At 73.5% G+C, this 57,135-nt stretch carries 50 protein-coding genes (1 of these 50 only partly in view); 25 read left to right on the top strand and 25 right to left on the bottom strand.

Annotated elements, in window-relative coordinates; translation table 11 throughout:
* Positions 1-461: PIG-L family deacetylase (locus ACIQWR_RS28255; protein ID WP_404015077.1), on the bottom strand; the 461-nt coding region annotated here is incomplete at its 3' end.
* Between the two features lie 301 nt (positions 462-762).
* Positions 763-2,874 (bottom strand): PIG-L family deacetylase, encoded by a 2,112-nt coding sequence (locus ACIQWR_RS28260; protein ID WP_404015080.1) that lies wholly within the window; start codon positions 2,872-2,874, stop codon positions 763-765.
* Between the two features lie 503 nt (positions 2,875-3,377).
* On the opposite strand from ACIQWR_RS28260, the gene ACIQWR_RS28265 reads away from it, so the two are divergent.
* Positions 3,378-6,365: a bifunctional [glutamine synthetase] adenylyltransferase/[glutamine synthetase]-adenylyl-L-tyrosine phosphorylase gene (locus ACIQWR_RS28265; protein ID WP_404015082.1), complete on the top strand. Its 2,988-nt coding sequence runs from the start codon at positions 3,378-3,380 to the stop codon at positions 6,363-6,365.
* 449 nt (positions 6,366-6,814) lie between these two features.
* Positions 6,815-7,519, top strand: coding sequence for a class I SAM-dependent methyltransferase (locus ACIQWR_RS28270; RefSeq protein ID WP_404015084.1), 705 nt, complete (start codon positions 6,815-6,817; stop codon positions 7,517-7,519).
* A gap of 16 nt (positions 7,520-7,535) precedes the next feature.
* On the opposite strand, the gene ACIQWR_RS28275 is transcribed toward ACIQWR_RS28270, so the two are convergent.
* From ACIQWR_RS28275 to ACIQWR_RS28285, 3 genes are all read right to left on the bottom strand, one after another.
* Positions 7,536-8,447: a phosphatase PAP2 family protein gene (locus ACIQWR_RS28275; protein ID WP_404015087.1), complete on the bottom strand. Its 912-nt coding sequence runs from the start codon at positions 8,445-8,447 to the stop codon at positions 7,536-7,538.
* Between the two features lie 113 nt (positions 8,448-8,560).
* Complete coding sequence (locus ACIQWR_RS28280) at positions 8,561-9,583, bottom strand: LacI family DNA-binding transcriptional regulator (protein WP_399267337.1); 1,023 nt, start codon at positions 9,581-9,583, stop codon at positions 8,561-8,563.
* Between the two features lie 25 nt (positions 9,584-9,608).
* On the bottom strand, positions 9,609-11,330 hold the full coding sequence (locus tag ACIQWR_RS28285) for a glycoside hydrolase family 13 protein (RefSeq protein WP_404015090.1): 1,722 nt from the start codon (positions 11,328-11,330) through the stop codon (positions 9,609-9,611).
* A gap of 222 nt (positions 11,331-11,552) precedes the next feature.
* Between ACIQWR_RS28285 and ACIQWR_RS28290 the strand changes: the two genes are divergently transcribed.
* The 6 genes from ACIQWR_RS28290 (at position 11,553) to ACIQWR_RS28315 (ending at position 18,424) form a co-directional block, all read left to right on the top strand.
* Entirely contained in the window at positions 11,553-12,827 is a 1,275-nt protein-coding gene (locus ACIQWR_RS28290) for an extracellular solute-binding protein (protein ID WP_404015093.1), read from the top strand.
* Between the two features lie 7 nt (positions 12,828-12,834).
* Positions 12,835-13,857 carry a carbohydrate ABC transporter permease gene (locus ACIQWR_RS28295; RefSeq protein WP_404015096.1) on the top strand — a complete coding sequence of 341 codons (1,023 nt, stop codon included), beginning with the start codon at positions 12,835-12,837 and terminating at the stop codon, positions 13,855-13,857.
* A complete protein-coding gene (locus ACIQWR_RS28300) occupies positions 13,854-14,795 on the top strand; it encodes a sugar ABC transporter permease (RefSeq protein WP_404015099.1) in 942 nt (313 codons plus the stop codon). The genes ACIQWR_RS28295 and ACIQWR_RS28300 overlap by 4 nt, the downstream gene beginning before the upstream one ends.
* 46 nt (positions 14,796-14,841) lie before the next feature.
* Positions 14,842-16,443: a glycoside hydrolase family 13 protein gene (locus tag ACIQWR_RS28305; protein WP_404015101.1), complete on the top strand. Its 1,602-nt coding sequence runs from the start codon at positions 14,842-14,844 to the stop codon at positions 16,441-16,443.
* A complete protein-coding gene (locus ACIQWR_RS28310; RefSeq protein WP_404015104.1) occupies positions 16,431-17,447 on the top strand; it encodes a LacI family DNA-binding transcriptional regulator in 1,017 nt (338 codons plus the stop codon). The genes ACIQWR_RS28305 and ACIQWR_RS28310 overlap by 13 nt, the downstream gene beginning before the upstream one ends.
* Before the next feature lie 311 nt (positions 17,448-17,758).
* Complete coding sequence (locus tag ACIQWR_RS28315) at positions 17,759-18,424, top strand: hypothetical protein (RefSeq protein WP_404015105.1); 666 nt, start codon at positions 17,759-17,761, stop codon at positions 18,422-18,424.
* Here ACIQWR_RS28315 and cutA read toward each other — a convergent pair.
* Entirely contained in the window at positions 18,405-18,761 is a 357-nt protein-coding gene (gene cutA / locus ACIQWR_RS28320; protein ID WP_404015108.1) for a divalent-cation tolerance protein CutA, read from the bottom strand. The genes ACIQWR_RS28315 and cutA overlap by 20 nt on opposite strands.
* Before the next feature lie 193 nt (positions 18,762-18,954).
* Between cutA and ACIQWR_RS28325 the strand changes: the two genes are divergently transcribed.
* Complete coding sequence (locus ACIQWR_RS28325; RefSeq protein ID WP_404015111.1) at positions 18,955-20,649, top strand: carbohydrate-binding module family 20 domain-containing protein; 1,695 nt, start codon at positions 18,955-18,957, stop codon at positions 20,647-20,649.
* Positions 20,650-20,719: 70 nt separating this feature from the next.
* Complete coding sequence (gene pulA, locus ACIQWR_RS28330) at positions 20,720-26,125, top strand: pullulanase-type alpha-1,6-glucosidase (RefSeq protein WP_404015114.1); 5,406 nt, start codon at positions 20,720-20,722, stop codon at positions 26,123-26,125.
* A gap of 15 nt (positions 26,126-26,140) precedes the next feature.
* Here pulA and ACIQWR_RS28335 read toward each other — a convergent pair whose 3' ends face one another.
* A complete protein-coding gene (locus tag ACIQWR_RS28335; protein WP_404015117.1) occupies positions 26,141-26,677 on the bottom strand; it encodes a GNAT family N-acetyltransferase in 537 nt (178 codons plus the stop codon).
* Positions 26,678-26,687: 10 nt separating this feature from the next.
* Entirely contained in the window at positions 26,688-27,443 is a 756-nt protein-coding gene (locus ACIQWR_RS28340) for a TetR/AcrR family transcriptional regulator (protein WP_404015120.1), read from the bottom strand.
* Between the two features lie 110 nt (positions 27,444-27,553).
* Between ACIQWR_RS28340 and ACIQWR_RS28345 the strand changes: the two genes are divergently transcribed.
* The gene (locus tag ACIQWR_RS28345) at positions 27,554-28,066 is read left to right on the top strand and encodes a hypothetical protein (RefSeq protein WP_404015123.1); all 513 of its coding nucleotides are present in this window, start codon (positions 27,554-27,556) and stop codon (positions 28,064-28,066) included.
* Positions 28,059-28,466 carry a hypothetical protein gene (locus tag ACIQWR_RS28350; RefSeq protein WP_404015124.1) on the top strand — a complete coding sequence of 136 codons (408 nt, stop codon included), beginning with the start codon at positions 28,059-28,061 and terminating at the stop codon, positions 28,464-28,466. Before ACIQWR_RS28345 ends, ACIQWR_RS28350 begins: the two co-directional genes overlap by 8 nt.
* A gap of 23 nt (positions 28,467-28,489) precedes the next feature.
* Here ACIQWR_RS28350 and ACIQWR_RS28355 read toward each other — a convergent pair whose 3' ends face one another.
* The 5 genes from ACIQWR_RS28355 to ACIQWR_RS28375 all read right to left on the bottom strand — a co-directional run bounded on the left by ACIQWR_RS28355 (position 28,490) and on the right by ACIQWR_RS28375 (position 34,043).
* Positions 28,490-29,536: a PDR/VanB family oxidoreductase gene (locus ACIQWR_RS28355; protein ID WP_404015127.1), complete on the bottom strand. Its 1,047-nt coding sequence runs from the start codon at positions 29,534-29,536 to the stop codon at positions 28,490-28,492.
* Positions 29,536-30,435, bottom strand: a complete 900-nt coding sequence (locus ACIQWR_RS28360; RefSeq protein WP_404015129.1) for a metal-dependent hydrolase — start codon at positions 30,433-30,435, stop codon at positions 29,536-29,538. Before ACIQWR_RS28360 ends, ACIQWR_RS28355 begins: the two co-directional genes overlap by 1 nt.
* Positions 30,436-30,507: 72 nt before the next feature.
* Positions 30,508-32,445: a hypothetical protein gene (locus ACIQWR_RS28365; protein WP_404015132.1), complete on the bottom strand. Its 1,938-nt coding sequence runs from the start codon at positions 32,443-32,445 to the stop codon at positions 30,508-30,510.
* A gap of 146 nt (positions 32,446-32,591) precedes the next feature.
* Positions 32,592-33,386: a tyrosine-protein phosphatase gene (locus tag ACIQWR_RS28370; RefSeq protein WP_404015600.1), complete on the bottom strand. Its 795-nt coding sequence runs from the start codon at positions 33,384-33,386 to the stop codon at positions 32,592-32,594.
* Between the two features lie 66 nt (positions 33,387-33,452).
* A complete protein-coding gene (locus ACIQWR_RS28375; protein WP_404015134.1) occupies positions 33,453-34,043 on the bottom strand; it encodes a rhomboid-like protein in 591 nt (196 codons plus the stop codon).
* Between the two features lie 177 nt (positions 34,044-34,220).
* Here ACIQWR_RS28375 and ACIQWR_RS28380 point away from each other — a divergent pair, with 177 nt between their 5' ends.
* Complete coding sequence (locus tag ACIQWR_RS28380; protein WP_404015136.1) at positions 34,221-34,985, top strand: hypothetical protein; 765 nt, start codon at positions 34,221-34,223, stop codon at positions 34,983-34,985.
* Positions 34,986-35,046: 61 nt separating this feature from the next.
* On the top strand, positions 35,047-36,507 hold the full coding sequence (locus tag ACIQWR_RS28385; RefSeq protein WP_404015139.1) for a PepSY-associated TM helix domain-containing protein: 1,461 nt from the start codon (positions 35,047-35,049) through the stop codon (positions 36,505-36,507).
* 99 nt (positions 36,508-36,606) lie between these two features.
* On the opposite strand, the gene ACIQWR_RS28390 is transcribed toward ACIQWR_RS28385, so the two are convergent.
* From ACIQWR_RS28390 to glnII, 3 genes are all read right to left on the bottom strand, one after another.
* Positions 36,607-37,233, bottom strand: a complete 627-nt coding sequence (locus tag ACIQWR_RS28390) for a winged helix-turn-helix domain-containing protein (RefSeq protein ID WP_404015141.1) — start codon at positions 37,231-37,233, stop codon at positions 36,607-36,609.
* Between the two features lie 345 nt (positions 37,234-37,578).
* Positions 37,579-38,553 (bottom strand): DUF6891 domain-containing protein, encoded by a 975-nt coding sequence (locus ACIQWR_RS28395; RefSeq protein ID WP_404015143.1) that lies wholly within the window; start codon positions 38,551-38,553, stop codon positions 37,579-37,581.
* Positions 38,554-38,774: 221 nt separating this feature from the next.
* On the bottom strand, positions 38,775-39,794 hold the full coding sequence (glnII, locus tag ACIQWR_RS28400) for a glutamine synthetase (protein ID WP_399267361.1): 1,020 nt from the start codon (positions 39,792-39,794) through the stop codon (positions 38,775-38,777).
* Between the two features lie 195 nt (positions 39,795-39,989).
* Between glnII and ACIQWR_RS28405 the strand changes: the two genes are divergently transcribed.
* Positions 39,990-40,928, top strand: a complete 939-nt coding sequence (locus ACIQWR_RS28405) for a Gfo/Idh/MocA family protein (protein WP_404015603.1) — start codon at positions 39,990-39,992, stop codon at positions 40,926-40,928.
* 52 nt (positions 40,929-40,980) lie between these two features.
* Here the strand turns inward: ACIQWR_RS28405 and ACIQWR_RS28410 are convergent, their stop codons facing one another.
* The 4 genes from ACIQWR_RS28410 to ACIQWR_RS28425 form a co-directional block, all read right to left on the bottom strand.
* Entirely contained in the window at positions 40,981-41,517 is a 537-nt protein-coding gene (locus ACIQWR_RS28410; protein WP_404015146.1) for a hypothetical protein, read from the bottom strand.
* Between the two features lie 52 nt (positions 41,518-41,569).
* The gene (locus ACIQWR_RS28415; RefSeq protein WP_404015148.1) at positions 41,570-42,571 is read right to left on the bottom strand and encodes an SMP-30/gluconolactonase/LRE family protein; all 1,002 of its coding nucleotides are present in this window, start codon (positions 42,569-42,571) and stop codon (positions 41,570-41,572) included.
* A 106-nt stretch (positions 42,572-42,677) separates the two neighbouring features.
* Positions 42,678-44,102: a PLP-dependent aminotransferase family protein gene (locus tag ACIQWR_RS28420; RefSeq protein ID WP_404015151.1), complete on the bottom strand. Its 1,425-nt coding sequence runs from the start codon at positions 44,100-44,102 to the stop codon at positions 42,678-42,680.
* Positions 44,099-44,590 (bottom strand): MarR family winged helix-turn-helix transcriptional regulator, encoded by a 492-nt coding sequence (locus tag ACIQWR_RS28425; protein WP_404015154.1) that lies wholly within the window; start codon positions 44,588-44,590, stop codon positions 44,099-44,101. The genes ACIQWR_RS28420 and ACIQWR_RS28425 overlap by 4 nt, the downstream gene beginning before the upstream one ends.
* A 249-nt stretch (positions 44,591-44,839) precedes the next feature.
* Between ACIQWR_RS28425 and ACIQWR_RS28430 the strand changes: the two genes are divergently transcribed.
* The 3 genes from ACIQWR_RS28430 (at position 44,840) to ACIQWR_RS28440 (ending at position 46,797) form a co-directional block, all read left to right on the top strand.
* Positions 44,840-45,601, top strand: coding sequence for an alpha/beta fold hydrolase (locus tag ACIQWR_RS28430; RefSeq protein ID WP_404015157.1), 762 nt, complete (start codon positions 44,840-44,842; stop codon positions 45,599-45,601).
* Between the two features lie 489 nt (positions 45,602-46,090).
* Complete coding sequence (locus ACIQWR_RS28435) at positions 46,091-46,576, top strand: DUF2975 domain-containing protein (protein ID WP_404015159.1); 486 nt, start codon at positions 46,091-46,093, stop codon at positions 46,574-46,576.
* Entirely contained in the window at positions 46,576-46,797 is a 222-nt protein-coding gene (locus ACIQWR_RS28440; RefSeq protein ID WP_404015161.1) for a helix-turn-helix domain-containing protein, read from the top strand. Before ACIQWR_RS28435 ends, ACIQWR_RS28440 begins: the two co-directional genes overlap by 1 nt.
* Before the next feature lie 676 nt (positions 46,798-47,473).
* On the opposite strand, the gene ACIQWR_RS28445 is transcribed toward ACIQWR_RS28440, so the two are convergent.
* Entirely contained in the window at positions 47,474-47,974 is a 501-nt protein-coding gene (locus tag ACIQWR_RS28445; RefSeq protein WP_404015164.1) for a GNAT family N-acetyltransferase, read from the bottom strand.
* A 60-nt stretch (positions 47,975-48,034) separates the two neighbouring features.
* Positions 48,035-48,406, bottom strand: coding sequence for an ArsC/Spx/MgsR family protein (locus ACIQWR_RS28450; RefSeq protein ID WP_404015167.1), 372 nt, complete (start codon positions 48,404-48,406; stop codon positions 48,035-48,037).
* A gap of 105 nt (positions 48,407-48,511) precedes the next feature.
* On the opposite strand from ACIQWR_RS28450, the gene ACIQWR_RS28455 reads away from it, so the two are divergent.
* Positions 48,512-48,766, top strand: coding sequence for a hypothetical protein (locus ACIQWR_RS28455; RefSeq protein WP_354383481.1), 255 nt, complete (start codon positions 48,512-48,514; stop codon positions 48,764-48,766).
* A 138-nt stretch (positions 48,767-48,904) separates the two neighbouring features.
* Here the strand turns inward: ACIQWR_RS28455 and ACIQWR_RS28460 are convergent, their stop codons facing one another.
* Both ACIQWR_RS28460 and ACIQWR_RS28465 read right to left on the bottom strand, forming a co-directional pair.
* Positions 48,905-49,225: a hypothetical protein gene (locus tag ACIQWR_RS28460; RefSeq protein ID WP_404015170.1), complete on the bottom strand. Its 321-nt coding sequence runs from the start codon at positions 49,223-49,225 to the stop codon at positions 48,905-48,907.
* A 105-nt stretch (positions 49,226-49,330) separates the two neighbouring features.
* The gene (locus ACIQWR_RS28465; protein WP_404015173.1) at positions 49,331-50,434 is read right to left on the bottom strand and encodes a PP2C family protein-serine/threonine phosphatase; all 1,104 of its coding nucleotides are present in this window, start codon (positions 50,432-50,434) and stop codon (positions 49,331-49,333) included.
* 66 nt (positions 50,435-50,500) lie between these two features.
* On the opposite strand from ACIQWR_RS28465, the gene ACIQWR_RS28470 reads away from it, so the two are divergent.
* The 3 genes from ACIQWR_RS28470 to ACIQWR_RS28480 all read left to right on the top strand — a co-directional run bounded on the left by ACIQWR_RS28470 (position 50,501) and on the right by ACIQWR_RS28480 (position 53,936).
* Positions 50,501-51,202: a VIT family protein gene (locus ACIQWR_RS28470; RefSeq protein WP_404015175.1), complete on the top strand. Its 702-nt coding sequence runs from the start codon at positions 50,501-50,503 to the stop codon at positions 51,200-51,202.
* 370 nt (positions 51,203-51,572) lie between these two features.
* Complete coding sequence (locus tag ACIQWR_RS28475) at positions 51,573-52,469, top strand: TIGR01777 family oxidoreductase (protein ID WP_404015177.1); 897 nt, start codon at positions 51,573-51,575, stop codon at positions 52,467-52,469.
* 210 nt (positions 52,470-52,679) lie between these two features.
* Positions 52,680-53,936, top strand: a complete 1,257-nt coding sequence (locus ACIQWR_RS28480; protein ID WP_404015180.1) for an FAD-dependent oxidoreductase — start codon at positions 52,680-52,682, stop codon at positions 53,934-53,936.
* Positions 53,937-54,019: 83 nt separating this feature from the next.
* Here the strand turns inward: ACIQWR_RS28480 and ACIQWR_RS28485 are convergent, their stop codons facing one another.
* Positions 54,020-55,459 (bottom strand): regulator, encoded by a 1,440-nt coding sequence (locus ACIQWR_RS28485; RefSeq protein WP_404015183.1) that lies wholly within the window; start codon positions 55,457-55,459, stop codon positions 54,020-54,022.
* Positions 55,460-55,631: 172 nt separating this feature from the next.
* On the opposite strand from ACIQWR_RS28485, the gene ACIQWR_RS28490 reads away from it, so the two are divergent.
* From ACIQWR_RS28490 to lipA, 3 genes are all read left to right on the top strand, one after another.
* Positions 55,632-55,898 carry a hypothetical protein gene (locus ACIQWR_RS28490; RefSeq protein WP_399266827.1) on the top strand — a complete coding sequence of 89 codons (267 nt, stop codon included), beginning with the start codon at positions 55,632-55,634 and terminating at the stop codon, positions 55,896-55,898.
* A gap of 180 nt (positions 55,899-56,078) precedes the next feature.
* The gene (gene lipB / locus ACIQWR_RS28495; RefSeq protein WP_404015186.1) at positions 56,079-56,876 is read left to right on the top strand and encodes a lipoyl(octanoyl) transferase LipB; all 798 of its coding nucleotides are present in this window, start codon (positions 56,079-56,081) and stop codon (positions 56,874-56,876) included.
* A 142-nt stretch (positions 56,877-57,018) separates the two neighbouring features.
* Positions 57,019-57,135 carry the 5' end (the start) of a lipoyl synthase gene (gene lipA / locus ACIQWR_RS28500; RefSeq protein ID WP_404015189.1) on the top strand. 831 nt of this gene lie beyond the right edge of the window, so the window shows 117 of its 948 coding nt (coding positions 1-117); it begins with the start codon at positions 57,019-57,021; its stop codon lies beyond the right edge, outside the window.

Genomic DNA, 57,135 nt, shown 5'->3' on the forward strand with positions numbered 1-57,135 from the left:
GCGGTGGGGATCACGGTGCGCTTCCAGGCGCTGGTGCGGTCGCCGGTGGCCATCTGGGCGTAGGCGGAGCGGATGCCGTTCTGCCGGGCCTCGGCGTAGTGGGCCCGGTCGGCCGGCTGCGCCGGATCGTTGAAGGACGGCCCGACGGCCTCGTTCTTGCCGTCGGCCTCGCCGGAGGTGAGGTAGGTGGTGGTGACCTTGCGCCCGGAGAGCAGCGAGCGGCTCAGATCCGGGTTCATGAAGAAGAGGTCGTCATCGGGGTGGGCGACGATCTGCAGCACCGAGCCGGCCGTGGTGCTCGGCGGTACGGACACGGCTTGGCGGACCTGGCCCTGACCCTGCGCGCCCGGACCGGAACCCGCGATGAAGCCCTCGCCGTGAGCGACCGCGAACACGCCGGTGGCACCGGCGGTGAGCACGGTGAGCAGGGTCGCCAGGCGTACGCGGCGGGAAACGGGCATCGGTCACGCCTTGGGGTCGTTCGGGTGCGGAAGAACCGCCGTGCAGTCAGAAAGAGGTCAATGCGGCGAACTTGGTTCACCGATTCGACCGATGACTCCACTGCTTCCGGGCGTGACCGATTTTGATTGTGCACCGTGGGTGGGTACGGGACGGTAAATGACCGGATTATGGACGTACTGAACCTGCGCTGAACCCGACCTCTAGGTCCCTGCTCATGCCGAATTGGCCGAATTTAGTCGGTGGGCAACATCACGGCCCCGGCGCCGGTTGGCATCACGGCCCCGGGACCGGTCGTCGGCGTCACGGCCCCGTGGTCCGCGGGCCGACCGGCTGCCAGGGTGCCAGCCGCGCCGTGGGGGAGTCCGCCGCCGAGCTCAGGTAGAGCCGCGCGTCGAGCCCCAGGACGGCCACGCCGATCACGCTCCGGCCGGCCGGGGCGCTCGCGGGGGAGCCCACGAACATCAGCGCCGAGCGCTGCCACGCCAGGCCCGCTCCGACGTCGGACCCCAAAGCGCCGCCCACCGAACGGCCCGCCACCAGGTGCCCTGTCGCCGTCACCGCGCCGAAGCCCTGCATGCCGCCCAGGTCCGTGACGCCGGACACGTCGAACCCGGCGGGGGCCGGGGCCGCTCTGCCGGGCGCTGCCGGCGCCGCCGCCGGCTTCGCCGTCACCAGCGCCGTGCGGACGTCGCCCGAGCCCGGCTTGCGGAACCACAGCCGCACCCCGCCGTCCCGGGCCGCCGCCGTCAGGGGCAGCGTGGTCGCGGGCAGTCCGGTGGGCGCGGCCGGGCCCGGCACCGCGCCCGCCGTCGGCGCCACCCAGGCGAGCACCGTGGTCGGGGTGCTCGCGAACACCATCCGGCGGCCCGCCGCATCGGTGGCCGTGGCGGGGTTGCCGTGCAGGTCGCGGCCGCCGAGCCGGTCCCAGGGGCCCCAGGAGCCGTCCGTGTTCCGGGTGCGGCCGCGCAGGGTGTACGCGCCGTCGCGGACGTACGCCGCCAGGCGCCCGGAACCGTCCACCGAGACCGCGGGGGCGCTGATGTCGGAGGTCCAGTCCGCGTCGTCGGCCTCGGGGGTACCGAGCGAGTCCCACGCGCCGAACTCCACCGACCCCGCGGACTTCTGGACGGCGTACACGACGTCACGCCGGTAGTCCTGCGGGCGGTCACCGAAGGAGGTGCGGGTGCCGAAGACGGCGATCCGACCGTCCGGGAGGGTCGTGGTCGACACGCCCGGGTCCATGCCGGTGCCGGGCAGCAGCCGCGGCCCGTCCCAGGCGCCGAGCAGTCCGTCGCGGTGCCAGAGCGCCACCTGCCCGTCCAGGACGCGGAAGGCCCACAGCCCGGCGTGCGCGTCGGGGGCCAGCCAGGAGGTGCTGTTGCCGCGGGCGTAGTGGATGGACTCGGTCCAGTGGTTGCCCGAAGGATGATCGGCGACCTTGAGGTCACCGCAGCCCGCCGCGCTGCCGCAGCGGTTCGCGCGGTCGAGCCAGGCGTAGGTGTCCAGGCTGTCCAGCTTCTCCCGGGCCTCCCGCGGGTCCAGGGCGGCGGGCAGGGCGCCGTTGAAGTAGCCGAGGTAGTTCTGCACCGCGAAGTGCGGGCGGTCCTTCACCTCGGCCGCGTACCGGGCGAGGGCGCGCTGGACGAACCGGGCCCCGTAGAAGTGGTCCTGGTGGTCGGTGTACCGCTTGTCGTCGGGGTAGCGGCCGGGGGTCGGGTCCTGGGCGCGCACGGTGGTCGGCCTGTACGTCGCCAGTACGCCCGCGAGCGTCCGGACGACCTGGTCCCCGGTGTACGTGAACGCCCCGCGCACCGGGGTGCCGGAGGACAGCATCGACTCCAGGTGGGAGACCCGGCCGTCCCACAGGCCGTGCAGGCTGTCGGGCCGGTCGGCGTAGACGTTGCCCGCCTCGCGCAACTGGAGCCACAGCAGGTGCACGGAGGGCTCGGCGACCAGCACGTCCAGCTCGGCGCGGCCGCCCCCGGCCGTGGGTACGGACGTACGCCGCCAGGCGCTCGCGCGGTCGCCGGTGGCCATCTGGGCGTAGGCGGCGCGGATGCCGTTCTGGCGGGCCTCGGCGTAGGCGGCCTTGTCGGCGGGCGGGGCGCCGCCGCCCGCCGTGCCCGCCTTCTCCGCCTTTTCCGTGGTGCCGTTGATCCCGTCGGCCTCGCCGGAGGTGAGGTAGGCGGTGGTGACCGGGTGTCCGGTGGCGATGGAATTCCGCAGGTCCGGGTTCATGAAGTACAGGTCGTCGTCGGGGTGAGCGACGATCTGCAGCACGCTGCCGGGGTCCGGGGGATCGGGCAGGGCCTCCGGGGCCGCCCCGGAGGCGCCGGCGGGTCCGGAGAACCGCCCGAGCGCCTCGCCGCCGCGGGCGAGGACGAAGCCGCCGGCGACGAGCGCGGCGACCACGGCCAGCGCGGCGACGGCCCGGCCGTGGCGCGTACGGCGGCCCTGGCGGGCGGGGTTCCCCCGGGGGTCGTGCCCGCCGTGCCCGCCGTGCCCGCCGTGTCCGCCGTGGCCGGCAGGCCCGGTGCGTCCGGCAGACCCGCCGTGGCCGGCAGACCCGGCAGACCCGTCAGGCCCGCCAGCCCCGCCGTGCCCACCCGCCGCCGCCGACCCGGCGCGTGCGCCCGGCTTCCCGTGCCTGCCGCGGTGGCCCCGCGTTCTGCGTCCCTCGCCCGGTATCGGGGAAGAGGCGTCACGGGGGTCGGGCGCGTGCATCGGGGGGGCCTCCGCAGGGGGACGCGCGCGGGGGTGCCGCGGGCCGGCTCCCCATAACGGTCCATCGGTTCTTAAATCCGGCAATTCGCCTCATGATACTCATCGGTGAGCCGCCGCCCCGATCCGGCTAAGGTCGACCGAGGCAGAGCCAGGGCAGACTCTGCGTCGTGGCAGGAGCGGGAGGCGACGGGATGACGGTTCCCGGACGCAGGAGCAGCACCTTCATCCGGCTGGTCCGCAGCGGATTCACGGATCCCTCGACCGCCGCACGGCTGCTCGACGACGCCGCGCTGGCCGCCGTCCGCGCCGATCCCGTGCTCCTCGACGCCCTCGGCGCGACCGCCGACCCCGACCTCGCCCTGCTCGGCCTCGTCCGCCTCGCGGAGGCGCAGGCGCCCGAGGACCTCCCGCTGCTCCTCGACACGCTCGTCAGCGCCAAGCCGCTGCGGGACCGGCTGCTCGGCGTGCTCGGCGCCTCCGAGGCCCTCGCCGACCACCTCGCCCGCCACCCCCACGACTGGCGGGCCCTGGTCACCTACGAGTCGGCGGACCTGCACCCCGGCCTCGCCGAGTTCGAGCGCGGCCTCGCCGACGCCGCCGACCCGGTCGCGCTGCGCGTCTCCTACCGCCGCTGCCTGCTCTCCATCGCCGCCCGCGACGTCTGCGGCACCACCGACGTCGCCCAGGCCGCCGCGGAACTCGCCGACCTCGCCACCGCCACCCTCCGCGCCGCCCTGCGCATCGCGACCGCCGCCGCCCCCGAGGACGCCGCCCAGTGCCGGCTCGCGGTCATCGCGATGGGCAAGTGCGGCGGCCACGAGCTGAACTACGTGTCCGACGTCGACGTCATCTTCGTCGGCGACACCGCCCCCGGAGCCGACGAGGGCAAGGCCGTCCAGGCCGCCACCCGGCTCGCCTCCCACCTCATGCGGATCTGCTCCGAGACCACCGTCGAGGGGACCATCTGGCCCGTCGACGCCAACCTCCGCCCCGAGGGCAGAAACGGTCCGCTCGTCCGCACCCTCGCCTCCCACCTGGCCTACTACCAGCGCTGGGCCAAGACCTGGGAGTTCCAGGCCCTGCTCAAGGCCCGTGCCGTCGCCGGCGACCCCGACCTCGGGGCGCAGTACATCGACGCCATAACGCCGATGGTCTGGCAGGCGGCCGAGCGCGAGAACTTCGTGGCCGACGTCCAGAAGATGCGCCGCCGCGTCGTCGACAACATCCCCGCGGCCCAGGTCGAGCGCGAGCTGAAGCTCGGCCCCGGCGGCCTGCGCGACGTCGAGTTCGCCGTCCAGCTCCTCCAGCTCGTCCACGGCCGCAGCGACGCCACCCTGCACTCCGGCACCACCCTCGACGCCCTCCAGGCCCTCGCCGCCGGCGGCTACGTCGGCCGCACCGACGCCGCCCAGCTCGGGGACGCGTACCGCTTCCTGCGCGCCATGGAACACCGCATCCAGCTCTACCGGCTGCGCCGCACGCACCTCGTCCCCGAGGACGAGGGCGACCTGCGCCGCCTCGGCCGCTCCATGGGCCTGCGCACCGAACCTGTCGCCGAGCTGCACAAGGCCTGGCGCCGCCACGCCTCCGTGGTCCGCCGGCTGCACGAGAAGCTCTTCTACCGGCCGCTCCTGGACGCCGTCGCCCAGCTCGCCCCCGGCGAGACCCGGCTCTCCCCGCGCGCCGCCGGACAGCGCCTCGAAGCGCTCGGGTACGCCGACCCGGCCTCCGCCCTGCGCCACCTGGAGGCCCTGTCCTCCGGGGTCAGCCGCAAGGCCGCCATCCAGCGGACCCTGCTCCCGGTGCTCCTCGGCTGGTTCGCGGACTCCGCCGACCCGGACGCGGGCCTGCTCGGCTTCCGCAAGGTCTCCGACGCCCTCGGCAAGACCCCCTGGTACCTGCGGCTGCTGCGCGACGAGGGCGCCGCGGCCGAGAACCTGGCCCGCGTCCTGTCCGCCGGCCGCCTCGCCCCCGACCTGCTGATGCGGGCCCCCGAAGCGGTGGCCCTGCTCGGCGATCCCGGTGGCCTGGAACCCCGTACGCACGAGGCCCTGGCCCAGGAGGTACTGGCCGCCGTCAACCGCGCCGACGACCCCGAGGTCGGGGTCGCGGCCGCCCGCGGGGTGCGCAGGCGCGAACTCTTCCGCACCACCGCGGCCGACATCATCGGCTCCTACGGCACGGAGGAGAGCCCGGCCGAGGAGGACCCCGGCGCCCTCGTCGACCGCGTCGGCAACGCCGTCTCCGACCTCACCGCCGCCACGATCGCGGGCGCCCTGCGCGCCGCCGTCCGCGGCCAGTGGGGCGACACCCTGCCCACCAAGTTCGCCGTCATCGGCGTCGGCCGCTTCGGCGGCCACGAGCTGGGATACGGATCGGACGCCGACGTCCTCTTCGTCCACGAACCGCGCGAGGGCGTCGACGAGCAGCAGGCCGCCAAGGCCGCGCAGACCGTCGTCTCCGAGATGCGCAGACTGCTCCAGCTGCCGACGGCCGACCCGCCGCTGCTCATCGACGCCGACCTGCGGCCCGAGGGGCGCTCCGGGCCGCTCGTGCGGACCCTGCCCTCCTATGCCGCCTACTACCGGCGCTGGGCCCTGACCTGGGAGAGCCAGGCGCTGCTGCGGGCGGAGCCGGTCGCGGGGGACCCGGAGCTGGGGGCGCGCTTCATCGACCTGATCGACCCGCTGCGCTACCCGGTCGAAGGGCTCGGGGACGAAGCGGTGCGGGAGATCCGGCGGCTCAAGGCGCGGATGGAGTCGGAGCGGCTGCCGCGCGGGGCGGACCCGACCCTGCACACGAAGCTGGGCCGGGGCGGGCTGAGCGACGTCGAGTGGACGGTCCAGCTGATCCAGATGCGGCACGCCTGGGCGGAGCCGGGACTGCGGACCACCCGGACCCGCGAGGCGCTGGCCGCGGCGCACGCGGCGGGCCTGATCCCGACCGAGGAGGCGCAGATCCTGGACGAGGCGTGGGTGCTGGCGACGCGGGTGCGGAACGCGGTGATGCTGGTACGGGGGCGGGCCGGGGACACGTTCCCCTCCGACGCGCGGGAGCTGACCGCGGTGGGGCGCTACCTCGGCTACGGGCCGGGCAAGGTGGGGGAGATGCTGGACGACTACCGCCGCACCACCCGCCGGGCCCGCGCGGTCGTGGACGAGCTCTTCTACGGGGCGTGACCGTTCCCGACCTGGGTCGGCACGGAGTGTGCGGGCCGGTGGTCGGCTCGTGTGGCCTCCGGCGGCGCCTCAAACGCCGGCGGGGCTGATTGGCACCACCGGCCCCGCCGGCGACTGGGGTGCACACGACCGGGTCCACCTTCAGCCCCGCCGGCCGGCCGGCGGGAGCCGAATCCAGCCTCGCCGGCGTTTGAGGCGCCCCCGGAGGGGCGGAGCGGAGCGTGCGAACCGGTGGTCGGCTCGTGTGGCCTCCGGCGGCGCCTCAAACTCCCCCGGCTACCGCTGGGAGGTGCCCCCGGGCGGGGCTGGATTGGCACCTCCGGCGATTGGGGCGCACACGAACGGGTCCACATTCGGCCCCGCCGGCGATTGAGGCGCGTCTCCCGCGGGGTAGGAACAGGCGCGTGCCGCTGGCCGGGGGTGCGCAAGGAACCGCAGGAGGAGAGCCCATGGCCCCGTCCGACCGTTACCTCAAGGCCTGGGACGGCTTCTGGGAGGAGAGCTCCGGTTCCCAGGGCGAGGCCTTCTGGGACGCCCCGCCCGCCCTCACCGCCGAGCGGGACCTCGCCCTGCTGGAGCCCCACGCCGACCCCCGCCTCCCCATCGCCGACCTCGGCTGCGGCAACGGCACCCAGACCCGCTTCCTCGCGACCCGCTTCGCCGCCGCAATCGGCGTGGACCTGGCCGAGGCCGCCGTGGCCCACGCCCGCCGCGCCGACCCGGCCCGGCTGGCCTCGTACGAGCGCCTCGACCTCACCGACGCCCCCGCCGCCCGCGCCCTGCACGACCGCCTCGGCGACACCCACGTCTACCTGCGGGCCGTCCTGCACCAGAGCGACCCCGAGGACCGCCCGGCCGTCGCCGCCTCCGTGGCCGCCCTGCTCGGGGACACCGGCCGGGCGCTGGTGCTGGAGCCCACCGACCGGGCCGAGACGGTCCTGCACACCCTGGGACCGGACCCGAAGCTGCTGCGCGTCAGGGAGCACGACCTGCGCCCCGGCCGCGTGGCCGACGGCGAGGTCGCGGAGCTGCTGCGGGGGGCCGGGCTGGGGATCCTGGAGCAGGGCGCGACCGTGCTCACCATGAGCGCGGTACGGCAGGACGGGACCCCCGTCGAACTCCCGGCCCGGTGGTTCGTGGCGGCCAAGGCATAGCCGCCGCGAAGTCCCTCTAGGCGCGCGAGCGCACCCGCCGCACCCGGCGCAGCAGCGCGGCCGCGGCCGGGTGCGGTCCGGTGTGCAGGGGGTGGCGCGGCAGCCGGTGCGGCAGCGATCCGTACCAGGCCCGCGAGACGGTGTAGCCGAAGGCCAGGCAGAGCGCGCCGCCCGCCGCGTCGAGCCAGAAGTGGTTCGCGGTCGCGACGATGACGACGAGCGTCGCCGTCGGGTACAGCAGGCCCAGGATCCGCGCCCAGGGCGCCGAGGCGACGGCGTAGACGGTCAGCCCGCACCAGAGCGACCACCCGATGTGCATGGAGGGCATCGCCGCGTACTGGTTCGACATGTGCTTGAGGTCGCCGGAGGCCATGGAGCCCCAGGTGTGGTGCTTGAGCACGGTGTCGATGAACTGCGTGCCGTTCATCAGCCGGGGCGGCGCGAGCGGGAAGAGGTAGTAGCCGACCAGCGCCACACCGGTGGTGGCGAAGAGGACCAGCCGCGCGGCGGCGTACCGCCCCGGATGGAAGCGGTAGATCCAGACCAGTACGCCGATGGTCACGATGAAGTGCAAGGTGGCGTAGTAGTAGTTCATGCCCACGATCAGCCACGTCACCGAATCGACGGCGTGGTTGACGCTCCGCTCCACCGCGATGCCCAGGGTGTTCTCGACGCTCCAGATCCAGTCGGCGTTCGCGAGCGCGGCCGTCTTCTCCTCGGGCACCGAGTTGCGGATGAGCGAGTACGTCCAGTAGCTCAGCGCGATCAGCAGGATCTCGAACCAGATCCGTGGCCGTCGCGGGGCGCGCAGCCGGGCCAGGAGGCCGCCCGCGGAGTCCTGCCGGTCGGTGGGGCTCCCGCCCCCGGACACGGCGGGTGACGAGACGTCCGTCCTGGTATCCAGTGTCTTCACACTCACTTCACCCATGGGGAAAGAGTCTGTCAGATCGCGCACCTGCCCCGATCATCCCCCGGTACGGTCTTCCCCGCACGGGATCAGCCCTACGGACGATCGCGCGCGTAGTAAGCGCAGGTCAGGGGCTATCGGCGGGTGGGGCCGGAGGCGGTGGACCCGCGCACTACCAGCTCCGGCAGGAAGACGAACTCGCTGTGCGGCGCAGGGGTCCCGCCGATCTCCTCCAGCAGGGTCCGCACGGCGGCCTGCCCCATCGCCTGGACCGGCTGGCGGATGGTGGTCAGCGGCGGATCGGTGAACGCTATGAGCGGCGAGTCGTCGAAGCCGACCACCGAGACGTCCTGCGGCACCCGCAGCCCCTGCTGCCGGGCGGCCCGTACGGCGCCGAGCGCCATCATGTCGCTGGCGCACACGATGGCCGTGCAGCCCCGGGCGATGAGCGCGGTGGCCGCGGCCTGTCCGCCCTCCAGGGTGTACAGCGAGTGCTGGATCAGCTCCTCGGTCGCGGCCTCGTCCAGCCCGAGCCGCTCGCGCATGCCGAGGCGGAAGCCCTCGATCTTGCGGAGCACGGGCACGAACCGCTTCGGCCCGACGGCCAGCCCGATCCGGGTGTGGCCGAGCGCGGTCAGGTGGGTCACCGCGAGCTGCATGGCGGCCCGGTCGTCGGGAGAGACGAAGGGGGCCTGCACCTTGTCGGAGAAGCCGTTGATCAGGACGTACGGGACGCCCTGGCCGCGGAGTTGGTCGTAGCGCCCCATGTCGGCGGTGGTGTCCGCGTGCAGGCCGGAGACGAAGATGATGCCCGAGACCCCGCGGTCCACGAGCATCTCCGTCAGCTCGTCCTCGGTCGATCCGCCGGGCGTCTGGGTGGCCAGCACCGGCGTGTACCCCTGCCGGGTGAGGGCCTGGCCGATGACCTGCGCGAGCGCGGGGAAGATGGGGTTGTCCAGCTCGGGAGTTATCAGTCCGACGAGTCCGGCGCTGCGTTGACGCAGCCGCACGGGACGCTCGTACCCGAGGACGTCGAGCGCGGCCAGCACGGATTCGCGGGTGCCCGCGGCCACACCGGGCTTGCCGTTGAGGACCCGACTGACCGTGGCTTCGCTGACCCCCGCCTGAGCTGCGATGTCGGCAAGCCGCGCGGTCATGGGAGTGGACTGTACCGGTCGTACGTCACATTGCCCACCACGTGCACGTATCGGGGGGAAGCAGGACGGTGCGCCCGTCCGTCTCCACCGGAGAGCTGGACAGTACGGGCCTTCCGGGAGCCGGCAGCTCCACCGGGGAAGGGCCCGTGTTGAGGGTGCAGACGAAGCCGGGGCGGGCGAAGAGGAGCACCCCCTGGGGCCCGGGCAGCCACCGCATCCCGGTCGGGCCGGGATCGGCCCAGCCGTCCGGATCGGCGGGGCCGGCGGGTACGGACGGGTGGGCCGATCCGGCTGATCCGGTGGGGTGCGGCCGGCCGGCCTCCGGTGCGCCGAGGCCCGGCATGGCCCGGCGCAGCTCGATGGCGGCCCGGTAGAGCTCCAGGGTGGAGTGCGGGTCACCGGTCTGCGCGGCCACGCTCAACCCCGCCCACTCCACCGGCTGCGGCAGCCAACTGTCCCCGCTCCCGAAACCGTACGGAGCCTCCTCGCCCGACCACGGAATCGGCACCCGACACCCGTCCCGCAGCCCGTCCTGCCCCGCACCGCGCGAGAACGCCGGATCCTGACGCACCTCGTCCGGCAGGTCCACCACCTCCGGCAGACCCAGCTCCTCCCCCTGGTACACATACGCCGACCCCGGCAACGCCAACATCAACAACGCCGCCGCCCGCGCCCGCGCGAGGCCCTGCGCACCACCCCCGTACCGCGTCACGTGACGCACCACATCGTGGTTCGACAACACCCACGTCGTCGGAGCGCCGACCGCGGTGGTGGCGGCCAGGGACCCGTCGATGACCGTCCGCATCGCCTCCGCGTCCCAGGGGCACTTGAGGAAGCGGAAGTTGAAGGCCTGGTGCAGCTCGTCGGGGCGGACGTACAGGGCGAGCCGCTCGGAGGTCGGCGCCCAGGCCTCGGCGACCCCGATCCGCTGGCCGTCGTAGCTGTCGAGCAGGCGGCGCCAGGAGCGGTGGATCTCGTGCACCCCGTCCTGGTCGAAGAAGGGGAGCGGCTCGCTGCCGATCAAGGTGGCCTGCGCCCCGCGCCCGAGGTCCGGCAGCCCGGCCGACTTGACCATGCCGTGCGCGACGTCGATGCGGAAGCCGTCGACCCCCAGGTCGAGCCAGAACCGCAGGACGGAGTCGAACTCCGCCCGCACCTCGGGGTGCTCCCAGTTCAGATCGGGCTGCTCGGGGGCGAAGAGGTGCAGGTACCAGTCCCCCTCCGCCACCCGCGTCCACGCCGGGCCGCCGAAGATCGACTCCCAGTCGTTCGGCGGCAGCTCCCCGCCCGCCCCGCGCCCGGACCGGAAGTGGAAGCGGTCCCGCGCCGGCCCGCCCGGCGCCCCGGCGAGCGCCGCCCGGAACCAGGGGTGCTGCTCGGAGGTGTGGTTCGGCACCACGTCCACGATCACCCGCAGCCCCAGCGCGTGCGCGGCCCGGACCAGCGCGTCGGCGTCGGAGAGGTCGCCGAAGAGGGGGTCGACGGCCCGGTAGTCGGCGACGTCGTAGCCGCCGTCCGCCTGCGGGGACACGTAGAAGGGGGTGAGCCACAGCGCGTCCACCCCGAGCCGGGCCAGGTGGGGGAGGCGCTCGCGCACCCCGCGCAGGTCGCCGATCCCGTCCCCGTCGCTGTCGCCGAAGGACCGCACGTACACCTGGTAGATGACGGCATCGCGCCACCAACCGCCGCTCGCGGTGACGTTGCTGGAAGCGCTTGCAAGCCGCGAGGCGGTCAGTTCATGGGTCATATCGGGGTCAACGTGCGGACCGGGCGCCTGGTTGCGGGCCCGTTCACCCGAAGACGGTTCGAACTAACAGCAAGCTGCGGCAACCGTACGGACACACGGATGTAACGATCACCATGTCTTGCAGAAAATTGCCGCAAGGTCTTTCGGTCGGCTTTCAGGCTTGTTACGTTCCTGGCAACTCGGGACCGCGAGGGCGCGGCCGGGATCATCGAAGGAGTTCATATGCGGCGTGGCATAGCGGCCACCGCGCTGGTCGCGGCTCTGGCGCTCGCGGCGACGGCTTGCGGCGGCGACAAGAACGACAACGGCGGCGGCGACAACGCCGGTGGCGAGATCTCCGGCACGGTCACCTGGTGGGACACCGCCAACGACACGGAGAAGGCGACCTTCCAGAAGATCGCCGAGGCGTTCACCGCCAAGCACCCGAAGGTGACCGTCAAGTACGTCAACGTGCCGTACGGCGACGCGCAGAACAAGGTCAAGAACGCCTTCAGCAGCGGCGCCGAAGCCCCTGACGTCATCCGCGCCGACGTCGGCTGGGTCGCCGACTTCGCCTCCCTCGGCTACCTGGACAAGGTGCCCGCGGACGCGGCCAAGAAGGTCGACTCCGACTTCCTGCCCCAGGCCGCGGCCAGCGGCAAGTACGAGGGCCAGCTCTACGCCGTCCCGCAGGTCATCGACTCCCTCGGCCTCTTCTACAACAAGAAGATGCTGGCGGACGCGGGCGTCAAGCCCCCGACCACGCTCGAAGAGGTCAAGACCGCGGCCGCCGCGATCAAGGCGAAGACCGGCAAGACCGGCCTCTACGTCCGCGGCGACGACTCCTACTGGTTCCTCCCCTTCATCTACGGCGAGGGCGGCGACCTGGTCGACGCCAAGACCAAGACGGTCACCGTCGACAACGCGGCGGGCGTCAAGGCCTTCAAGGACGCCCGCGACCTGATCACCTCCGGCGCCGCCGTCACCAACGCCACCGACGGCTACGACAACATGCAGACCGCCTTCAAGTCGGGCGAGGTCGCGATGATGATCAACGGCCCCTGGGCGGTCAAGGACACCTTCTCCGGCGCCCAGTTCGCCGACAAGGCCAACCTCGGCATCAGCGCGGTCCCGGCCGGCTCCGTCAAGGCGGGAGCCCCGCAGGGCGGCCACGACCTGGCCGTCTACGCGGGCTCCAAGAACCGCACCGCCGCGCACGCCTTCGTCGAGTACATGACCTCGCAGGAGACCCAGGTCCAGGCGACCAAGGAACTGAGCCTGCTGCCGACCCGCACCGCCGCCTACGAGGTGCCGGACGTCAAGGGCAACGAGATCGTCGCCTTCTTCAAGCCCGCCGTGGACAAGGCCGTCGAGCGCGCCTGGATCCCGGAGAACGGCTCCCTCTTCGAGCCGCTCAAGGTGCAGTACACCAAGGCGGTCACCGGCGCCTCCAGCCCGGAGGACGCGGCCAAGGCGACCGGTACCGAGTTCCGCAAGATCCTCAAGGGTTGGAAGTAGCACGACGATGGCTGCTGAGACCAGCCGGTCCGTGGTGCCGGCCGCGGGTGACGACGTCACCCGCGGCCGGAGCCGCAGGACCGACCGCAACCCCGGGGCCCGCCCCGGCCGGGTCCGGCGCGCGCTGGCCACCCACTGGTACGCCTGGACGATGGTCACCCCCGTGGTGCTCGTCCTCGGCGTGATCATCGGGTGGCCGCTGGTCCGCGGGATCTACCTGTCGCTGACCGACGCCAACGAGCGCAACGTCGCCCGTACGATCGGCCCCAACACCATCGACGCGACCTATCAGTTCGTCGGCCTCGACAACTACACGGCCGCGCTGAGCGACCCGGTCTTCCTGGACCGGCTGGTGTGGACGGTCATCTGGACCGTCGCCTGCGTGTCCATCACCTTCGCGCTCGGCCTCGGCCTCGCCAACATCCTGAACCGGGAGTTCCGGGGCCGCGCCGTCTACCGGATGGCGCTCATCCTGCCCTGGGCCGTCCCCGGCTTCGTGTCCGTCTTCGCCTGGCGGTTCCTCTTCAACCGCGACAACGGCATCCTGAACAAGGTCCTCGAAGGCGGCGGGATCTCCGCCGTGCCGTGGCTCGACGACCCCACCTGGGCCAAGCTCGCGGTCATCACCGTCAACGTCTGGCTGGGCATCCCCTTCATGATGGTGGCCCTGCTCGGTGGCCTCCAGTCCATCCCCGGCGAGCTGTACGAGGCGGCCGAGATGGACGGCGCGAGTCCCTGGCAGCGCTTCCGGCACATCACCCTGCCGGGGCTGCGTTCGGTCAGCATGACGGTGATCCTGCTCTCCACCATCTGGACCTTCAACATGTTCCCGGTGATCTTCCTGCTCACCCGCGGCGGACCGGGCGACGCCACCGAGATCCTGGTGACGCAGGCGTTCCGGCAGGCGTTCGTGACCAGCCCGCGCGACTTCGCCGGGTCCGCGACCTGGGGCGTCCTCATCCTCGCCCTGCTCATGATCTTCGCGCTGGTCTACCGGCGTTCGCTGCGCAAGCAGGGAGAGGTGTGGTGACCGTGACGACCACCTCCGACGCCGCCGGGGCCGACGCGACCGCCGCGGCCGACGTCCAGGCCAAGGGCGCCAAGGGAACCAAGGGAGCCAAGGCCGTCAAGGCGGTGCGGCCGCGCGGGCAGCGCGGGCCGCTCGCCTCCGTCTCCCTGCACGCCACGCTCGTCGTCGCGGCCGTCATCGCGGTCTTCCCGGTGCTGTGGATCCTGCTGACCTCGCTCAAGCCGCCGCAGCAGGCGGTCAGTACCGACTTCATCAAGGACCCGACCCTCGACAACTACCGCTACCTGGTGGACCACACGTCCTTCTTCACCTGGTTCGGCAACTCGGTGCTGGTCGCGGGCATCACCACCGTCCTCGGCGTGTTCATCGCCGCGACCACGGGGTACGCGGTCAGCCGGTTCAGGTTCCCCGGCATGAAGCCGCTGATGTGGACCCTGCTGGTCACCCAGATGTTCCCGATGGCCATCCTCATCGTCCCGCTCTACAACCTGATGGGACAGCTGGGGCTGCTCAACCAGCCGCTCGGCCTGATCATCACGTACCTCACCATCGCGGTGCCGTTCTGCGCCTGGATGATGAAGGGCTTCTTCGACACCATCCCGATCGAGATCGACGAATCCGGTCGGGTCGACGGGCTCAACCCCTTCGGGACCTTCTGGCGGCTGATCCTCCCGCTGGCCCGCCCGGGCCTCGCGGTCACCGCCTTCTACTCCTTCATCACCGCCTGGGGCGAAGTGGCGTACGCCTCCGCCTTCCTGGTCGGCGACGACAACCTCACGCTGGCCGGGGGTCTGCAGACCTTCGTCACCCAGTACACCGCCAACTGGGGTCCGATGACGGCGGCTTCCGTCGTCATCGCCATCCCCGCGGCGATCTTCTTCGCCTTCGCCCAGCGTCACCTCGTCGCCGGTATGACCGCGGGCGCGACCAAGGGCTGACCACCCTTCCCGACGCGTACACCGGCCCGATCTCTCCAAGGACGACATGACCCAGCACCTCGCCGACGCTCTTCCCACCGCGACCGGCACCCAGCCCGGCTGGTGGCGGGAAGCGGTGATCTACCAGGTCTATCCGCGCAGCTTCGCCGACAGCAACGGGGACGGGATGGGGGACCTCGAAGGGGCCCGGACCCGGCTGCCCTACCTCAAGGAACTGGGCGTCGACGCCGTCTGGCTCAGCCCGTTCTACGCCTCCCCACAGGCCGACGCGGGCTACGACGTCGCCGACTACCGGGCCATCGACCCGATGTTCGGCAGCCTGCACGACGCCGACGCCGTGATCCGTGAAGCCCACGCGCTGGGCCTGCGGATCATCGTGGACCTCGTCCCCAACCACTGCTCCGACCAGCACGAATGGTTCAAGCAGGCGCTGCGCGAGGGGCCCGGCAGCCCGCTGCGCGAGCGCTTCCACTTCCGGTCCGGGCGCGGGGCGGGCGGGGAGCTGCCGCCGAACGACTGGGAGTCGATCTTCGGCGGCCCGGCGTGGACGCGGGTCGAAGAGGGGGACTGGTACCTGCACCTCTTCGCCCCCGAGCAGCCCGACTTCAACTGGGAGCACCCGGCCGTCCAGGACGAGTTCCGCTCCATCCTGCGGTTCTGGCTGGACCTCGGCGCCGACGGCTTCCGCATCGACGTCGCGCACGGCCTGGTCAAGGCCCCCGGCCTGCCCGACCTCGGCCGCGACGAGCAGCTCAAGCTGCTGGGCAACCAGGTCCTGCCCTTCTTCGACCAGGACGGGGTCCACGAGATCTACCGCTCCTGGCGGACCGTGCTGGAGGAGTACGCCGGTGACCGCATCGGCGTCGCCGAGGCGTGGACCCCGAGCGCGGACCGCACCGCCCTCTACCTGCGGCCCGACGAGCTGCACCAGGCCTTCAACTTCCAGTACCTGAACACCGGATGGGACGCGGACGCGCTGCGCGCGACCATCGACGAATCGCTCGACGCGATGCGGGTCGTGGCCGCTCCGACGACGTGGGTGCTGTCGAACCACGATGTGGTGCGGCACGTGACGCGGTACGGGGGTGGTGCGGTGGGTCTCGCGCGGGCGCGGGCGGCGGCGTTGTTGATGTTGGCGTTGCCGGGGTCGGCGTATGTGTACCAGGGGGAGGAGCTGGGTCTGCCGGAGGTGGTGGACCTGCCGGACGAGGTGCGTCAGGATCCGGCGTTCGTGCGCAGCGCGGGGCAGGACGGGCTGCGGGACGGGTGTCGGGTGCCGATCCCGTGGTCGGGCGAGGAGGCTCCGTACGGCTTCGGTTCGGGTGGCAGTTGGCTGCCGCAGCCTGCGGAGTGGGCGGGGTTGAGCGTGGCCGCGCAGACGGGCGACCCGCACTCCACCCTGGAGCTCTACCGGGCCGCGCTGCGGATCCGGCGCGAGCGGGCGGAGCTGGGCGCGGGCGACGCGGTCGAGTGGCTGGCGGCGCCGGCCGGGGTGCTGGCCTTCCGGCGCGGGGAGTTCGTCTGCACGGTGAACACGGGCGGCGCGGCCGTACGTACCCCCGCCCCCGGAACCGTGCTGCTGGCCAGCGGTCCGCTGGCCGACCCGGACCTGCTCCCGGCCGACACGGCGGTGTGGTGGCAGGGGTGACCTCCCCCCTTCGGCTGACGGACATCGCCGCGCAGGCCCAGGTCAGCGAGGCGACCGTCAGCCGGGTGCTCAACGGCAAGGCGGGCGTCGCGGCCGGCACCCGGCACAAGGTGCTGGCCGCGCTCGACCTGCTCGGCTACGAACGGCCCGTACGGCTGCGCAGGCGCAGCAACGGGCTCGTCGGGCTGCTCATCCCCGAGCTGACCAACCCGATCTTCCCCGCCTTCGCACAGGTCATCGAGCAGGCGCTGGCGGGGCACGGGTACACGCCGGTGCTGTGCACGCAGACGCCCGGCGGGGCCACCGAGGACGAGCTGGTGGAGCAGCTGGAGCAGCGCGGGGTGACGGGGATCGTCTTCCTGTCCGGGCTGCACGCGGACTCCACGGCGGATCCGACGCGCTACCAGCGGCTCGCGGCCCGCGGGGTCCCGTTCGTCCTGATCAACGGCTTCAACGAGCACGTCCACGCGCCCTTCATCTCGCCGGACGACCGGGCGGCCGCGGACATGGCCGTGCGGCACCTGGAGGCCCTCGGGCACCGGCGGATCGGGCTGGCGATCGGCCCGACGCGGTACGTGCCCTCGGCCCGCAAGGAGCAGGGGTTCCTGGCCGCCGTGCCCTCGGCCGGGGCCGAAGGGCTGATCCAGCGCACGCTCTTCACGGTGGAGGGCGGGCACGCGGCGGGCGGTGAGCTGCTGGACCGGGGCTGCACGGGGATCGTCTGCGGGAGCGACCCGATGGCGCTGGGCGTCATCCGGGCGGCCCGCGAGCGGGGGCTGCGGGTCCCGGAGGACGTGTCGGTCGTCGGCTTCGACGACTCGCCGCTGATCGCCTTCACGGACCCGCCGCTGACCACGGTCCGCCAGCCGGTCCGCGCGATGGCGACGGCGGCGGTGGGCGCCCTGCTGGAGGCGGTGGGCGGCACGCCGGTCCAGCGCACGGAGTTCGTCTTCCAACCCGAACTGGTCGTCCGCGGCTCGACGTCCCAGGCCCCGGGCGTCTGACGGCTCCACGCCGCGCCCGGGGGCCTGTGGGTGCGGGCCCCGGGTCGGCGGGGGCGGGGGCGGCGGGGCGCGGGCGGTGGGGGTCGTCTCCTCGGCTCGCGGAACCTTCCCGGAGTCGGAGCCGTGGGCCGGTGCCGGTTCCGCTCGACCTGCGGGGACGACCCCCACCACCCACACCCCACCACCCCCGCGGGTCGGGGTTGTCCAGCCTCGCTCAGTCATCAGGCGGCTCCTCAAGGGACGAGAGGAACCGCTCCCAGCCGGCGCGAGCGCGGTCGAGTACGCCCTGGCTGAGCCCCGGCCTGGCTTCCATGTCCGGCCAGGGGGCGTCCGGTGCGTTGCACATCAGCGAGAACCACCTGACGGCGCGGCAATTGCAAGGCTGTGTCGTGGCGCACCTCGATGCCGTCACCGCCGTCCTGGCCCGCGCCTTCGGCCATGAGAAGGAGCTCTGCATCGCGGCCGGCGAGACCGCGGCACTGGCCGGGTGGATCGCTTGGGACCTGGGTGACCACCTCGCGGCCCGTTCGTACTATCGGGTCACCGCCGATTGCGCCGACTCCTCGGGCCATCCACCGTTGCGCGCACTCGCCCTGGCCTACGCGAGTTACGGAGAGGCCGTTCCGGTCCGCAGGTTGGAACTCCTGGAGCGGGCGGTCGCGTGCGTTCGCGGCCCGGGCAATGCCACCGTTGCGGCCTGGATCCACGCCCGCCATGCGGAAGAGGCGGCCGCCGTTGCCACGCGGCGATTGGGCGGTGAGCTGTCCGACTCGGGAGTCGTCATCCTCGGGGACCTGGCCGCCGCTCTGCTCGCCGGCGGTGACCTCGACCAAGGAGTGCACGTGGCCCGCCAGTTCGCCAAGGCGTCGGATGCCCGCCCGAACACGATGGGTCGGGCGCGTGCGCTCACCATCGCGGGCCGGCTTCCGCGCACGGAAGGTGAGCTGGCAGCGCACCTCAGGAGGTGCGCTGCCTGAGCGGTGCGACCACTGCCGGCGCGGTCTCGCCGGCGACCCACGACAGGTAGGCCTCCGAGCCGCCGTCCACCGCGAGGACGATCCACTCGGGTACGTCGTAGGCGTGCTGCTGCTCGACCCACGCGCTGAGGGCGGGCAGTCGGTCGCGTGTCGTCTTGTAGGAGACGCGCCATTCGGTAGCCGTTTCGACGGCGCCCTGCCACCGGTAGACGGCGGTGAGCGGTGCGTCGATGTGCGCGCAGGCGGCCAGCCGTGCTTCCACCGCGCCCCGCGCCAACTCCCCTGCTGCCAGCTCGTCGTCGATGGTGGTCTGCGCGATCACGATGTCCGTCGCCATGGTGGACCTCCTGCTGCGTCGGTGTGCCTCGATGGACCCTACCCAGGCGCTCTCGTGGGTGACGCTCCCTCATGGACCGGGCCAGGACACGGCGGAGAAACAATTCTGCAATCTCTTGCGCAAGGTCTTGCAGGGGGGAGGGGTGGGGCCTACGGTCGCCAACAATCCCCACCTCTTCGCCAGGAGGACCCCCATGCCCCGCATCCACAGAGCCGTGGTCGCGCTCACCGCCCTCGTCGCCGCCGCAGGCACCTGGCAGGCTCCCCACGCCGCCGCCTCGCCGCCCGGTGAGCGCGATGTCACCGCGGTGCTCTTCGAGTGGAACTTCGCCTCCGTCGCCAAGGCCTGCACCGACTCCCTCGGGCCCGCGGGCTACGGCTACGTGCAGGTCTCGCCGCCCCAGGAGCACATCCAGGGTCCCCAGTGGTGGACCTCGTACCAGCCCGTGAGCTACAAGATCGCCGGCCGGCTCGGTGACCGGGCCGGTTTCAAGGCCATGGTCGACACCTGTCACGCCGCGGGCGTGAAGGTGGTCGCGGACTCCGTCATCAACCACATGGCCGCCGCCGACGGCACCGGCACCGGGGGCAGTTCGTACACGAAGTACAACTACCCGGGCCTCTACTCCGGCGCCGACATGGACGACTGCCGCGCCACCATCTCCTCCTACCAGGACCGGGCCAACGTCCAGAACTGCGAGCTGGTGCAGCTCGCCGATCTCGACACCGGCGAGGACTACGTGCGGGGCCGGATCGCCGGGTACCTCAACGACCTGCTCTCCCTCGGCGTCGACGGCTTCCGGATCGACGCCGCCAAGCACATGCCCGCCGCCGACCTCGCCAACATCAAGTCCCGGCTGACCAAGCCGAACGCCTACTGGAAGCAGGAGGCGATCTACGGCGCGGGCGAGGCCGTCCAGCCGAGCGAGTACCTCGGCAACGGGGACGTGCAGGAGTTCCGCTACGCCCGCGACCTCAAGCGGGTCTTCCAGAACGAGAACCTGGCCTACCTGAAGAACTTCGGCGAGTCCTGGGGGTACATGCCGAGCGGCCAGGCCGCCGTGTTCGTCGACAACCACGACACCGAGCGCGGCGGGGACACCCTCGACTACAAGGCGGGCGCGACCTACACCCTCGCCAACGTCTTCATGCTGGCCTGGCCCTACGGCTCCCCGGACGTGCACTCCGGGTACGCCTTCACCGACCGCGACGCCGGTCCGCCGAACGGCGGCGCCGTCAACTCCTGTTACGCCGACGGCTGGACCTGCCAGCACGCCTGGCGCGAGATCTCCTCGATGGTGGGCTTCCGCAACGCGGCCCGCGGCCAGGGCGTCACCAACTGGTGGGACAACGGCGGGGACCAGATCGCCTTCGGGCGCGGCGCCAAGGCGTACGTGGCCATCAACCACGAGGCGTCGGCGCTGACCCGGACCTTCCAGACCTCCCTGCCGGCCGGCGACTACTGCGACGTGCAGAGCGGGCGGGCCGTCACCGTGAACGGCTCCGGGCAGTTCACCGCGACCCTCGGGCCGGACACCGCCGTCGCCCTCCATGTGGGCGCCCGCACCTGCGGCGGTGGTTCCACGCCGCCCGCGGCCGCCGGCGCCTCCTTCGCGGTCAACGCCACCACCGTGCCGGGCCAGGACATCTACGTCACCGGCGACCAGGGCGCGCTCGGGAACTGGAACACCGCCTCCGCGCTGAAGCTCGACCCGGCCGCCTACCCGGTCTGGAAGCTCGACGTCGCCCTGCCCGCGGGCACCTCCTTCGCCTACAAGTACGTCCGCAAGGACGCCGCGGGCACCGTCACCTGGGAGAGCGGGGCCAACCGCACGGCCACCGTCCCCGCGAGCGGGAAGGTCGCGCTCAGCGACACCTGGCGCAACTGACCCCGCCGCCGCACGTCCCCCATTCGCTCCCATTCGCCCCCATCCGCCCCGTGTCCGAGGAGATTCCGCCGTGATACGCCCCCTCGCGGGAACCGTCGCCGCCGCCCTGGCGGTGGCCTTCCTGCCCGCACTCCCCGCGGAGGCCGCCGGCACGGCGCCCGCCCCGCCCCCGGACGCGAAACTGGCGGCGCAGCCCGCCCGGCACGACCTGACCCGGGAGCAGTTCTACTTCGTCCTCCCGGACCGGTTCGCGAACGGCGACCCGCGCAACGACCGCGGCGGCCTGGCCGGCAGCCGCTCGCAGACCGGTCTGGACCCGACGGACAAGGGCTTCTACCAGGGCGGCGACCTCAAGGGGCTGACCGACCGGCTCGACTACATCAAGGGCCTGGGCACCACGGCCATCTGGATGGCGCCCATCTTCAAGAACCAGCCGGTGCAGGGGGAGGGGGCGAACCAGTCGGCGGGCTACCACGGCTACTGGATCACCGACTTCACCCAGGTCGACCCGCACTTCGGCACCAACGCCGACCTGGAGCGGCTGATCGACAAGGCGCACGGGAAGGGGATGAAGGTCTTCTTCGACGTCATCACCAACCACACCGCCGACGTCATCGACTACAAGGAGAAGTCGTACTCCTACCTGTCGAAGGGGGCCTTCCCCTACCTGACCAAGGACGGGGTGGCCTTCGACGACTCCGACTACGCCGCGGGCAAGGCCGCCGGAACGGCCGCCGACAAGAAGGGGTTCCCGGCCGTCGGGCCGGGCTCCTTCCCGCGCACGCCGCTCGTGCCCGCGGCGAAGAAGGACGCCAAGGTCCCGGCCTGGCTGAACGATCCGACGATGTACCACAACCGGGGCGACTCCACCTTCGCGGGCGAATCCGCCGAACAGGGCGACTTCTCCGGGCTCGACGACCTGTGGACCGAGCGTCCCGAGGTGGTCAGCGGGATGGAGAAGATCTACGAGAAGTGGGTCCGGGACTTCGATATCGACGGCTTCCGGATCGACACCGTCAAACACGTCGACCTGCCGTTCTGGACGCAGTGGGCCACCGCCCTCGACAAGTACGCCGCCCAGCGCGGGCGCTCGAAGTTCTTCATGTTCGGCGAGGTGTACTCCGCGGACCCGGCCGTCACCTCGCCCTACGTCACGCAGGGCCGCCTCGACGCCACCCTCGACTTCCCGCTCCAGGACGCGATCCGGGCGTACGCCGCCCAGGGCGCCGGAGCCGGGCGGCTGGCCTCCGTCCTCGGGGCGGACTACCGGTACACCAGCGACAAGGCCAACGCCTACGAGCAGGTGACCTTCCTCGGCAACCACGACATGGGCAGGTTCGGCTCCTTCCTCAAGCAGGACCGGCCCGGGGCGGGGGAGCAGGAGTTGCTCGACCGCTACCGGCTGGCGAACGAGCTGATGTTCTTCTCCCGCGGCAACCCGGTGATCTACTACGGCGACGAGCAGGGGTTCACGGGCGCCGGCGGCGACAAGGACGCCCGCCAGTCCCTCTTCGCCTCCAAGACGCCGGACTACCTGGATGACGACCAGCTCGGAACGGCGCGCACGCACGCGAGCGACGCCTACGATCCGGGACACCCGCTCTACCAGCAGATCAGTGCCCTCTCCCGGCTGACCAAGGCCCACCCCGCCCTGCGCGACGGCGTCCAGAGCGAACGCCTCGCCGACGGCTCCGTCTACGCCTTCGCCCGCACCGACCCGCGCACCCGCACCGAATACCTGATCGCCGCCAACAACGGCGCCGCGCCCCGCACCGTGGAACTCGACGCCCCGGCCGGCGCCGCCTACAGCGTCCTCTACGGCGGCGCGGGCACCACCACCGTCTGGGCCTCCTCCGCCGGCAAGCTCTCCCTCACCGTCCCCGCCCTCGGCTCGGTGGTCCTCATGGGCGCCACCCCGCTCCCGGCCCCCACCACCCGCCCCGCCCTGACCCTCACCCCGCCCGCCCCCGGCGCCACCGGCACCGTCGAGCTGTCGGCGGACGTCACCGGCGGCGGCCTGAACCGGGTCGTCTTCGCCGCCCAGAGCGGCAACGACGCCTGGCAGGTCCTCGGCTCCGCCGACCACGCCCCCTACAAGGTCACCCAGCGGGTGAGCGCCCCCGCGGGCACCCCGCTGCGCTACAAGGCGGTCGTCGTCGACGCCTCCGGCCGCACCGCGAGCGCCCTCGCCGCCTCCGTCGCCGGGCAGGCACCGCCCCCCGAGGTCCCCACCGCCACCCAGCGCGACTACGCCGTCGTCCACTACAACCGCCCCGACGGGGACTACACGAACTGGCGGCTCTACGCCTGGGGCGACCTCGCCGAGGGCGAAGCGACCGCCTGGCCGGCCGGGCACGACTTCACCGGCCGCGACGCCTACGGCGCCTTCGCGTACGTCAAGCTCAAGCCCGGCGCGAGCAGCGTCGGTTACCTCGTCATCGACAAGGACGGCACGAAGGACGTCGCCGCCGACCGCACCATCGACGTGACCAGGACGGGCGAGATCTGGCTGGAGCAGGGCAAGGAAGCGGCCCGCACCGAACGGCCGACCTACCCGCCCCAGGACCAGGCCGAGGCGGTCCTGCACCTGAAGCGCCCCGACGGCGCCTACGACGGCTGGGGCCTGCACGTGTGGACCGGCGCGGCCACCCCCACCGACTGGTCCAAGCCGCTGCTCCCCGCCCGCACCGACTCCTACGGCGCGGTCTACGAGGTCCCGCTCGCCCCGGGCGCCACCTCGCTGAGCTACATCCTCCACAAGGGGGACGAGAAGGACCTGCCCACCGACCAGTCCCTCGACCTCAAGGCCACCGGCCACGAGGCCTGGCTGCTCGCCGGCCAGCAGAAGTACCTGCTGCCGCAGCCCGCCGGCTCCGCCGCCGCCCTCGACCTCACCAAGTCCGAGGCCGTCTGGATCGACCGCGACACCCTCGCCTGGAACGCCCCGCCCGCCGCCGCCTCCGTGCAGCTCCTGGCCTCGCGGGAGGGCGTGATCAAGGCCGCCGACGGCGTCCTCACCGGTACGGAGAAGGCCCGCTGGCTGCGGCTGACCCCGGGCGCGCTGAGCGCCGTACAGAAGCAGAAGTTCCCGCACCTGGCGGCGTACACCGCCTTCACCGTCGACCCGCGCGACCGCGACCGGGTGCGCGAGGCGCTGCGCCGGCAGCTCGTCGCGAGCGCCCGCACCGCGGGCGGCGCCGTCCTCGCCGCCACCGGGGTGCAGCTCGCCGGCGTCCTGGACGACCTGTACGCGAACACGACCCCGCTCGGCCCCACCTTCTCCGGCCGCGGCCCCCGGCTCGCGCTCTGGGCGCCCACCGCCCAACAGGTCTCCCTCGAACTCGACGGCGGCGCCCGCACCGTCCCCATGCACCGCGACGACGCCACCGGCGTCTGGTCGGTGGACGGCGAGCGTTCCTGGGCCGGCAAGCGCTACCGCTACGCGGTGACCGTCTGGGCGCCGAGCGTCCGCCAGGTGGTCCGGAACCTGGTCACCGACCCCTACTCCACCGCGCTGACCACCGATTCGACCTACAGCCTCGTCACCGACCTCGCGCCCGCGCTCCGGCCGCCCGGCTGGCGCGAGCTGCGCAAACCCGCCGCCGTCCCCTTCACCTCCGCCCAGATCCAGGAACTCCACATCCGGGACTTCTCGGTGGCCGACCCCACCAGCAAGCACCCCGGCCAGTACCTGGCCTTCACCGACAGCGACTCCGCGGGCATGAAGCACCTGCGCTCGCTGGCCGCCGCCGGCACCTCCTACGTCCACCTCCTGCCCGCCTTCGACATCGCCACCATCCCCGAGGACCCGGCGAAGCGCACCACCCCCGCCTGCGACCTCACCGTCTACGCCCCCGACTCCCCGCAACAGCAGGCCTGCGTGGCGGCCGCCGCCGCGAAGGACGCCTACAACTGGGGCTACGACCCGCTGCACTACACCGTCCCGGAGGGCTCGTACGCGAGCGACCCGAACGGCACCGCCCGCACCGTCGAGTTCCGCCGCATGGTGCAGTCCCTCAACGGCGCGGGCCTGCGCACGGTGATGGACGTGGTCTACAACCACACCGCCGCCTCCGGCCAGTCGGACCAGTCCGTCCTGGACCGGGTCGTCCCCGGCTACTACCAGCGCCTGCTCGCCGACGGCTCCGTCGCCACCAGCAGCTGCTGCTCCAACACGGCCACCGAGAACGCCATGATGGGCCGCTTGGTCGTGGACTCCGTGGTCACCTGGGCCAAGGAGTACAAGGTCGACGGCTTCCGCTTCGACCTGATGGGCCACCAGCCGAAGGCCAACATCCTGGCCGTGCGCGCCGCCCTGGACCGGCTGACCCCGGCGAAGGACGGGGTCGACGGGAAGAAGGTGATCCTCTACGGCGAGGGCTGGAACTTCGGCGAGGTAGCCGACGACGCCCGCTTCGTCCAGGCCACGCAGAAGAACATGGCCGGCACCGGCATCGCCACCTTCTCCGACCGGGCGCGCGACGCGGTCCGCGGCGGCGGCCCCTTCGACGAGGACCCGCGCGTCCAGGGCTTCGCCTCCGGGCTCTTCACCGACCCCAACGCGGCCCCCGCGAACGGCACCCCCGAGCAGCAGCTGGCCCGGCTCCGGCACGCCCAGGACCTGATCAAGGTCGGGCTCACCGGCAACCTGGCGGGCTACCGCTTCACGGACGCCACCGGCGCCGCGATCACGGGTGCCCAGCTGGACTACAACGGCCAGGGAGCCGGCTACGCGGCGGCGCCGGGCGACGCCCTCGCCTACGCGGACGCCCACGACAACGAATCGCTCTACGACGCCCTCAAGTACAAGCTCCCGCCCGCCACCTCTCCCGCGGACCAGGCCCGGATGCAGGTCCTGGCGATGGCCACGGCCACCCTCTCGCAGGGCCCGTCCCTCTCCCAGGCGGGCACCGACCTGCTGCGCTCGAAGTCCCTGGACCGCAACTCCTTCGACAGCGGCGACTGGTTCAACGCCATCCACTGGACCTGCCCGGCGGGGACCGGCAGCGCCAACGGCTTCGGCCGGGGCCTGCCGCCCGCCGCCGACAACCGCGCGAAGTGGCCCTACGCCGCACCGCTGCTGACCACCCCCGGCCCGACCTGTACGGAGGTCACCGCGGCCGGGGCCGCGTATCGGGACCTGCTGGCCGTCCGCACCTCGGAGCCCTCCTTCGCGCTGACCAGCACGGCCGCGGTCCAGGCGCGACTGGCCTTCCCGCTCGCGGGCCCGACGGAGACCCCGGGCGTCATCACCATGACCCTCGGCGATCTGGTCGTGGTCTTCAACGCCACGCCCACCGCGCAGCAACAGCGCGTCCCCGCTCTGGCCGGGCGGGCCTACGCGCTGCACCCGAGGCAGGCCGCGGGCGCCGACCCGGTGGTCAAGGCATCGGCGTACGACGCCGGGACCGGCGCGTTCACGGTCCCGGCCCGCACGGTGGCCGTCTTCCAGGCCAAGGGGGCGGGGACCCGGTAGCCCGTGCGGACCGCCTCACACCACCGTGAGGCGGTCCAGTCGCTTCTCCAACAGGATCACCCCGTACACCCGCCCGTCCTGGGCCTGCTTGGACGGGAACTCCCCGACCACCCGGTAGCCCGCGCCCTGGTAGTACGCCAGCAGCCGGGGGTTGGTGGAGATGCAGTCCAGCCGCGCCCGTTCCAGGCCGGCCCGGGCGATGCGCCGCTCGGCGTGTTCGAGCAGTCGGCGCCCGGCCCCGGCGGGCGCGGCCTCGCGCTCGACCATCAACCGGTGCACGTACCCGGCGACCGGCGGCTGGACGCCCCAGGCCTCCTCGTCGGACCACCACAGCTCGTACGCCCCGCACACCCGGCCGTCGGCGTCGGCGGCGATCCACACCTCGCCGTCGGCCATCCGGGCCCGGAAGTGCTCCACGCCCTTCTCGCCCGGCTTCCACTGCTCGATGCCCTGGGTCCGCATCCACCGGGCGGCCTGGTCGTACAGGGCCACCAGGGTCGCGGCGTCCTTCTCCTCGGCCTGCCGGAACAAGATCCCGTCGTCAATGATCACGCGGTCATTATCACCGCGGGCGGGGCACCGACCGGTGCGCCGTGGCGGGGGCGGCGGGCGCGGGTGCCCCGGGTGCGGCGGGGATGAACGCCGCGAGCCGCCGGACCAGTTCGCCGAAGGGGCCGTCGGCGGGCTCGTCCGCGAGGATCCGCACCAGCAGGCCGGCCATCTCCTCGTCGTACGCGGCGCTCACGGCGGCCAGCGCGGCGAAGTCGTGCACCAGCTGGAGCTCCAGCTCGGCGCGCGGGATCCGGCGGCCGTCGAGCCAGATCAGCGCCGTGGACTCGGCGAGCGAGACCCAGGAGCGCACGATCAGTTCCAGCCGCGCGGGCGGCCGCTCGACGCCGAGGTGGCTGAGGATCTGCTCGTAGGCGGCCTGGCGGACCTCGTCGATCATCGCGTTCGTCCGGCTGGAGCCGACCGCGGGGCCGCCGCGCATCAGGGCGGAGAAGCCGGGTCCGTGCTCGTCGACGAAGGCGAAGTACCGGCCCATCACCCGCAGCAGCCGGGCGCCCAGGGGCCCTTCCGGCGGTTCGTCGAAGCGCGCGGCCAACTCGTCGGCGGCGCGCCGCAGCGCGGCCTCGTACAGGCTCAACTTGCCCGGAAAGTAGTGGTAGACGAGCGGTCGCGATATCCCGGCGGCCGCCGCGATCTCGTCGATCGACACCTCGTCGGGCGACCGGTTGCTGAAGAGATCCAGCGCCACGCCGATCAGCTGCTGCCGCCGCTCCTCGACACCCATCCTGCGTCGCACCCCGGTTGTCATGCCAACACCCTACGGGTAGTGCGGGCCGGGCGGCATCCGCTATGTTGAACGCGTTCAACTGAACGCGTTCAAAGGAGCGGGTTCGGTGGTCGAGGAACGGGGGTGCGGCGATGGCCGAAATGTCGGCCGGTGCGCGGGCGGGTGCCGGTGCGCGGGCGGGGTGCGTGCGCGGGTTCCTGTGGGACGCGGGCGGGGCGGAGGACGGCAGACCCACCGGGCAGCAGCGCGCCCTGGGTTGGGGCGCCGCGCTCAACGCGCTCCTCGTGGCCCTCGTCATGGCGTCGGACCCCTACTTCGGGGGCTCCTTCCTCCTGCTGATCGCCCTCTTCGCGGCGCCGCTCCTGCTGCTGCGCATCCGCGGCGGCTTCACGACGGGCGCCGCCGTGCTGGGCGTCCTCTACACCGTGTGCAGCGTGCTCGGCGCCCTGGTGGGCCTGTTCTTCTTCGCGCCCTCCGGCATCCTGCTCCTGTTCGCCGCCTTCGCCGACGGCCGCCGACGGCCCCGCGCCGCCCGGGTGCTGACCGTCCTGGGCGGCCTCCTGCTGGCCTTCTCGCTCTGGTGCGTCGCCGCCATGGCGTGGACCTACTACCTCGCTCCCGCCCTCGGGCCCGGCGATGTCTGAGCCCGCCCGCCCCGACGAGGACCGCGTCCACGGGGTGCAACGGGCCCTGGCCGTGATCGCCGCGCTGGACGCCGCGTTCCTGATGGCGACCGCGATCCACCACGCGGGGTGGCACACCTACCTCACCGAGATGGCCCTGGGCATCGCCCTGCCGGTGCTGGCGACGCCCTTCTTCCGCCGCCCGTACGCCTTCTTCGGCGCGTGCACGGCCGTCGCCAGCTGGGTCGCCGTGTGCTCCCTGGGCCTTTCCACCCTGGGCGTGTTCGCCTTGTGGCCGACGGCGGCGCTCCTGGTCGCCGCGGCGCTCGCCGACCCGCGCCGCCGGCCGGACGGAGTCTGGTTGATCTGCTTCTTCGGCGTCCTGCCGCGGCTGGCCACGGTGTGGGCGGTCGTCCACTAGCGCCCGTCGTCACAGTCGCCGCGTCACAGGTCCAGCGTCAGCTGCCCGCCCCGTGCCCGGGACACGCACAGCAGCATCGAGCTCTCCCGTTCCGCGTCCGTCAACAGGTCGTCCCGGTGGTCCACTTCGCCCGCCAGCACGCCGTGCTTGCAGGTCCCGCAGAAACCCTGCTCGCAGGAGTACGGGGTGTTGGGCAGCTCCCGCAGGACCGCCGCCAGCGTCGTCCCGTCCGCCGGGACCTCGATCGTGCGGCCCGAACGGCCGAGGGTCACCGTGAACGGCTGCTCCGCCCCCGTGGCCGCGGCCGGGGCGAACCGCTCCAGCCGGACCTCCACCCCGGGCGGGGCCGCCGCCACCACCGCCGCCATCAGGGGCCCCGGGCCGCAGCAGTAGACCGCGGTGCCGGGCGCGGCCGCGGCCACCGGGGCCAGGTCGGGCAGGCCCGCCTCGTCCTGCGGGACCACCGTGACCCGCTCCCCGTACGCCGCCAACTCGTCCAGGAACGGCATCGAAGCCCGGCTCCGCCCGCCGTACAGCAGCGTCCACCCGGCCCCCGCGGCCGTGGCCGCGCGCAGCATCGGCAGGATCGGGGTGATCCCGATCCCGCCCGCGACGAAGACGTACGAGGCGGCCGGAGCCAGTGCGAACCGGTTGCGCGGCGGCCGCAGTTCCAGCTCCGAGCCCTCCGTCAGCCGCGCGTGCGCCTCCCGCGAGCCCCCGCGCCCGTCCTCCACCAGCCGGACCGCGATGGTGTACCGGCCGGCGACCGCCGGGTCCCCGCACAGCGAGTACTGGCGCACCAGCCCCGACGGCAGCGTGACGTCGACGTGCGCGCCCGGGGCCCACGCGGGCAGCGCCGCGGACTCCAGGACCAGCCGGAGCACCCCCTCGGCCGGTTCCGTCCGCGAGACGATCAGCGCGCGCAGCGACCGGCGCGGCGAGTACCCGGAGATCGGCTGCTCCAGCGCCGGGAGCGGCCACAGCGGCGAGCGCTCGATCCGGCGGCGCAGCGCCCGCCGCGTCAGCCAGGCGGCGCCGACCGCGGCGCCCACCGCGGCCGCGCGCCGCATCACAGGGCGCCGCCGTTCGCGCCCGGCGAGCTGGCGAGGTACGCCACGGCCTGGGCCGTCGAGCCCTCCTGCGAGGGGTGGTACGAGCGGGACAGGTAGGAGGGGATCGACTTCAGCATCGCCCCCGTCGAGGGCAGTACGCCCTGCTGCCCGGCCCGGAAGAACTGGCCGAGGGAGGCCTTGGCCCGCGGCAGACCGGGGTCGTTCTCCATGAAGAAGCGGGCGCCGCGCTGCCACAGGAACACCAGCGCCGTGAAGGCCGTCGCCCAGGTCCTGGCCCGGCGCCGGTAGCCGCCGTCGATGTGCATGAACAGCTCGAAGGCCACCGCCCGGTGCTCGACCTCCTCGGCCCCGTGCCAGCGCAGCAGGTCCAGCATCACCGGGTCCGCGCCGCGCCGGTCCAGCTCGTCGGCGTTCAGGATCCAGTTGCCGAGGAAGGCGGTGTAGTGCTCGATCGCGGCGATCGTCGCCACCCGCTCCTTGAGCCACCACTCGCGGGCCCGGCCCGGCGGCAGGGTGCGGTCCCCGAGCAGCTTCTCGAAGAGCCAGTCCACCTGCGCGGTGTACGGGGTGGGGTCCAGGCCGAGGCGCTTGAGGTGGGGCAGTACGTCGTCGTGCGCGGCCGCGTGCATCGCCTCCTGGCCGATGAAGCCGACCACGTCCGCCCGCAGCCGCTCGTCCGTGATGTACGGCAGCACCTGCTTGTAGACGTGCACGAACCAGCGCTCGCCCGCCGGGAGCAGCAGGTGCAGCACGTTCATGGTGTGCCCGGCGAAGGGGTCGCCGGGCAGCCAGTGGAGCGGGGTGTCCTCCCAGGAGAAGGACACGTTCCGGGCCTTGAGCGGTATGTGCTCCGACGCCACGGGTGCGGGTGCAGGTGCGGACGGCGTATTAGACATGGCGTCAATGTACTGATGGGTAAGCCGGTGCAACACCCCCCGCGCACCGATTCGCGCCCCGCCGTCACCGCCTCAGCGCAGGACGCCCGCCTTCGTGCCGTCCGTCAGCTTCCCGGACAGCTCCACCTGCGCGCCCTCCGCCGCCTTCACGGCCAACCGGTTCCCGGCCGCCGACCCCGTGGCCCCGCCCGTCACCGACAGGGACGTGAACTGCGCCGTGCCCGCCGCCAGCACGTACCAGTGACCGCCCTGCGACTTCCACAGCACGCCCGCCAGCACCTGCGGCTCCCGCGGCCCGCACGCCGGCGAACCCTCCGCCTTGGCCGCCTGCGCCGCCACCTGCGCGCCCGGCGCCAGGAACTGCGCCTGCACCCGGTCCGCGGTGCCCCGCCAGGTCTCGGCCCGGGTGCACAGCCAGGCCGCCGTGCCGTTGCCCTCCGGCAGCGGCTGGCGCGCGTACGCCCACGAGTTGACCGTCCGCACCCCGTGCGAGCGGACCGCCGGCAGCAGACACGCGATCCGCGACCACTCGCTCAGCTCCGCCGCCTGCGTCACGTCGCGCGCCGCGCCCGGGGCCCCCGAGGTCAGCCGGGCCGGGGTCAGCTCGCCCAGGTCCGTCACCAGCCGGGGCCCGGCGGCGGTCTCCAGGGCCAGCGCGTTCCAGGCCGTACAGGAACCGGCCGGAGCCGGACCCGCCACCGGGGCGGTGATGCCGTCCGGGCCCAGGCGCAGCGGCGTCGGGGCGTCCGCGGGCTTCAGCAGGTCCCGTACCGTCACCCCCGTCACCCAGGGCGCCGTCAGGTAGCGGACGTTGCCGTCGACCCGGCTCAGCACCAGCGCGGTCGCCGTCTCCGCCGTCGCCCCGTCCGTACGGGCGAAGTCCAGGGCCGCGCCGGAGGTCCCCGAGAGCGGCTCCGCGTAGCGCACCACGCGCAGCCCGTCGTGCATCAGCACCACGACCGCCTGGTCGACCGTGCCCGCGAACAGCAGCTGCGGCGGTCCCATCGGCGGCCCCGCCGGGGTGTCGGGGGTCGCCGAGACCACCACCGAGGCACCGGGACGGGCCCAGACGGCCAGCGCGCGGCGCAGCAGCTCCTTGTCGCCCTGGCGGTCGCCCCGCGCGGGCCAGACCGAGAAGCCGGCGCGGTCGGCCGTGCGCCACTGCGCGGCCGCCGCCCGGGTCACCCGCGCCGGGTCCAGCGCCTGTTCCGCCGCGGCGTTACGGGCGTACGCGGGCGCGGCGGCGCCGTCGGAGCCCCACCCCCCGCCCGGCAGCGCGAGCAGCGCCCCGCCGACCAGCAGCGCGGCGCCCGCCGCGAGCGAACCGCGCACCCAGCGCCGTCGGCGCAGCAGGTCGGTGGGGCGGGCCTGGAGCACGCAGGGGTCGAACTCGGGCGAGGCGAACAGGGAGTCGTTCTCGGGCCCCCCGGCGGCGGCGAGCGCGGCCTCCGGATCCACCACCCCGGCCTCGGTCAGCACCAGCAGCACCTCGGAGCCGTCCAGCCGCTCCAACGCGCGCAGCACACAGGCCGCCCGGGCGGGCCCGTCGAGGGTGGCCAGCCACTGGTCCAGGGCCAGCTCCTCGGCCCCGCCGGAGCGCGGGAACAGCCGCAGCCCCCACACCTGCGGCAGCGCGGGCGGCAGCTGCGCGCGCCGGGGCAACGCCCGGAAGGTCAGCGGGAGCCCGGCCTCCAGCGCGGCGCGCAGCACCCGGAGCCGGACGTAGGCGTAACCGGCGTCGGAGCCGGGATCGCCGTCCTGCCCGCCGCGCTGGAACGGTACGAGCCCCTGCGCGCCGGAGGCCTCCCGGCCGCGCGGCAGGGCCCGTTGGGCCAGCGCGTGCGCGGTCAGCACCCGGCGGTTGCGGCCGAGCGACGGCGGCAGCACGAGGTAGGCGAGCCGCACCAGCCGCGGGTAGTGCTCGACGATGGCGGCCTCGGCGCGCTCGACGTCGACCCCGGCGTCGAGGGGGTGCGGGCGGGGGCGGGTGGCGGTGTCCGGCGCAGTCACGTTCAGCAGAACGAGCGAATGCCCGGATGGTCACCCGGCCGGGCACCCGGCCGACTCGGGCCCCGGGCGCGGCACTTGGCCGCGCCGGGGCCGAGTCGGGGCCGGGCCGGCCGGTCAGCGGTTCGGGCGCGGGGCGGGCCGGCCGGTCAGGCGGTCAGCCGGGCGCGCAGGGCGTCGACCGTGGCGTCCGGGACGCCGAGGCCCTCGCGGACGTACTTCTCCATCGAGCCGTACCGCACGGCCACCTCGTCCAGGGCCGCCTCCAGGTACTCCGGCACGACCCCGATCAGGGCGAGCGCGATCTCCGGGTCGCCGCCCGCCATCGTGAAGCCCTCGATCATCGGCGCGAAGGCCTTGCGGACGGCCGGGTTGACCGAGAGGTACTCCTCCATCAGCGTCTCGTCGTCCGCGCCGAGCAGGGCGAGGACCACGGTCGCCCCCCACCCGGTGCGGTCCTTGCCCGCCGTGCAGTGGAAGAGCAGCGGCCCCGACTCCTCGTCCGCCAGCTCCGTCAGCAGCGTCCGGTACGCCTCCTGGCCCGAGGAGGAGCTGACGAAGGACCGGTAGGTCTCGGCGAAGAGCGCCTGTGCCTTCCCGCCGCCCAGGTGCCGCTGGGCCACCGCGGGGTCGGACAGCAGGTCCTTGAGCTGCGCGGCGGCGGGCATGCCGCCCGCGTTCACCTTGTCGGCCAGGACGTCGGCCACCAGCATCCGGGCCTCCCGCGGGGGCACGTCCGGGTGGTCGCCGCGCTCGGCGTCGGTGCGGAAGTCGATGACCGTCCGCAGTCCCAGGGCCGCCACGACGGGGTCGGCGGCGAGGTCGAGCCGGTCGAGCTGGCCGGAGCGCAGCACCAGGCCGGGGCGCACCGTGCGGCCACCGGCTATTCGGGTGCCGCCGAGGTCGCGGAGGTTGGCGACGGTGGTGGACGGGGTGGCGGTCATCGTGGGCAACTCCAGCGTTGTACGGGTGGCTCTTTTGTGCAGGTGACTCTTTTGTACGGGTGGCTCTTAGCCTATTTTCGAATGATTCGGGCGGGAAAGATAATCGGCGGCCAGCGAGAGCCCGACCCCGATCCCCAGCGCCAGCAGGTGCCCGGCGTCCGTGAAGGTCCGCTCGCGCCGCAGCACCGGCCGCAGCCCGAGCGCCAGCAACCCCGCCCGGGCGGTGTGCCGCGCCGCCCCGCGGGGCAGCGCCGAGGTGAGGGCGCCCAGGACCGCGTTGAAGCCGTAGCTGGTCCCCACGTCCACCGCCCGCCGGGTGCCCGGACCGGGCCGGCGCGCCCGCAGCGTCCCGTACACGAGCAGCGTGGCCCCGGCGTGCCCGAGCAGGAACACACCGGCGGTCCACCAGGCCCCGTAGGCGTACTCGGCGTACCCGAGGACGGCGAGCAGCAGCAGCGCGTAGGGCAGCGGCATCGGCTCCTCCACCACGAAGGCGCTGCTCAGCAGGGTCTCCCAGCGCCCGGCGGCGAGGTTGTCGACATTGGTCGAGCAGCCCCGCAGCACCTGCTCGCGCTCCCGCTCGCCCAGCCGCTCCAGCGCGTAGGCGCCGAGCTGCACGCCGCCGGTGTAGACCGGCCCCAGCAGTAGTGGATTCACCTGATCATGATCGGTCATGGGTACGTGGCCCGCGCAACCGGTACCGCCGTTCCCGTGCCGCGCGACGGGTGGGAACATGTGCGGACCATGTCACCTGCCCCCGCGCCGATGCGCCGTACGCGGGCCGCGATGTTCGCGGCGGTGTGTGTCGCTTTGGCCGCATTGGGGCATTCGTACATGTCTGGCCATGACGTTCCGGTCGCGGGCCTCCTGGCCGCGTTCGGGGCGACGGGCTCCCTCGCCTGGCTCGGTGCCGGGCGGCGGCGCGGGGGTGTGGCCATCGGGGCCGCGCTCGTCGCCGTACAGGGCGTGCTCCACCTGATCTTCTCCGCGGCGGGCGAGCCGCACGGGGCCGGAGCCGCGGTCCCGGCCGCGGCGCTCGACCGCTCGGCCCCGCTCGGCTCCGCCGCCACGGCGCCCGCGCCGCCCGCGGCCCCCGTGATCGACATGCCGGGCATGGCCGGCATGCACCACGGCGCCGCCGGCATGCACCACGGCGCCGCGGCGGACATGGCCGCCATGCCCGGGATGGACGCCGTACCGGGCTTGGGTGCGATACCCGGGGTGGATGCCGGGCCGGGCCTGGACGCCATGTCGGGCATGGGTGCCATGGCCGGGCACGGCGGGCTCGGCATGATCGCCGCCCACGTGCTCGCCGCGCTGTTCTGCGCGATCTGGCTCGCCTGGGGCGAGGCCGCCGTCTTCCGGCTCGCCCGCGCGCTGGGGTCGCTCGCCGTGGTCGCGGCCGCGCCGCTGCGCCGGGCGCTGGCGCTCGTAGGGGCGCACCGCCCCCACACGCCCGCACGCCCCGTGCGCCCCCGCACGCCGGAGCCGCCGCGCGCGCTGCGCGGAGCCGCCCACGCCCATGACGCCGTCAGACGGGGACCACCCGGGTGGCTGACCACCCGCGCCACGGCCCCCGGCCGTCCTGCCTGCGCCTGACCGGCGATCCGGCGAGACCTGGGGCCGCTTCCCCCTGTCTTCGCCAACACCTAGGACCGTCATGTCCATCGAAGAAATCAGAGACGCCGGCGCTGCTGCCGCCGCCGCACCCGCCCCAGCCCCCACCCCCGAGGTCCCGCGGCGCGGCGCCTGGGCGGGCCTGCGCCCGCTCGTCCTGCGCATGCACTTCTACGCCGGGCTGCTCGTGGCCCCGCTGCTCTTCGTCGCCGCCGCGACGGGGCTGATGTACGCCCTCTCCTTCCAGGCGGAGAAGGTGGTCTACTCCGACGAGCTGACCGTCGCCCGGGTCGGCCAGCAGGTCCTGCCGCTCAGCGCACAGGTCGAGGCCGCCAAGGGCGCCGCACCCAAGGGCGAGGTCACCGGCGTCTGGCCGGCGCCGGAGGCGGACGCCACCACCCGGGTGATCATGAAGAGCCCCGGGCTCGCGGACGGCGAGACGCTCACCGTCTTCGTCGACCCCTACACCGGCGACGTGCGGGGCCAGCTGGCCACGAGCGGCGACGCGCTGCCGCTGCGCGCCTGGCTCAGCGCCTTCCACTCCAACCTCCAACTGGGCGAGATCGGGCGCAACTACAGCGAGCTGGCCGCGAGCTGGCTCTGGGTCGTCGCCCTCGGCGGACTCGCGCTGTGGATCGGCCGGACGCGCAAGCGCCGGGCGGACCTGGTCCTGCCGGACCGCGCGGCCACCGGCCGCCGCCGCACCCTGTCGTGGCACGGCACCGTCGGCCTGTGGGCCGTCGTGGGCCTGGTGGCCCTGTCGGCCACCGGCCTGACCTGGTCGAAGTACGCCGGTGAGAACATCGGGCAGCTCCAGGACCAGCTGGGCGGCGCCACGCCGTCCGTCTCCGCCAAGCTCAAGGGCGGCGCCGACGACGGCGGCGACGAGCACGCGAACCACCAGATCGACGCCAACGGCCAGATGATCATGCCCGTCGGCCCGGACGTCGGCATCGACAAGGCCGTCGCGGCCGCCCGCGCGGCCGGGGTCACCGAGCAGCTCCAGGTGACCCTGCCCGCCCAGGGCAAGGGGTACGTCATCAAGGAGCGGGACCGCACGGTCCCGGTCCACCTCGACGCGGTCTCCGTCGACCCCGCCGACGGCGCGGTCATGGACGAGCTGCGCTTCGCCGATTACCCGCTGCTCGCCAAGCTGACCCGCTTCGGCATCGACGGGCACATGGGGCTGCTGTTCGGGCTGGTCAACCAGCTCGCGCTGGCGGCGCTCGGACTCGCCCTGATGTTCCTGGTCTTCTGGGGCTACCGGATGTGGTGGCTGCGCCGGCCGACCAAGGATCGCACGCTGTCCGTGGGTCGGGTCCAGCCGCGCGGCGCCTGGCGCAAGGCGCCCCTGACGGCGCTGCTGCCGCTGGCCGCGGCGACGGCCGTGGTCGGCTGGTTCGTGCCGCTGCTCGGGATCAGCCTGCTGGGCTTCCTGGCCGTCGACATGGTGCTCGGCGCGGTCGGCCGGGCCAAGGCCAGGCGCGGGGCGCCGGCCGCGTAGTCCCGTACGGACGAACGGTGGACCCGTGCCTCCCCTCGCGAAGCACGGGCCCACCGTCGGTACCAGTTCAGTTCACTTCGGCCGACTGCGCACGAGCGCTCAGGGGGCGTACTTGTAGCCCACCCGGCGCACGGTCTGGATCGCGCTGCGGTTCGACGTGCCCAGCTTGCGGCGCAGTCGGGCGATGTGGACGTCCACGGTCCGGCCGTCGCCGACGTGGCCGTAGCCCCACACCGTGGTGACCAGCTGGTCACGGCTGTGCACCCGGTGCGGGTTCGCCACCAGGTGCGCCAGCAGCTCGAACTCCAGGTACGTCAGGTCCAGCACCTCGCCGTCGACCTCGGCCGTGCGCTGCTCGGAGTCGATCCGCACGAGCGCGTCGCCCGTGACGGCCGGGGCGGGAGCCGCCGCCTGGGCCGGGGTGCCCGGGCCGAAGGGGGTCGTGGCGAACGGGGACGGGGCGAAGGCGATCGGCGGCTGCTGGTGATCGGCCGGTACGAGCACCAGGTAGCCGACCATCGGCGGCTGGCCCGGCAGCGTCGGCACGGTGTGCTGGGGCGCGGGCAGCCACGTGGCGCCGGGCGGCAGCAGGTCCACCACGCGGGCGACCTCGTCCCGGTCGACGGCGCGCAGCCGGTGGCGGGGGCTGGGGTTCGTACTGGGCGGGTAGGGGCGGTGGACGGTCGCGGCGGTGGCAGCGGTGGAGAGGGTACGGGTGTTCGCCATGAGTGGTCAGCTCTTTCACGCGGGGGAGTCGGCAGGAGACGTGCGTCGTCGTACCGCGCAGACCGAAGGCCTTCGGGAAGGTCTGGAGCAGAGGTTCCGGAAGGCTTTAGAGGGCCGGCGCGTTCTTCGCGCGGCAACACACCCGGTCGAAATCGTGATCCTGACGGGAAGGCCAGAACGGCTCGAGGTCGCTGCGACCTGTCGAGGAGTGGTGCGGGTAGCCGGCCATGCGGCCATTCAAGCAGATGTCGGGGGCGCAGGGCAGACCCCGTCTCACCTGCTGGATCGGAATCTCATATTCCGTGATCATGGCCGCATGGCACCGCATCAATACCGGACAAACCGTCAGCGGGTCAGTCGCTTGCGCCAGTCCAGTTCCGTCACGCGTATCGCATCATGGGCAGATCCGTCCCAGAGCCATCGCAGCCCCACCTCCGCCAGGGCGGCGACCACCTCGCGGCCCACCGCCGCGGTCGACGCCTCCTCCGCCCCTTCGTCCGGCGCCCCGTCCGTTTCCCCGTCCGACCCCGTTCTCCCGCTCGCCCCGAAGCTCCCGTAGATCAGGATGAGGTCACCGCCCTGCGCCGCGCCCTCGGTGCACATGCGGTGGAAGAAGACGAAGCCGCGCGCCCCTTCGGCCCCGACGCCCCGGATCTCCGCGCGGCCGCAGCCGCGGCAGCAGGCGAAGTCCTGCCGGGCGGTGATCCCCGCGGCCTCCAACGCCACGAACGCCCGCGACACGCGCTCGGGATCGGTCTCGCCGACCCAGCCCGCCTGCTCCGCGACCCGCTCCCGCCACAGCCGCAGCACCAGCTCGGCGGCCTGCGCCTCGGAGACCGGTCGCACCGGACCGTTCACCAAGTAGTCCTCGGCCAGCTCGGCCAGTTCGGGCCGCCCGTCGTAACCGCACCGCAGCGCGAGGCGGACCCGCTGCTCCAACTCCCGGCGCACGGTGGCGTCGAGCGGCGGAGCCGTCTGCGCCGCCGGGAAGGGGACGTGTTCCCAGACCGTCCCCCGATCCCAGTCCGCGTCCCCGCGCGCCCAGCCGGCCAGCACCGCGCCGACCTCGCGGGCGCTGCGCGGATGCGCGCGGAAGTGGCGCCCGGAGTCACCGTCCCGGTGCTCCAACTGGTAGGTCCGCGGCCCGGCGTCCGCCGCGTCGTGCCAGACCTGCACGTAGACGTCCGGATCGCTCGGGATCCGCTCGACGACGAGGAAGCGGTCCCCGTCCGCGCCGATGCGCTCCGCCAGCCGCTCCAACTCGCCGTGCCCGGGCCGCACGTGGGCCTCGCCGAGCTCCGTCCCGATCCTGATGGCCAACGCCGCCCCCGCCGGCTCCGTCGTCGCCCCCGGTCTCGCCCCCGTCGGTTTCGCTGTCGTCCCTGTCCGCTTCGCCGTCGTACTTGTCGTACCTGTCGATTCCGTGATCCCCGTGGTCCCCGTCATGGGGACAACGGTGGCACGACCCACTGACAACGGCGCCCGCCGGGCCCCGCGGTCGCGGGGGTCGGCGGGCGCCGTCGTCGGCGGGCGGGTCGGTCTCAGACCAGGCCGTCCTTCTCCAGGGCGGTGCAGCAGGTGTCCACGATCAGGCGGGTCACCACGTAGGGGTCGACGTTGGCGTTCGGGCGGCGGTCCTCGATGTAGCCCTTGCCGTCCTTCTCCACCTGCCACGGGATGCGGACCGAGGCGCCGCGGTCGGATACGCCGTAGCTGTACTCGTTCCAGGGGGCGGTCTCGTGCAGGCCGGTCAGCCGCTCGTCGATGCCGGCGCCGTAGTGCTTGACGTGGTCCAGCGGCTTGGAGCCCTCGCCCAGCGACTCGCAGGCGGTGATGATCGCGCGGTAGTCCTCGCGCATCGCCTTCGTCGAGAAGTTGGTGTGCGCGCCCGCGCCGTTCCAGTCGCCCTTGACGGGCTTGGGGTTCAGGGTCGCCGAGACGTTGAAGTCCTCGGCCGTGCGGTAGAGCAGCCAGCGCGCGATCCACAGCTGGTCGGAGACCTCCAGCGGGCCGACGGGGCCGACCTGGAACTCCCACTGGCCGGGCATGACCTCGGCGTTGATGCCGGAGATGCTCAGGCCGGCCGCGAGGCAGTGGTCGAGGTGCTTCTCGACGATCTCGCGGCCGAAGATCTCGTCCGAGCCGACTCCGCAGTAGTAGCCGCCCTGGGCCGCGGGGAAGCCGCCGACCGGGAAGCCGAGGGGGCGGATGCCGTCGAAGAAGGTGTACTCCTGCTCGATGCCGAAGATCGACTCCTGCGCGACGTGCTTCTCGGCGACCGGGCGCAGCAGTGCGCGGGTGTTCGACTCGTGCGGGGTCATGTCGATGTTGAGCACCTCGCACAGGACGAGGAGGTTGGCGCCGCCGCGGATCGGGTCCGGGCAGGAGAACACGGGCTGGAGCACCCGGTCGGAGGCGTGGCCCTCGGCCTGGTTCGTGCTCGATCCGTCGAAGCCCCAGATCGGCAGCTCGTCGCCGTCCGACATGATCTTCGTCTTGGAGCGGAGCTTGGCCGTCGGCTCGGTGCCGTCGATCCAGATGTACTCAGCCTTGTAGCTCACGGGACCGTCCTCTGACTCTGCGGGTGCTGCGGTGACTGCGGTGATGACCGCAGCGTGCCCGCTCGCGATTTCTCTTCCGTTGCCCATGTGTGAACCCCGTGTTACCGGTGTTTACGGCCCGGGGCGGGGTGTGGGAGAGAGCGGGCGTGCGTCCGCCCGGGCGGCGTGCGCGTCGTGCAGACTGGGCGCGTGAGCATTTCGTATGATTTGACTTCCGCAAGTGACGGCTCCGACCTGCCCGGCGGCGCCCCGCCCCGCGTGGGCCTGCTCGGTACGGGCCCCTGGGCCCGCCGCACCCACGCCCCCGCCCTGGCCGCCCACACCGGCTCCACGTTCGCCGGGATCTGGGGGCGACGGCCCGAGGCCGCCGCCGAACTGGCGGGCGAGTACGGGGTGAAGGTGTACGAAGACCCCGACGCCCTGTTCGCCGACTGTGACGTCGTGGCCTTCGCCCTGCCCCCCGACGTCCAAGCCCCGCTGGCCGTCCGCGCGGCCGCCGCGGGCTGCCACCTGCTGCTCGACAAACCGGTGGCCACCGATGTGGAGCAGGCCCGCGCCGTGGCCGAAGCCGCCGCGCGCCACCAGGTCGCCTCCGTCGTCTTCCTCACCCTGCGCTTCGCCCAGCCCACCGCCCGCTGGGTCGAGGAACAGGCCGCCCGCGACGGCTGGTTCACCGCCAGCGCCCACTGGCTCGGCGCGGTCTTCCCGCCCGACGGCGCGCCCAGCGCGTACGCCGACTCGCCCTGGCGCAAGGAGAAGGGCGGCCTGTGGGACGTGGGCCCGCACGCCCTGTCCGTCCTCATCCCCGTCCTGGGCGACGTGGTCCGGGTCACCGCCGCGCGCGGCCCCGCCGACGTCGTCCAGCTGGCCCTCCTGCACACCTCCGGCGCGGCCAGCACGGCCACCCTCAGCCTCGGCGCCCCCGCTGCCGCCGCCGGGGTCGGCCTGGAGCTGCGCGGCGAGGCCGGCGTCCACGGCCTCCCGGACTGGAGCGACGTACCGGGCGCCTACGGCCGGGCCCTGGACGCCCTGCTGACCTCGGCGCGCACGGGCGTGGCGGATCCGCGGGACGCGGCCTTCGGGGCCCGGCTGACGGAGATCCTCGCGGAGGCGGAGTCCCAGGTCTGGGCGTAGTCGTAGCAGGGCGTGGGGCGTGGGACGTAAGGCGTAGGGACGGCTCCGGCCGCTATTTGATGAGCGCGTTCGCCACGATGATCACCAGTCCGATCGTGGCGTCCGCCGCTCCGATCAGCAGCGCCGAGCTCAGCCGGTAGCCCACCCGGATCGCGACCACGGCCCCCCATGCGAAGAGCAGCGCGGTGTTCAGGCCGAGTCCGACGGCCGTCACCCCGTGCGAGTCCCAGCCGATCGCGTCGGCCAGCAGCAGGAGGACCACGGTGGGCAGGGTGGCCGCGATCATCGGCCACTCGTTGACCATCGCCCGCGCCAACAGCCGCCACCGGTGTCCCGCCGAGCCGTCCCGGTGGGTGGTCATGTGGTGCGAGTACCCGTGCGCGAGGGCGGCGGTCGCGGCGGTCACCAGCACCCAGCTGGCGTCGTAGTACGGAGTGGACTCGCCGCCCTTCTGGTCCAGCGCCGCCAGCAGCCCGCTGGCCAGCACCGTCCCGTACACCCCGCCGAACATCCAGTCGGCGCCCCGGTGCGGTCGGGGGAGCGGGGGCGGGGGCGCGGGGGCGGTCGCGGCGGGGGTGATGTCGCTCATCGGTGTCCTTCGGGTGGTGTCCTTTTGTGGGCAGAGGTCCCCTATGTGGTGATCAGCGTACGAGGTCGGGGGTCGCCGGGGTCATCGGGAGCCCCGCGTCGAGCCAGGGGCGCCGGCCCGGGCCGGTCGGGTGGGTGCCGGTGACGGCCATGACCACGGAGTAGAGGCTGGTCTCGGCCGTGATGAAGAGCCGGTTGCGCTTGGCCCCGCCCCACGCGATGTTGGACACCGCCTCGGGGACGCGCAGCCGTCCGATGAGCGTGCCGTCGGGGTCGTAGCAGTGCACCCCGTCGTCCATGGCGGCCACCCACAGGCGCCCGCCGTCGTCGAAGCGGAGGTTGTCGAAGCGGGCTCCGCCGCGGGCCCCGGCCTCGGCGAAGACGGCGCCGTCCGAGAGGGTGCCGTCCTCGCGCACGTCGAAGACGCGGATGCGCCCGGCCCGGGTGTCGGAGACGAAGAGCTGCCGCTCGTCGGGCGAGAAGACGAGGCCGTTGGGGGCGCCGAAGCCGTCGGCGGCCAGTCGTACTTCGCCGGTGCCGGGGTCGATGCGGTAGACGTTGTTGGCGCCGATCTCGCTCTGCGCGCGGTGGCCCTCGTAGTCGCTGGTGATGCCGAAGTCTGGGTCGGAGAACCAGATCGAGCCGTCGGACCGGACCGTCGCGTCGTTCGGGCTGTTCAGGCGCTTGCCCTGCCAGCGGTCGGCCAACACCGTGATCGTGCCGTCGTGTTCGGTCCGGGTCACCCGGCGGTTGCCCTGCTCGCAGGTGATCAGGCGGCCCTGCCGGTCGAGGGTGTTGCCGTTGGTGTGCCCGGCCGAGCGGCGGAAGGTGCTGACGGTGTCGGTCTCCTCGTCCCAGCGCAGCATCCGGTCGTTGGGGATGTCGCTCCACACCAACTGCCGCCAGGCGGGCAGGTAGACGGGCCCTTCGGCCCACCGGCAGCCGGTGTGGAGGACTTCGAGGTCGGCGTCGCCGTTCATGCACCGGCCGGTCCGGAACCGCTCGTCGAACATCTCGTACAGCGCGGGGCGCTCGCTGGTCGCGTACGTGGTCATGCGCGTGTCCCCTCCAGGTGAGGTGCCGAATATCCTTCGGCATGAACAGAACACTGCAAGACAGGATCCTGTCCGCGCAAGATCAATCCGAACGAGGAGTCGTGGATCACATGCTGCCCAGCGCCCCCGCCAGGACCTCGACGGCCTCCGCGAACCCCCGGTCGCCCAAGCCCGCGTAGCCCACGACCAGGCCCTCCTGGGGGCTCCCGAGGGGCCCGGCCGCGGGGTGGCGGTACTCCGACAGGCCGTCCAGCAGCAGGCCCGCCCCCCGCGCCGCCGCCAGGGCCGCGGACTCCGTGCCCGGGGGGAGTCCGAGGACGGCGTGCAGGCCGGCCGCGATCCCCGTGACCCGGACCTGCGGGGCCCGCCGGGTCAAGGTGGCGGCCAGGTGGTCGCGGCGGTCGCGGTAGCGGTGGCGCATGCGGCGGACGTGCCGGTCGTACGCGCCCGAGTCCAGGAAGTCGGCGAAGGTCAGCTGGTCCACGGCGCTCGTCCAGGACTCCCGCAGCCCCTTCGCCGCCACGACCTGCCCGACCAGCGCGTCGGGCAGGACCAGCCAACCCAGCCGCAGGGCGGGGGAGAGGCTCTTGCTCAGCGAGCCCGCGTGCACCACCTGCTCCGGTGCCAGGCCCTGGAGGGCGCCGACCGGCTTGCGGTCGTAGCGGAACTCCCCGTCGTAGTCGTCCTCCAGGATCACGCCGCCGGTGGACCGCGCCCACTCCACGGCCGCCGTGCGGCGCGCCGGGAGCAGGGGCCCGCCGGTCGGGAACTGGTGGGCCGGGGTGAGCAGGACCGTACGCGCCCGGGCCGGCAGCGCGTCGGTCCGGGCCCCGTCCCCGTCCAGGGGAACGGGGTGCGGCCGCACGCCCGCCGCCGCCAGGATCCCGTGGTGGAACGGCAGCCCGTACTCCTCCACCGCCCAGTCCCGCGGCCGCAACCCCGCCAGCAGGCGCAGGCCGTTGGCGAAACCCGCGCAGACGACGACGTGCTCCGCGTCGGTACGCACCCCCCGCGCCCGCGCCAGGTACTCGGCCAGCGCCCGCCGCAGCTCCGGGCGCCCGCGCGGGTCCCCGGGCCCGAAGGCGTCGTCCGGAGCCGCGGCCAGGGCCCGGCGGGCGCTCGCGGACCAGGCGCCGCGCGGGAAGGAGGCGGGATCGGGCTTGCCCTGGGTCAGGTCGTACGCGTGCCCCCGGAGCGCCGGCGCCGGCCCGGACGCGGGACGCGCCGGACGCACCGCCGCCCCCTCCGCGACCCGGGTCCCGGAGCCCTGGCGGGCGGTGAACCAGCCCTCGGCGACCAACTCGGCGTAGGCGTCGGAGACCGCGCCCCGGGCCACCCCGAGGTCGACGGCGAGGGAACGGTAGGGCGGCAGCCGCGTCCCGGCCGCCAGACGGCCGCTGCGGACGGCGTCGCGCAACGCCCGGGCGAGCGCGGTGCGACGGGGACCGTCCGGCGGGAGGTCCAGGTGGAGGTCGGCGCCGGTGGCGGCCCCGGAGGCCGGGGTCGGGTCGTGGGGCGGGCGGCCGGTCACGGGGCGAGGGCCGTTCGGGCGGCGCTCAGGAACCGGGTGACGGCGGCGCGCTCGACGGGGTCGAAGGTGCCGAGGAGCTCGACCAGGCCGTCGACCAGCGGGCCGAAGGCGGCCCGACCCAGCCGGACGGCCTCGGGGGAGACCTGGAGCAGCACCCGGCGCCGGTCGACCAGGTCCCGGCTCCGGGTGACGTGGCCGAGCCGCTCCAATCGGTCGATCACGGCGGTCGTGCCGGCCGAGTTGAGGCCGAGCCGCGCGGCCAGCAGCCCCGCGGTCGCACTCTCGCCCGCGCGCGCCGCGTCGAGCAGGCAGAACAGCGCCCGGACGTCGGTCGGGTGCATCCCGTGCGCGGCCCCGAACTCCGCCTGGCGCAGCCCGAACTCGACGGAGACGGCCCGAAGCAGGTGGACCGGCTCTAGGGGGTCGGGGTCGGGGTGGGGGTGGGGGTCTGGGCCGAGGTCCGGGGTCGGGGTCGGGTTGTCGGGCATGGCGCCTCCGCCTAGGATCCGGCACGGATAGAGATATCTCGCTCAGCGAGAGTATCGCTCATCGAGGGGATGGGGTCGATCATCATGTCCGAACGCTCCGGTGCCGAACGCTCCGGTGCCGAGCGCCCCTATGCCGAGCGCTCCGCCGCCGTTATCGGCGGTGCCGGTCGCCGTGCGGGGTTTCGCGCCGCCTATGAGGATGCGCTCCGTCAGTGGTCCGGGTCGGGGGTGGTCGGCGCTAGCTCGCTCGTGACCCCCTACGGCTCCACCCGCGTCAACAGCATCGGCCCGGAGGGGGCTCCGCCGCTCGTGCTGCTCCCCGGCGGCGGTACCTCGTCGCTGGTGTGGGGGGAGTGCCTGCGTGCGGGGCTCGCACGCGAACGTCGGGTGCACGCCGTGGACCTGGTGGGGGAACCCGGCCTGAGCGTGCGGGCCGAGGGGCGGCCGCTGCGCACGGTGGAGGACCTGATCGAGTGGCTCGACGCCGTCCTCGACGGGCTGGGGGAGGAGGTCGTGGAGCTCGGCGGCTACTCCTACGGCGGGTGGATCGCCGCGCACTACGCCGCCCGCCGGCCCGAACGCCTGCGGCGGCTGGTGCTGCTCGACCCCACCCAGGTGTTCGCCGGGCTGCGCCCCGGCTACGTGGCGCGGGCCCTGCCGATGCTGCTGCGCCCCACCCCGGAGCGGATCCGCTCCTTCCTGGCCTGGGAGACCGGGGGCGCCGCGCTCGACCCGGCCTGGCTGCGGATGCGCACGGCCGCCGCCGGCTTCCCGACCGCCCGACCGGTGACGGGGCCGCGCCCGGTGCTGGGCGGCGGCGCGCGTGCGGTGCGCGCGGGGGTGCCGATGCTGGCGCTCTTCGCCGGGGAGGCCCGGTGCCACGTCGCCGAACGCGCGGCCCGCGCCGCCGCCGAGGCAGTGCCGGACGCGCTGGTCGCCGTAATCCCCGGAACCTCCCACCACGCCCTCCCGTTCACGGCCGCGGCGGAACTGACGCGGCGGGTGGGGTAGGGGGGTGGGTGCGGCGCGGCTTCGCCGCGGTGGGCGGGTGCTTCGGGTGGGCGGGGTCGGTGGGGTTCCGGGGGCTGCCCGTCAGTTCAACTGTCTCTCCGTGCCGGGGCGACCTGTCAAGGGCGCTCCCTGCGGTCGCGTCGCTGCGCGATGGCCTGCGGCCACCCTTGACAGGCCACCCCGTCACGGAAAGCCAAGAACTGTCGGGCGGCCCCCGGGGGAAGGCAGGGGGGACCTGATCCTGTGCGACTGGATTCCGGGCAGTGAGGCCATTGCCCTGAGTACGGCCTTGCCGCGCCCTCCGGGCGAACAGACAGCGACCACAAGCGACAAGCCACAAGCGACAAGCCACAAGAACGCGCTCAGATCGCTACGCGCTTCTCCGAGAGAAGCGTCTGCGGGGTGTTGTGGGTGGGAGTACCTTGCCTGACCTATCGATTTTCGATAGATTCTCATCGTAAGTCGATGGGGTGATGGGAGGAGTGGGTCATGGGAAAATTGGCAGTGAGTGCGCTTCGAGCCGTGCTCGGGGTGTTGCTCACCGGCACCTTGCTCGTTCAGGTGGGGATGGTGTGGGTGCTGGTCACCGGCGCGGACGACGAGGCGCTCCCGCTGACGCCGATGCGCGTGATCGTCATCCTGGGCATGTTGGCGGCCCAGGTTGTCCTGGTCAGTGTGTGGCGGTTGGTGACGATGGTGCGGCGCGGGACGGTCTTCTCCCACGCGGCCTTCCGGTACGTGGACGCCGTGATCGGTGCGATCGTGGCGCTTTCCCTCCTGTGGTTCACGGTCACCGCGATCAACGCGCCCGGCCAGCGGGAGGATCCGGGTGTCACCGTCATCATGGGCGGGATCGGTCTGGCCATCTTGGGCGTTGCGCTCATCGTGCTCGTACTGCGGATGCTGCTCGCCCAAGCCGTCGCGCGCGACGTCGAAGCGTCGCAGATGCAGGCCGAGTTGGACGAGGTGATCTGATGCCGATCGTCGTCGACATCGACGTGATGTTGGCCAGGCGGAAGATGTCCGTGGGCGACCTCGCGGATCGGGTGGGAATCACGCCCGCCAACCTGGCAGTGCTCAAGAACGGCCGCGCCAAGGCGGTGCGCTTCGCGACACTCGCCGCACTCTGCGAGGCACTGGAATGCCAGCCGGGCGACCTGCTCCGCTGGGAAGGCGACGCCCCCACAGGCACCTGACACCCTCCCCAATCTGCCCACAGGTGCCCAAAGATCTCCATAGGTGCCCGCCGAGGACGCATCTGCGGGCAGTGGAGGGTTGGAACTCGGCGAGGCCGAGTATTGGGAGGGTCTGGCGTCCGCCCGACCCGAGGCGTGGGTAACAAACCATCATGCAACGGGCATTTTGGAGGGGTGTTGAGTCCCCGCCGTCTCCTGATCCGACTCCTGCTCGGTGGGGCCGAGCTTCCACCCTCCAGCACCACTCACCAGCCCAAATCAGCCCGCTGACGCTTCTCTCGGAGAAGCGCGTAGCGATCTGAAGGCGCTCTTGTGGCTTGTCGTCTGTCGCTTGTTCGCCCGGAGGGCGCGGCAAGGCCGCACTCAGGGCCGCTGCCTCATTGCCCGGAATCCAGTCGCACAGGATCAGGTCCCCCATGCCTTCCCCCGGGGGCCGCCCGACAGTTCTTGGCTTTCCGTGACGGGGTGGCCTGTCAAGGGTGGCCGCAGGCCATCGCGCAGCGACGCGACCGCAGGGAGCGCCCTTGACAGGTCGCCCCGGCGCGGAGAGACAGTGGAACTGACGGGCAGCCCCCGGAACCTCCCCGACCCCGCCCCGCCGAAGCCCCCGCCCACCGCGGCGAAGCCGCGCCCACCCCCGCTCCGCCCCCACCGCCCACCCCCCTACACCAACCCCCTACAGCCCCCGACTCAACAATCGGGTCGTGCTGCCGTCGGGTTCGGGGATGTCCTTGGTGTACGTGAAGCCGATGCGGGCCAACAGGGCCAGGGAGGCTGCGTTCTCCGCGGCGACCGTGGCGTGGACCTCGGTCAGGGCGAGGGTGGTGGTGGCGTACGCGATGAGCGCCTCGGCGATCTCGGTGCCGAGGCGGGCGCCCCAGGCGTCGGGGGAGAGGGCGTAGATGATCTCGTGGCCGCCGCTCTCGGCGGTGGGTTTGATCTCGGCGTGGCCCACGAGGCGCCCGTCGCGGCGGACGGCCCAGACGTCGAAGAGCTTCCCGGCGTAGACCTTCGTGAAGATCCGCCCGAACAGGGCCCGGTCTTCGGCCTCCGGCACGGGCCCTTCGCCCATCCACCGCGACACCCGCTCGTCCTGGAACAGGGCGACGAAGTCCTCTTCGTCCGTGGGCGTGTACGGGTCCAGGGCAAGGCGCGCGGTGCGCAGGGAAGGAGTCACGCGCACCGACGCTACGCGTCCGCCGACGCCCCCGGCCAGCGGGTTTGAGCGCGTCCGCCGTCAGGCGTGCCGGGAGAGGGCCTCGCGGACGGCTTCGTCCGTGCGGGCCACGAGGGCGGTGCCGTCGTCGGCCGTGATGATCGGGCGCTGGATCAGCTTCGGGTGAGCCGCGAGGTGGGTGATCCAGCGGGCCCGGGCGGCGTCGGTCGCCTCGCGCGGCAGCTCCCGCACGCCGGTCTCCTTGGCGAGCGGGTCGGACGTACGGGTGATGTCCCACGGCTCCAGGCCGAGGCGGTCGAGCACCGCGCGGATCTCGTCCTCGGACGGTACGTCGTCCAGGTAGCGCCGCACCGTGTAGTCGGCGCCCTCGGCGTCGAGGAGGGTGAGCGCGCTGCGGCACTTCGAGCAGGCGGGGTTGATCCAGATCTCCATGGCCGAAGCCTAGCGAGGGCGGTCTGGCCAGGGGCTTTTGTCAGTGGTCCCCAGTAAAATCAAAGGAGCACGACAGGAAGCCAACTACCGTTTGGGAGGCTGTAGATGGCCGCTGCCGCGATCATTTCGATGCCCAAGAAGAAGCCACTGCCCGCGGGTCTGCCCCGCGAGTGGTACGAGAGCCACAACCGCCGTCTCAAGGCGATGCGGCTGGCGATTTCCCTGCTCGACACGGGGACGTACGACGCCAAGCGCGCGACGAACCGGAAGATCCGGACGATGGCGGTGCGGGTGGGCATCCACCGGCCGTCCAACGTCACCTGCCGGATGGTCCGGACGTTCATCCGTCAAGCCGGCTGAGCCCCACCGGCCGTCGGTGACGGTGGCGGTGACGGTGACCGCACTGCGAGCCGCGAGCCGCGAGCCGCGAGCCGCGAGCTCGGGCTACGTAGTCCCGGGGGCCTTCGGGAAGCTGAAGCCGTAGACCTGCTCCTTGGGTCACGGCAGCAGGTTTCCGAGGGCCTCGATGGACTGGGTGCGGTCACCGCCGTCGCCGTCGCCGTCGTCGAGGGGCAGGGCGACCACCCTGCCGCCGTCCTCGGCCGCGTGGACGAGGTCCGAGGAGACCAGGTCCGAGGACACCAGGCCCGGGGCCGGGGCCTCGATGACGGAACCGTTGCTGCCCGGGCGGCCCGTCACGCCGTCGCCGCTGCCGTCGTCGTCCGTGCCGAGGAAGACCGCGCCGGTCAGCAGTCCGGTGGCGGCCGCGAGCGCCGTGATCGCGGCCATGCGCCTCTTGTACTTGTGCGGTGCCCTCATGATCGTTCCCCAGCTTCCGGATCGGTGGTGGTGCGCGAGCTGTGATCACCGAGGGAAACATGAGGAATGACCCAAATGGGTGGTTGTCGTTGTTTGGTCACATGATCAGGACCGAGTCGTCACCGCCCCCGGGACGGCCAGGACGAGCAGGGCCACGTCGTCCCGCGGGCCGCCGTCGGTGAAGCGCACCAGGTCCCGCCACACGGCCTCCGTCAGCCCCGCGAGGTCCGCCGGGGTGCCCGCCAGGAGCGCCGGTACCCGGTCGGCCAGCGGGTAGAACGCGCCGATCGCGTCCCGCGCCTCGGTCACCCCGTCGGTGTACAGCAGCAGCCGGTCGCCGGGGCGCAGGGCCGTGACGCCGACGTGGGGCGGGTCGAGGTCCCAGAGCCCCAGCCCGAGCGGGGGGCCCGGTTCCGCCGCCAGCTCGGTGACCGAGCCGTGGCGCAGCAGCAGGGCCGGCGGGTGGCCGCAGGAGACGATCCGTACGAGGTCGAGCGCGGGCGGGAACTCCAGCAGCAGGGCGGTCGCGAACAGCTCGGTGTTCGAGGCGTTCTCGGCGTCGGTGCGCAGGCGCCGGTCCAGGCGGGCCGCGGCCGCCGCCAGGCCGGTGTCGTCCAGCACCGACTCGCGGAACGCGCCGAGCAGCGCCGCCACCGTGGCGACCGCGGCCAGCCCGTGTCCCTGGACGTCCCCGACGAGCGCGCGGACCCCGTGCGGGCCCGCCCGTACGTCGTACAGGTCGCCGCCGACCAGGGTGCCGTGCTGGGCCGCCCGGTACAGCCCGGCGCACCGGACCGGGCCCACCTCGGGCGGCGCGGGCGGCAGCACGGCGAGCTGGGCCGCCTCCGCCACCGTCCGGACGCTGACCAGCTGGGCGTCCCGGCGTTTGCGCACCCAGGCGATGACCACGCTGAGCAGCCCGATCGCGGCCACGGTGGCGAGGTCGGTGCCCCGGGCGTGACCGACGCCGAGGCCCGGCAGGCCGAGCAGGGCCAGGACCAGGGCGGCGAAGAACGCGGTGCCGGTCGCCCCGTACGAGAACGCCGCGACCGGGGGCAGTCCGGCCAGGAAGAACCCCAGCTCCACGTTGCCCGGGGTCAGGGCCTGGGCGGCCACGAGCACCGCGAGGGCGACGGCGGGCGCGAGGCGGGCCCAGCGCGGCGGGGGCTCCCCGCGCAGCCAGCCGGCTTGCTCGCGTCCTCGTCTCACCTCTCCACCCTGGTGCCAGGGGCGTGGGCGCGCACGCCGGGCCGGCGCGTGCCGGAGAGTGGACCCGTGACGCACGATGACGAGGGATCGCAGAGCGGGGCCATCAGCACCCGGCTCAACTGGTTGCGGGCTGGGGTGCTCGGGGCCAACGACGGGATCATTTCCACGGCCGGGCTGGTGGTGGGCGTGGCCGGGGCGACGACGAGCCGCTCGGCCATCTTGACGGCCGGGGTCGCCGGGCTGCTGGCGGGTGCGCTGTCGATGGCGGCGGGGGAGTACGTGTCCGTCAGCTCGCAGCGCGACTCGGAACGGGCCGCGCTGGAGCTGGAGCGGCGGGAGCTGGCGGAGGAGCCGGAGGCGGAGCTGGCGGAGCTGGCCGGGCTGCTGGAGGCGCGCGGCCTGAGCGAGGAGGTGGCGCTGGAGGCCGCGCAGCAGCTGACGGAACGGGACGCGTTGCGGGCGCACGCCCGGGTGGAGCTGGGGATCAACCCGGACGAGCTGGCGAACCCGTGGCACGCGGCGCTGGCGAGCCTGGTCGCGTTCACGGTCGGGGCCGTGCTGCCGCTGCTGGCGATCGTGCTGCCGGGGGTGGGGTGGCGGGTGCCGGTGACGGTGGGGGCGGTGTTGTGTGCCCTTGCGCTGTGCGGGTGGGTGAGTGCGAGGTTGGGGGCGGCGGGGGTGTCGCGGGCGGTGCTTCGGAATGTGCTGGGCGGTGCGGTGGCCATGGCCGTGACCTACGGGGTCGGCACCTGGCTGGGTGCCACCTAGCCCTTGCCTTTGGCGTGACCGCCGAGGCCCCGCCTGCCCAGTCCTGGGCCGGCCCACTCCGGCCCCGACCGGGGGCACCTCCCAGCGGTAGCTGGAGGAGTTTGAGGCGCGGGGTCTGGGGCGGAGCCCCAGGAGCCCCGCAGGGGACAACGGCCCTGGCGGGCCGCCCCGGGCTCCGCCCGGACCCGCGCCTCAAACGCCGGCGAGGCTGAATCGGCCCGGCTGGGCGAGTGGAATGGCTCCGCCCGGACCCGCGCCTCAAACTCCCCCAGCTACCGCTGGGAGGGGCCCCCGGGCGAGGCTGAATCGGGCCGGGCCCGGCTGGAACGGCTTCGGCGGGATTGGCTCCGGATGGGGGGAGGATGGGGGGATGCGGATCGTGGTCACCGGCTCGGCCGGGCTCATCGGAACGGCGCTCGTGCGCTCCCTGCGCGAGGACGGCCACGACATCGTGCGCCTCGTCCGCCGCGCCCCCACCGCCCCGGACGAGGCCGAGTGGGACCCGCGCCGCGGGTACGTCGCCCCCGAGGCCCTGACCGGCAGCGAGGCCGTCGTGCACCTCGCCGGGGCCGGGGTCGGGGACCACCGCTGGTCGGCGCGGTACAAGCGGGAGATCCGGGACAGCCGCGTGCTCGGCACCACCGCGATCGCCACCGCCGTGGCGGCGATGGAGCGCCCGCCCTCCGTCCTGGTCTGCGGCAGCGCCATCGGCTACTACGGCGACACCGGCCAGCGGGCCGTGGACGAGACCGCTCCGGCGGGCACCGGCTTCCTGCCCTCCGTCTGCGTGGAGTGGGAGGCGGCCGCCGCCCCCGCCGCGGCGGCCGGGGTGCGGACCGCCTTCGCCCGGACCGGGCTCGTCGTCGCGGCCGAGGGCGGCGCCTGGGGCAAGCTCTTCCCGGTGTTCCGGGCGGGCATCGGCGGCCGCCTCGGTGACGGCCGCCAGTACTGGTCGTACATCTCCCTGCACGACGAGATCGCGGCCCTGCGCCACCTGATCGTCACCCCGGAGCTGTCCGGCCCGGTGAACCTCACCGCTCCGGAGCCGCTGACCAACCGGGAGATCACCGCGGCGATGGGGCGCGTACTGCGGCGGCCGACGGTGTGCGCCGTACCGGCGGCGGCGATGCGGATCGCGCTGGGCGAGTTCTCCGAGGACGTGCTGGGCAGCCAGCGGGTCCGGCCCGCGCGGCTGTTGGAGTCCGGGTTCGTCTTCCGCCACCCGGGGATCGACGAGGCGATCAGGGCGGCGCTGGCGCGTTCGTGAGCATCGGGGGGCGCATTCGCGGGGGCGCGCCGACCGGCGGACACCGCCCGGCGTGCGACCGTTTGTGACCCGCATGCGACCCGCACGTGTCCGGAGTGCGACCGGTATGCAACCGGAAACGTTCGGAAAAGCGCATCCAACTCGGGTTCTGCTGGAGCTGGTTGGGGGAAGGAGGACCAGACAAGCCGCGCCGACCTCGGGGAGGGGCACGTGCTCAGCAGCGCACACCGTGCAGACGTAGTCATCGTGGGAGCCGGAGTCTCAGGACTCGCGGCGGCACACCATCTGATCGCAGCGGGGGTCAGCGTCACCGTCCTGGAGGCCGCCGACGATCCCGGCGGCCGGATGGCCACCGAGCGGACCGACGGATTCCGATTGGACCGGGTCGGTCAGCTCCTCAACACCTCGTACCCGGAACTGGCCCGCACACCCGGCCTGGAGGGCCTGGTCCTGCGGCCCTTCGCACCCGGCGTCCTCGTCCACAGCGAGGGCAAACAACTGAGGGCCGGCGCCCTCACACCGGCCCGCGCCCTCGCCAGCGGCTCGCTCGACCAGGCCCGGCTCAGCGCCGCGCTCGGTCGTCTCGCGGCCCTGCCCGAGGAGCGGATCCTGGCCCGTCCCGAACGCACCGCGCTCGCCGCGCTGCGCAGCCGGACCCTGCCTCCGCGCACGGTCACCGGGGTCCTGCGACCCCTGCTCGCCACCCTGCTCTGCGACCCGGAGCTCACCACCTCCAGCCGGGTCGCCGACCTCGCGCTGCGCCGCTTCGCCCGCGGTCGCCTCGCGGTGCCCGAAGGCGGCGCCGCCGCCCTGCCGGCGCTCCTGGCCGCCGGGCTGCCGCCCGGCACCGTGCGCACCGGCGTGCGCGTGCGCTCGGTGGCCACCAACCTGGTGACCACCGAGGAGCACGGCGACTTCGCCTGCCGCTCCGTCCTGCTCGCCACCGGCGCCCGCGCCGCGGCCGAGCTGCTGCCGGGCCTGCGCGTGCCCCGCTTCCACGAGATCACCGTCATCCACCACGCGACCACCGCCGAGCTGCCCTGGGACGGCTCGCTCCTGCTCGACGGCGACCCCAAGTGGCCGCTCGCGCACACCACCGTGATGAGCGCCGTCGACCCGAGCCGCGCCCCGGCCGGGCGCTCGCTCGTCAGCACCACCGTGCTCGGACCGCCGCCGCCCGCCCGGACGGTGGCCTCCCGCCTCGCCCGGCTCTACGAGACCTCCACCCGGGACTGGGAGCCGCTCGCCGTCCACCACACGCCCGAGGCCGTCCCGGCCATGCCCGCGCCGTACGACACGCGGCGCACGGTCCGGCTGCTCGCCGGGCTGTACGTGTGCGGGGACCACCGGGACACCAACACCGTGCAGGGCGCCCTGCACTCGGCGCGCCGCGCCACCACCGCCGTCCTGCGCGACTTCGGCATCCCGGTGCCGGTCGCGGAGCCCGTCGTACCGGCGGCTGCCTGAAACCACCCAGTGCGGGGCCCGGTCTCCCGAGGGGGACCGGGCCCCCGGCACGTCCGGGGCGCGACGGGGCGCCGGGGGCCCGGCTACGACAGCGACGCCACCCGGTCCCGGTAGGTCCGCACGGCCGCCGCGTCCCGGTAGGGCTCCAGCCGCCGCTCGAAGTCCCGTACGTACTCCACCGCGCGCACCGAGCGCATCTCCATCGCCTGCTGCGCCGCCTCCGCGCCCAGGGCGCACGCCTGGTCCAGCTCGCCCAGCCCCAGCCGCGCCGTGGCCAGCACCACCCGGCAGAAGAGCCGGGAGCGCGCGAAGCCCGGCGCGCGCAGCTGGAGCGAGCGCTCCGCGTGCTGCGCCGCGGCCCGGTACTGCTGGAGGTCGCGGTGGCAGTGCCCGAACTCGTCGGCCAGCTCCGCCTCGTCGAAGGTCCGCGCCCAGTGCGGTACGTCGTCCCCGGGCCGCGCGGCGCCGAGCGCGCGTTCCGCCCGTACGAGGGAGGCGGTGGCCGCCCGCACCTCGCCCAGTACCGCGTGCCCCCGCGCCTCCGCCGCGTGCAGCAGCCCCTGGACCACCTGGGGCGGGCCCGACCCGACGCCCTGCTGGGCGACCCGGGCCAGCTGTACGGCCTCCCGCCCGTGGCCGAGGTAGACCGCCTGGCGGCTCATGGTGACCAGGACGTAGGCGCCGTAGGGCCGGTCCCCGGCGGCCTGGGCGAGGCGCAGGGCCTGGACGAAGTAGCGCTGGGCGAGCCCGTGGGCGGCGATGTCGTACGAGGTCCAGCCCGCGAGCCGGGTCAGGTCGGCGGCGGCCGCGAAGAGCCGCCGCCCGGAGTTCTCGCCGTAGGTGCCGCGCAGCATCGGCTCCGCCTCGTGCTCCAGGTAGCGCACCAGGGCCTGGCGTGCGTGGCCGCCGCCGTAGGCGTGGTCCAGCGCCCGGAAGAGCTCGCCGACCGATCTGAGCGCGGCGATGTCCCCGGAGGTGACCCGTTGGCCGGGGCCCCGGTCGATCTGGCGCTGGCGGGGCACGGTCGAGCGGTTCTGGGCCGGGATCCGCGAGGCGCCCGGGTCCGAGCCCCGGGCGACGCGCTCGTCGGCCCGGCCGATCAGCCAGTCCCGGCTGGGGACGACGAGTCCGGCCGGGGTGAAGGCGATCTTCCGCAGTTCGGCGTGCGAACCGGAGTCCTTGCGCCACAGGCCGCTCGCGATGTCCACGGCCTCCTCGGGGGTGGCCGCGAACTCCAGCCCCGCGTAGACCGGGGCGCAGGCGTCCAGCCCGAGGTCCTGCGCCGAGAGCCGCCGCCCGAGCCGCCGGGTGAACACTTCGGCGATCAGCGCCGGGGTGGTTCCGCGCGGCTGTTGCCCGCGCAGCCACCGGGTGACCGAGGTCTTGTCGTACCGCAGATCGAGACCGTGCTCCAGACCGAGCTGGTCCACGCGGCGGGCGAGCCCGGCATTGGAGAACCCGGCCTCGGCGATCAGTGCCGCGAGCTGCCGGTTGGGGACGCGCTGGGCAGGTCGTTCCGTCATCGGCTCCACGGTCTCCTGACGTGACGGACCGGTGTCCCGGCCCTGTGAACGGCGTGAATGTAGCGGCGAACACTGCCCGGACCGCCCCTTCTATCCCACATTCATCCGATCGTGCGAAGAACCGGGCAGGCCCTTTACGGATGGGTCCCGCATCCCCGCCTAAGCTGCGGGCATGACCCGCTGGCCCCACGAGTCGCACGCCGTACCGGAATCCACCGCGCCGCTCCTCGCGCCCGAGATCACCGAGGCCGAGTGCCGCCGGTGCGGCACGCTGATCGCCGGGCTCGACGGGCGCTACGCCTGCGGTGTGTGCGGCTGGGTCAACGACCACTCCGAGGGCCACCGGCGGCTGCCGCGGGCCGACGAGGACCCGGACCGGCCCCCGCGGGGCCGCAAACAGCCCCGCCGCCTCCCGGCCCCGCCGCCCGAGACGGCCTAGACACCCGCCGCCCGAGACGGCCCGGGCACCCCTCCGCCCGTGCCCGCCCACCCCCGCGCGGGCGCCTTGCGGGCCCCGTGCGGGGGCCCTGCCGGGCCGTCGCGGGGGCGCCGTACGCTGGGTGCGTGCGATATGGGTGCGATATGCACGCACAGCGGGTTTCAACGAGGAGGCGCTGCGGTGGCTGAGCTGCGGTTTGTCCATCTGGGCTTCGGTCCGGATGCCGTCGAGTACACCGAGGCTTGGGAAGAGCAGCGGCGCGTCCACGCCGCACGCTTCGCGGACGAGACCGAAGACACCTGCCTGCTGCTGGAGCACCTCCCGGTCTACACGGCGGGACGGCGCACGGCCGACAGCGAGCGCCCCCTCGACGGCACCCCGGTGGTCGACGTGGACCGCGGCGGGAAGATCACCTGGCACGGCCCCGGCCAGCTCGTCGGCTACCCGATCATGAAGCTGCCCCGCCCGGTGGACGTGGTCGCCCACGTCCGGCGGCTGGAGGACGCGCTGATCCGCACCGCCGCCGACTTCGGCCTGGAGACCAGCCGGGTCGAGGGCCGCTCCGGCGTCTGGGTGCTCGGCGACCCCGTCGAGGACCGCCCCAAGCTCGGCGGGCTGTCGCTCGACTTCGACCCGAGGCTCGCGGACGAGGAGTTCGACCCCCGGCTGAACGGGCCGGAGTACGCGCCGTCCAACGCCGGCCAGCGCCGCGAGGACCGCAAGCTCGCCGCCATCGGCATCCGCGTCGCCAAGGGCGTCACGATGCACGGCTTCGCGATCAACGTGAATCCCGACAACACCTGGTTCGACCGGATCGTCCCCTGCGGCATCCGCGACGCCGGTGTGACCTCGCTCTCGTACGAACTGGGCCGCGAGATCACCATCGCCGAGGTGCTGCCGGTCATCGAGGGCCACCTCAAGGACGTCCTGGAGGGCGCCGACCCGCGGCCGCGCGTCATCGAGCCCGCGGCCTCCTAGACCCGGGGGAGCCCCGGGGGAGCCCGGGCGGAGCCCCGGGGGAATGCGTCCGCCCGCCCGCAGGTTGGCCGACGTAAGAACGTATGAATTTACGGGCGTACCCTGGTGGGCGCCGAAGAATCGAAGTCACAGGGAGCCGGTCGTGTCCGCAGTCGCACCCGACGGACGCAAGATGCTGCGCCTGGAGGTCCGTAACGCCCAGACGCCCATCGAGCGCAAGCCCGAGTGGATCAAGACCCGGGCGAAGATGGGTCCCGAG

Source organism: Streptomyces sp. NPDC098789, from assembly GCF_044759975.1.
Lineage (GTDB): Bacteria > Actinomycetota > Actinomycetes > Streptomycetales > Streptomycetaceae > Streptomyces.

Coding starts and splice junctions, on each gene's coding strand:
- ACIQWR_RS28265 (WP_404015082.1), top strand. CDS start 3,378: ATGACGGTTCCCGGACGCAGGAGCAGCACCTTCATCCGGCTGGTCCGC.
- ACIQWR_RS28270 (WP_404015084.1), top strand. CDS start 6,815: ATGGCCCCGTCCGACCGTTACCTCAAGGCCTGGGACGGCTTCTGGGAG.
- ACIQWR_RS28275 (WP_404015087.1), bottom strand. CDS start 8,447: ATGGGTGAAGTGAGTGTGAAGACACTGGATACCAGGACGGACGTCTCG.
- ACIQWR_RS28280 (WP_399267337.1), bottom strand. CDS start 9,583: ATGACCGCGCGGCTTGCCGACATCGCAGCTCAGGCGGGGGTCAGCGAA.
- ACIQWR_RS28285 (WP_404015090.1), bottom strand. CDS start 11,330: ATGACCCATGAACTGACCGCCTCGCGGCTTGCAAGCGCTTCCAGCAAC.
- ACIQWR_RS28290 (WP_404015093.1), top strand. CDS start 11,553: ATGCGGCGTGGCATAGCGGCCACCGCGCTGGTCGCGGCTCTGGCGCTC.
- ACIQWR_RS28295 (WP_404015096.1), top strand. CDS start 12,835: ATGGCTGCTGAGACCAGCCGGTCCGTGGTGCCGGCCGCGGGTGACGAC.
- ACIQWR_RS28305 (WP_404015101.1), top strand. CDS start 14,842: ATGACCCAGCACCTCGCCGACGCTCTTCCCACCGCGACCGGCACCCAG.
- ACIQWR_RS28315 (WP_404015105.1), top strand. CDS start 17,759: ATGTCCGGCCAGGGGGCGTCCGGTGCGTTGCACATCAGCGAGAACCAC.
- cutA (WP_404015108.1), bottom strand. CDS start 18,761: ATGGCGACGGACATCGTGATCGCGCAGACCACCATCGACGACGAGCTG.
- ACIQWR_RS28325 (WP_404015111.1), top strand. CDS start 18,955: ATGCCCCGCATCCACAGAGCCGTGGTCGCGCTCACCGCCCTCGTCGCC.
- ACIQWR_RS28340 (WP_404015120.1), bottom strand. CDS start 27,443: ATGACAACCGGGGTGCGACGCAGGATGGGTGTCGAGGAGCGGCGGCAG.
- ACIQWR_RS28345 (WP_404015123.1), top strand. CDS start 27,554: ATGGCCGAAATGTCGGCCGGTGCGCGGGCGGGTGCCGGTGCGCGGGCG.
- ACIQWR_RS28350 (WP_404015124.1), top strand. CDS start 28,059: ATGTCTGAGCCCGCCCGCCCCGACGAGGACCGCGTCCACGGGGTGCAA.
- ACIQWR_RS28355 (WP_404015127.1), bottom strand. CDS start 29,536: ATGCGGCGCGCGGCCGCGGTGGGCGCCGCGGTCGGCGCCGCCTGGCTG.
- ACIQWR_RS28360 (WP_404015129.1), bottom strand. CDS start 30,435: ATGTCTAATACGCCGTCCGCACCTGCACCCGCACCCGTGGCGTCGGAG.
- ACIQWR_RS28370 (WP_404015600.1), bottom strand. CDS start 33,386: ATGACCGCCACCCCGTCCACCACCGTCGCCAACCTCCGCGACCTCGGC.
- ACIQWR_RS28380 (WP_404015136.1), top strand. CDS start 34,221: ATGTCTGGCCATGACGTTCCGGTCGCGGGCCTCCTGGCCGCGTTCGGG.
- ACIQWR_RS28385 (WP_404015139.1), top strand. CDS start 35,047: ATGTCCATCGAAGAAATCAGAGACGCCGGCGCTGCTGCCGCCGCCGCA.
- ACIQWR_RS28390 (WP_404015141.1), bottom strand. CDS start 37,233: ATGGCGAACACCCGTACCCTCTCCACCGCTGCCACCGCCGCGACCGTC.
- ACIQWR_RS28410 (WP_404015146.1), bottom strand. CDS start 41,517: ATGAGCGACATCACCCCCGCCGCGACCGCCCCCGCGCCCCCGCCCCCG.
- ACIQWR_RS28415 (WP_404015148.1), bottom strand. CDS start 42,571: ATGACCACGTACGCGACCAGCGAGCGCCCCGCGCTGTACGAGATGTTC.
- ACIQWR_RS28425 (WP_404015154.1), bottom strand. CDS start 44,590: ATGCCCGACAACCCGACCCCGACCCCGGACCTCGGCCCAGACCCCCAC.
- ACIQWR_RS28435 (WP_404015159.1), top strand. CDS start 46,091: ATGGGAAAATTGGCAGTGAGTGCGCTTCGAGCCGTGCTCGGGGTGTTG.
- ACIQWR_RS28440 (WP_404015161.1), top strand. CDS start 46,576: ATGCCGATCGTCGTCGACATCGACGTGATGTTGGCCAGGCGGAAGATG.
- ACIQWR_RS28450 (WP_404015167.1), bottom strand. CDS start 48,406: ATGGAGATCTGGATCAACCCCGCCTGCTCGAAGTGCCGCAGCGCGCTC.
- ACIQWR_RS28455 (WP_354383481.1), top strand. CDS start 48,512: ATGGCCGCTGCCGCGATCATTTCGATGCCCAAGAAGAAGCCACTGCCC.
- ACIQWR_RS28460 (WP_404015170.1), bottom strand. CDS start 49,225: ATGAGGGCACCGCACAAGTACAAGAGGCGCATGGCCGCGATCACGGCG.
- ACIQWR_RS28475 (WP_404015177.1), top strand. CDS start 51,573: ATGCGGATCGTGGTCACCGGCTCGGCCGGGCTCATCGGAACGGCGCTC.
- ACIQWR_RS28485 (WP_404015183.1), bottom strand. CDS start 55,459: ATGACGGAACGACCTGCCCAGCGCGTCCCCAACCGGCAGCTCGCGGCA.
- ACIQWR_RS28490 (WP_399266827.1), top strand. CDS start 55,632: ATGACCCGCTGGCCCCACGAGTCGCACGCCGTACCGGAATCCACCGCG.